The sequence below is a fragment of the Paenibacillus oleatilyticus genome, assembly GCF_018998565.1.
In the GTDB taxonomy this organism is placed as follows: Bacteria; Bacillota; Bacilli; order Paenibacillales; family NBRC-103111; genus Paenibacillus_G; species Paenibacillus_G oleatilyticus.
Genome location: NZ_JAHNZO010000015.1, coordinates 57,672 through 115,342 on the forward strand (window position 1 = coordinate 57,672; position 57,671 = coordinate 115,342).

The following is a 57,671-nucleotide window of genomic DNA, read 5'->3' on the forward strand; positions in this document are numbered from 1 at the left end:
CTTCCTCCGAGCGAGTCCGCAGTTCGTGGATGACGCCGCCGGTCTCGGTCATGACCGACTCGATGCGGTTCATCTGCGCGACCATCTGCTGCACGACCTCGTTGCCCTGCGCCGCATCCAGCGACGTCTGTGCGGACAGATCGGCGACGACGCCCGCCGATTCGGCAATTCGTTCGATGCCTGTAGCCATCTCCACCATCGCCCGCTTGCATTCCTCGGCGCTCTGCAGCTGATTTTCCGCGCCGGCGGCAACCTCTTCGACCGCGCGGGCCGCTTCGCCGGTCGCCTCGGCCGTTTGCTTCGCGCTGACGGTCAGCAGATCGGACGATTCCGCCACTTCGTCGGAATGGGTTTTAATACTGCCCACCAGCTTGCGGATACTTTCGACCATATGGTTGAAATGCTCGGAGACAAGTCCGATCTCGTCGCGTCCGTTCACCGGCACGGAAACGGACAAATCCCCTTCGGCGGCAAGCTTCGACACCTCCGCCATCCGTTTGAGCGGACGGACCGTTCGAATCAGCAGCCAAATCATCAGCCCGATAAACAGACCGCCAATAGCAAGGCCGATCAAAATATTGAGCAGCAGCGCGTGGTTTAAATCCGATTGAATCAGGCCGTAGTCGAAGTCGAGGCCGAACACGGCGACCGTCTCGCCCTTATCCGTCCGAATGGAGCTCAGAATGGAAATCCACGTGCCCGAGGCATCCGTATACACGTCGGTCATGCCTGTCCCCTTCTTCAACGCATCCTCATACGCTCGCTGAAATTGAGCCGACAGCTCGTAATCCTCCAAAACCTTCGCTCCGTGTTCGTTCAAGGTCCGATTGGCCTGCATCATCTTCGCATAGTGCTTATTGTCCTTCGTCGTCATCTCGGGTGACATCAAGTAGCTGTTGGTAACGACACTGCTTGTGAGCATTTTCTCCAGCTGCGCCTGAATACGAACGTTCGCCGGGTCAGCCATATACTTGTCGTAGCCGAGCGACATCTTTTGTCCGGCCGCCTGGATATCTGCACTCTGCAGCTCCAGTTGAGCGTCCATCGCCTCTTCAATATACAATAACGATTCGAAATACATGGTTCTTTCCCGAAGATAAGACATCGAGGTAAATGCGGCCGACATGATGATCAGCAGGACGACCAGCACCCACCCGGCTTTCACGACTAAACTGCGATTTTTCATAGCATGCACTCCTTCATCCGTTGAACTATACTGCTCTGGTCCGCCGAGCCTACCGTGCGGAGCAGCGCTGTCGCTTAGTAATATTATCGTTGAGAACCGCCCTTAACTTTAGAAAAATTATACAAATCCGCAAAACTCCCGGAGCGAATCGCTTTCTTGGCTCCAGGACCAACGCAAAAAGCCACCGGTTTCCCGGTGGCAGGCGATTTATTGTTGTTCTATGGTCAGCAGTTTCTGGCCGATTTAAGCGAAGCTCTCGGTGCTGCGTTTGGAAGAATCGTCCGATTCCCGCACCCGCTGTGAGGAGAGGCCTTTCGAGTTGAATTCGCGAACGCGCCGGTCATTTTCAATGGATATGAACAAGCAGACGCTTCCCAAGATAACCAATACGACCGTAGTAATCGGAAGTAACAGATCCATCCTTTTCTCTCCCTTGTCTTCCCTGTGTAAAAATGATAATCATTATCATTATTGTAGCGTATTTTTACGAAATTACAATGGTTTTTTATGACCACCGGAAAGACAGCTGGAATTCCCTCGGAACGCAAGAAAAAAGCCCCCGTCTTTCGCGGGGGCGACGAATCCGGCCGCAGCCGGAACGGTATAATATGCAGCCGTTTAGGAGCGAAGCAGCCGGAGTCCGTTCAAAATGACCAGAATCGTGCTTCCTTCATGGCCTACGACCCCGAGCGGCAGCGGAATTCCTTTGAAAAAATTGGCGGCAATCAGGAAGGCGATTACCGTAACGGCAAAAGCGATGTTCTGCTTGATGATCCGCGTCGTGCGTCTTCCCAAAACAATCGCTTCCTTGATTTTGTCCAAATCGTCGTTCATCAGCACCAAATCGGCCGTTTCCAGCGCCGCATCGCTGCCTGCCGCCCCCATCGCAATACCGACGGATGCCGCGGCCAAGGCCGGAGCGTCGTTGATCCCGTCTCCCACCATAGCGACGTGCGTGTACTTCTCCTTCAAGGTTTTGACGATGTTCAACTTGTCTTCCGGAAGCAGCCCAGCATACACCTGATCGATCCCGGCCTCTTTGGCTATCGCCTCGGCTGTCAGCCGTTGATCTCCCGTCAGCATGACGACTTGCACGCCCAGCTCCTTCAGTTTGGCGATCGTCTCCCTGGCTTGCGGTCTGATCGCGTCCTGAAGAGCGATCATTCCGGCAGTGCCAGCGGCGTTTTGAATCAAAACGACGGTTTTGCCTTCCTGCTCAAGCTTGCGGACATCGGAGAGAATCCGCTCGTCAATCCCGGCTTCTTCGAAGAAGCCCGGCTTTCCGATTTTCCAGAATTCCCCGGCCAACCGGGCTTGAACGCCCCACCCGGCCAGCGCCTGAAAATCGGAAGGCCGCTCCAGTTCCAACGACATTTCTTCGGCCTTGCCTACAATAGCTTGGGCGATCGGATGCGTGGATAAGCTTTCGACGGAAGCCGCTATCCGCAGCAGCTCCTCTTCGCTCCAAGCCTGGTAAGTGAGAAAATCCGTCACTGACGGTTTTCCGTACGTCAAGGTGCCCGTTTTGTCGAACGCAATGGCGCGGATGTGCGATACGCGCTCCAAGTGGGCGCCGCCCTTAAACAGCAGCCCTTTTCTCGCGCTGTTGGATATGGCGGAGAGCATCGCCGGCATGATGGAGGCCACCAGCGCGCAAGGCGAGGCTACGACCAAAAACACCATCGCCCGGTAAAGCGTATCGTTCCAGCTCCATCCGAACAGAAACGGCGGGAGCGCGATGAGAAGCAGCGTCACCAAAATGATGGCTCTGGCATAAATGCGTTCGAAGCGTTCGATAAACCGCTGCGATTTCGGCATTTCGCTTTGCGCTTCTTGAACGAGGCGGATGATCTTCGAGAAGAGCGTCGACTCGCTGGATTTCGTTACTTGCACGAACAACGCGCCCTGACCGTTCAGGGTGCCGGCGAACACTTCGTCCCCCGCCGTTTTATCCACCGGAATGCTCTCGCCGGTAATTGAAGCCTGGTTGACGGCCGAGCTTCCTTCCTGGACGATCCCGTCGGCGGGCAGGCGCTCGCCCGGTTTGACCAGCACCAGATCGCCAATCCGCAGCTGTTCGACGGGAACCCGCTTCTCCGCCCCTTCTTCCCACACGATGGCCGTCTCCGGCTTCAAATCCATCAAGGACGAAATGTCTCTGGAGCTCTTCTCCATCGTGAACGTCTCCAAGGCGCCGCTGAGCGAGAAAATAAAGATCAATACGGCGCCTTCCGTCCAGTAACCGATGCTGGCTGCGCCGATGGCCGCGACGATCATGAGCAGGTTGACATCCAGATCCTTTTCGCGGACAAGCGTGAGCCATCCTTCCTTAGCCTTGACGAAACCTCCAATCAGAAAAGCGAAGCAGTAAAGCCATATCGAGAAGGTCGGGGACGAGTGTCCCGCGACCCAGGCAGCCGCAATCAAGACGCCGCTTGCCAAAGCGGCGATCGCTTCGCCGTAACGCGACAGCACGGAAGCGATCGTGCCTTTCTTCATCTTTACTTCCGATTTGTCGATAGGTTGAGCAGCATCTGCCGAGTGGACCATGTTCAGCAACTCCTTTTTCGTTGAGAATGACTATCGTTTTTATTCCCCTAAAAATGACTCATGCTGTTCCCTAATAGGGAACAGCATGGAAGTGAGAATGATTTTCATTTTTGTATTGGTGCATCATTTTTGTGTCGGGGCAACTTTTTAAAGTTATTATAAGTCTGCGGCCTTCGAAAGTAAAGGGTTATTTTGCCTTCATTAATTCCCTTTGCGGGAGGCGGCGCTCAGCTTTGATTTACGTAATTGTTCAGCACAAGCGAGGCCGCGCCGATGACGATGGATCGCTCCTTCAAATCGGAAGCGAGGATCTTGAATCCGCCGCGGAACGGCTCCCAGACGACCTGTGCACACTGCTCCTCGATCAGAGGGACGATATCGCTGTAATTTTCCACCATGTTGCCGCTCAGGATGACGGCGTCAGGGTTATACATGCACACGATATTGTTGATCGCAATGCCGATATACAGCGAGGTGCGCGAAATAATTTCCTTCGCCCAGCTCTCGTCGCTGCGGGCCGCTTCGAACAGCTGTCCAATATCGCCAATCTCGACGATCCGGTTCGCCTCGTGCAAAATCGCCGATTCGTCGATGTACGTCTGCAGGCAGCCCCGCTTGCCGCATTCGCATAAATTGCCGTTCGGATCGAGCGTCGTATGTCCGAGCTCTCCGGCGCTGTTGGAGCCGCCGCGAAAAATCTCCCCGTCAATGATCAGCGAGGAGCCGACGCCGGTGCCAAGCTCGATCAACGCCGTCTTCTTCGAGCCCCGCGCGGAGCCGCACAAGTACTCGGCCAATATTTTGACCTTCAGGTCGTTGTCGATCACCGTATCGATCCCCGTCCGCTCCTTAATATGGGCGGCGAGCGGCACGTTCCTCCAGCCCAGCGTCGACGAATACTGAACGACACCCCGCTCGTGGTCGATAACGCCGGGCACACCGATGCCGATGCCGATCAGCTTCGAGCGGTCCAGCCCCTGCTCCTTCACCAGCCGGTTGATCGTATCGGCAATGAGATCGATCGTGCGGCCAGCTTCCGTTTCGATCGCGGTATGCCCGACCGGAAGCTCGTACAGCAGCTTGCCGCTGAACTCCATCACGCCGAAGCGTACGATCTTCTTACCAATATCGACACCGATCGAAAAGACGGCCTGCGGATCGATATCAAGCATTATCGCCTTGCGCCCGACGCCGCCGGACGAAAGCTCCGTTTCCCGCACCAGCCCCTGCTCGCACAGCTCGCCGACAATGCGCCCGACGGAGGTCGGACTGAGCTTGGTGATCTTCGTGATTTCCGCCCGCGAAATGGGCCGTTTTTCCTTAATAATATCAAGAATCATCTGCTTGTTATGCTGCCGGATGACGTCTTGATCGTGCTTCACAATTTTTTTCATACGCCAAAACCTCTTTATTCCACCCATGTTAATTAGAGTCTTAACAAGCTCAACTACCAAGTCATTGCAAGACATAAAAATGTGGACCGCCAAACTGAAAGCGGTTAAAATTCATTGGACCTCTATAATTAATCCATTGGTGTTAATAATTGAATCATAGCATGGATTTTTCATTTGTCAATATTTGTTTGTAAATCATGGAAGATGTAAAAAAGCCCCAGCCCTAAGCGATGATGAAACGATGCCCAAGACCGGGACCTCTTGTTTTATCTCGTATGATGCCGATCATGCGGGTAGCGGACACGATCCTTGAAGCAGCTTCAACCGGGCTTGGTGAAGCCGGCTCCTCACTTCGCTCTCGTCGACGTTCAAGAGCGAGGCGATCTGCGGGATCGTGAGCTGCTGGCAATACCTAAACGCCATGACGATACGGTACGGCAGCTCCAGCGTCATAACGGACCGCAGCAAATCGCTATGCTCCGGAAGAGCGCGGTCGGCGTCGGTCAACGTCTCCTGCCGCAGCCCCTTCCCGGCGGCGTCCAAGACGGAGCAGGCAATCCTGTCGTCCAGCCAGGCGTGGAACGGGCGAATGTCCTTCCGCTTCAGCGTCCGGTACGTCTCGACGAATACGCGCTGCACCGCTTCCTCGGCCAACGGCTGCGAGCCCAGAATCGCCAGCGCCGTGCTGAAGGCCCGTTGCTCGTACGGACGAACCAGCTCCCGGAACGCCTTCGTATCTCCTGCTCTAACCTTTTTCATTAAGCTTAATTCATCCGTACGATCCATGGTGTGCCTCCTTTTCATTGCCTTCTCATATCATTAGACAATGAACGGAGGCATTTGGTCTTAAAACGACAAAATTTTTTTGGAAATAAAAAAATCAATCCGGATCCCCGATAAGGGAACCGGACCGATTGGCTACGGCGTTACGGCTAAGTCTTCACTTAAAGCAAAGTCGACGGCACATTCCGCATGGATTCTGGTTGTATCGTACAGCGGGATACGGCAATCCTCCTGCGATACAAGCATCGTGATTTCCGTACATCCCAGAATAATGGCCTCCGCTCCTTGTTGACTGAGATTCTCCATGATCCTTAAGTAAGACTTCTTGGATGCTTCGTTCACGATTCCAAGACAAAGCTCTTGATAGATGACGTCATGTACAATCTTTCTATCCGCTTCATTGGGCACGATAACTTCAAGCCCGAACTTTTCCATGAGTCGGCCTTTATAAAAATCTTGCTCCATCGTAAAAGAAGTCCCCAGCAAAGCGACTTTCTTCATGCCATCCTTCACGATTTCTTGCGCTGTTGCATCTGCGATATGAAGCAGCGGGACCGAAACCGATTCCGCCACTTCTTGCGCCATCTTGTGCATCGTATTCGTGCATATGACGATGACATCGGCTCCGGCCGCTTCCAGTTTGCGTGCCGTATCGATCATGATGTTCGTAGCTTCATCCCATTTCCCTTGATGCTGAAGCGTCTTGATTTCTTGGAAATTGACGGAATACATGAGACTTTTGGCCGAATGATGCCCGCCCAGCTTTTCTTTTACTCGCTGATTGATGATTTGGTAATAGAGCAGGGACGACTCCCAGCTCATGCCTCCAATAAGACCTATGGTTTTCATCAGATTAAGCACCTCTACCTATGGTTATCGTTTACATGGCTCCTCAACATCTTAAAGCTTACTTCGCCAATGAGCAAGATCGTGCCGTGGATTAATTGCCGTAACCGCTTTTGTCTTGAAGGCCGAGAACAAATAGCATCCGATGATCACCACGCAGCCCCCGATCCCTTGGATCCACGTCATTTGTTCCCCTAAAAATAAAAACGCCAAAATCACCGTGAATACCGGATTGAAATTCAAAAACATCCCCGCTGTGGTCGCGCCCAGCTTTTGGACCCCGATATTCCAAAATACGATACAGACTACGGTAGAGATCACGCCTGTATATAAAATCGATTGGATGAACGAACCGTTGATATTGGACACGGTGAAGTCGGAGAAGTTAAACGGAAGAAGAACGATAAGCCCAAATATCCCGGAGTAAAGCGTACACTTCATGGGTGATGTACTCTTCATGGCCCACCTGCTGCAAACGGCATAAATTCCCCACACGCACACAGAGCCCATCATCCATAAATCGCCCGTATTAAAATGAAAAGACAGCAGCAGATCGGCATTTCCTTTGGAAAGAACAAGAATGACGCCAACCAGCGAAAAAAGCATAGAAAGGATTTGCAGCGGGTTGATTCTTTCTTTTAGAAACAAAAAGGAGCAAACGGAAATCGAAATCGTATTTAATGCGGAAATTAATCCGACATTCGTCGCCGTTGTCCGTTCCAACGCCATAAATTGAAAAAGATTAAATAGAACGACGCCTGTAATTCCCATAAAAACCAACGGAAGAAGGGCAGCCCGCGAAGGGAGTATCGTTTTTTCCTTCCACCAGACGATGGGGAACAGACACAAAATGGCAATGATCCATCGAATGGTCGTCAACGTCGTCGGAGAAGCATGACCCACAAGCGATTTTCCGACGACAAAATTTCCTCCCCACAGCAAGCTTGTTAAAAGCAGCAGCAAAACGTACCTATTCGGCATGTCATTAGCTCCTTTACTTTTTCACCGTGACAGCGAAAAACGGAAGCCATTGTGCACAATGACATTTACATTCGAATTCACTAACGATCATATCATTTTTATTGATCGGACTGTAGATCATTTTGTAAGATATAAATAATTCAAAATAATATAAGTTAGGAATGTCATTTCGTTGAATTTTATTCGTTTTCCAAATCGAAACCATCCCGTTTTCCGAATATTGTAAAGGGAGAGAAGAATCGCATGGAATCTTTTGTAAGCAAAGTCCTGGACGATGTGGATATTCAAATTTTGAATCTGATGCAAAAAGAAGCGCAGTTAAGCAATGCCGAGCTGGCAAGACGGGTGAACTTGTCTCCGCCGGCTACGCATGCGAGGGTGAAACGGTTGGAAAGCGAAGGGTTTATCGAACGCCAAGTCGCGATCTTAAACCAGGAGAAGCTTGGCTTTGATTTATTATGCTTTGTTTTTATGAGCACGAATATCCATCAAGCCGAACAACTGGAAGTGCTGGAGAAGGCATTAAGCTCCATGCCTGAAGTATTGGAATGTCATTGTTTAACGGGGGAGTATGACTATCTTTTAAAGGTAGCGAACAAAGACCGCAAGGAATTGGAGGGCTTTATCCGAAAGCTGAATAAGCTCGGCATCGCGCGAATTCAAACGAGCCTGGCGTTAAGAGAAATTAAGTATTCTACCGTTTTGCCTATAGGGGACAAATAATATGTCAAAAAGGCTCCGGCTCAAGCCATCATTGCCCGAGACCGGAACCTTCCCTTTTTACATCTTTAACGCCTCTTCCAGTTGGAACGATTTTCCGTTACCGTATTGCTCGACGGCTTTTTGGGCTGTCCTCTTTAATCGCTCTTGCCTTGCTCCGATTCCATTCGGTATTCCCAAAACTCGCCTTTGGCATTGACCTTCGCTTTGACGGTCGCCGCTCCTTGCTTCGTAAACGTGTACTCGTTCCATTGAACTTTCGCCCGATAGTCCTCCAGATCGATTCCGAACAGCTTCTTCACCTGCGGACCGACGGTCTCCAGCGCTTTCTCCGCCGTGTAGTACGGGGTCGCGAAGAGCGTCCGGGCTCTCGCTTCGTCTCTGTGTACATCGTCCTTATAGGTTAGACTGGCCGACGTCACTTGATGGGTTACCGCTCCGATATCCGCAATGAAACGTCTTCCCGGACCAGCGAGCTCCCATACATCTTTGAGCGGCGTCTTAACCCGAACCGCACTTGCTATCCGCAGTCCCTTGCCGTTCGACAGCGCTGCATACGCTTGCTCGGCGGCTGCTTTAATTTGCGCATTCATCTCCTTCGGAAAATAATGGGAGGCTTTCGTTACCTCTCCCGTTACCGCATCGATAACGACTTGCGCACGCTCGCCGCGAATGATCCATTCGTTCTGATCCTTCGTCTTGAGCCGTTGTCCTTGCTCGAACCACCCGTTCTGTCCGGGGTCCAGCTCCTGCATCGCCTGCTCCGCTTTATGCCGCAGCGCGTCATCCAGCTTGTCGTACGGATAATTGCGGCGAAGAAGAAACGGCTCGCCTGTTGCTTTATCTACGATGGCCATGCCGGCATCTCCGCCCTTCAGATGAAGGAACCACCGGTCGCTCAGCTCGGTCACCCCGTACATTTCGATAAGCTCGCCGGGAACCAGCTCGCGCATGGCTTTCTCTGCCTTGGCTACGATCTCTGGCTTGTTCAAGTCCTCTACGGTCATATCGAATGCCCTGGGGACTTCCGGCAGCGCCGGATCGGACGACGGTTCAAGCGGAATGCTCCAGCTTACCGGATTGGCCTTCGTATACCGGTTGTAGGTCATCGTCACGCGATCGGGAACGGCAGCGCCGTCCTGGAAGAAAAACAGCGTTCGGTTGCGGTAATTGCCCTTCTCGTCCTGCGATAGCAGAGTCACATGTTCCCTGGGAATCATTTCCTGGCCTTGGCCATCTAGCAACGCCCACTTCAAATCAAGCGTATCCGCGCCAAGCTGCTGGTCGGCTTCAATGACCCAGCCTTGCCCCTGGAACGCTTCACGGCCGTCGGACAAGCGCTCCCGGGCTTCCTCCGTTTTCAAACGCGCCGTAAAGGCCAGCTTTTTGCCCTCGGTCTCCTTTGTCAGCGGCTGCTTCATGAGTTCCTTCGGGTCAAACGAGACGGAGTAATCCTTAGCCGTCCGCTCCTCCGTGTACACCGTCGTTATTTCAAGCTTCAAGTCTTTGGCATCGCTGAAAGGCAAGAAAGGATGCCAAAAGCGCATTTTTTCACCGCTGCCCTGCCCGTTTGCAAATTGACGAAGGGCGTTTTTGCTTCCGATGGCCAGGTCATACAACGGTAAAAAATCCTCCGCTGCAATCACTCGACCTTGCCCGTCCTTAATCTGGTAGCGGAAGGCAGGATCGGGTTTATACGATCGTTTCCACTCCTGCAATTTATTGACCTGAATAAGCATCTCCGACTTGCTCGGTCCGTGGCGGAGCTGAAGGAAGTCGAGACTGAATCCGAACGGCGACTCATATCGTTTGTTCAGCGGGATGATCGCGGACGCCGCCTTCGCCTTGGCCAGATCGATCGGCACGTTCAGATGCCATTTCCCCGACGTCTTTCCGATTAGCGTTACATTGAAATCGACGAAGAGCTTGTTCGGAATATCGGCTAAGGACTTCACTTCTTTCCCGGGCGCGACTTCATCGAGCGAAATGTAAAGCATCAGGTCGTTCCCGACTTTTTTCCACTGCTGAAGTAGATTTAACTCCTTCCCGTTCTCATCCGTAAACGTATATTCGTTCACGTGCGGGTCTTGCTCGGGATCGGTCGGCGTAAAGTTCTCGAACAACAGGTCCGTATCCAGCGGCTTCCCGTCCTTTTCCAGTCCGTACACAATCGACAGGCGGAAGACGTCGTTCACCACTTCCTTGACCTTGAGCGTAATGCCCTGATCCGTCACCTCGCGGTTTACCGGCTCGGCGAAGCCTTCGTCCGCCGCTTTCTTCAAGCCCTCGTCCACTTTGTAAAACGTAAACAACGATTTGACATATGCGGCGAAGGTCGGAGACGTGGCTGCCCCCAAAGCGACAATCAGACCGACGCTTGCCGCAGCGATGACCGCCGTCTTGGCCAGCTTGCTTTGCCAAGTGCGAAGTCCAAGCTCCCGCCGGGCCTGCTCGATCCCCAGCCTGCTCCGCTCGCGCAGCTCCTGGGGAATTTCGATGGATTCGATTTCTTCCCTCACTTTGTTGGTCATGAAATCTCACCTCTTGTTAAACGTTGCCGAAGCTTGTTCAAGCCGCGGTACAAGATTGTCTTGGTCGAGCCAAGCGGCAGATTCATTAGCTCGGCAATCGATTGAATTGTATAATCCTGGTAATATTTCAGCATAATGACGCTTTTCTCGTTCGTATCGAGCTTCTCGATCAAATCGTTCAGCGTCACCGAAAGGGCAATCTCCTCGTCGCCGCCGTCGTCCCGGCCCCCGCTCAAGTGCTCCGTTTCTTCCGATGCAAACGGAATGATCTTGCTCCGCTGCCGCAGTACATTCATGGAACAGTTCATCGCAATTTTGATCAGCCATGTTTTAAAATATTGCGGCTCTCTCAAGCTTTGGATCGATTTGAACGAAAGATAGGCGGTCTCTTGCACAACGTCCAGCGCGTCCTCCTTATTGCCGACGTGGACGTACGCCGTCCGGTAAATCGTCTCTTCGAAGTGCTGGAACAACTGCAAATACGCTTTGTCGTTGCCCTTTTGCGCCTTCTTGACTAGCTTTTCTATATCCATGCGGTCACCCCCGGCTCCTTGCCTTCTCATACTATTAGACCATCGGCAGATGCATTTGGCTTTCGATAGGTGAAAAATTTTATGCACTCTGTGCTTTAGACGGTTCGTTGACTTGTCCCATGGGACATGATAGGTTGGTCTTACCCAATTTATGGAGAAAAAGGCACCGAAAAGAGGTCGATGAACACGTACACGATTCTGATTGTCGAAGACGACGCCAAGCTGTCCGGGCTGCTTCGCTCTTACATCACGAAGTACGGCTTCGAAGCCAAGGAAACCGACAACTTCGACGACGTTCTGGCAAGCTTCCGCTCATCCGGTGCCCATCTGGTGCTGCTCGACGTGAACCTTCCCAAATACGACGGCTACTATTGGTGCCGGCTTATTCGCGCACACTCGCTCTGCCCTATTCTGTTCATCTCTGCCCGGGAAAGCCAAATGGATCAGGTCATGGCGCTGGACAACGGGGCGGACGACTATATTACGAAGCCTTTTCATTATGAAGTCGTCATGGCCAAAATCCGCAGTCATTTAAGAAGAGCCTACGGTTCTTATTCCGCGGGACAAGGAGAAAGGACAATCGAGGCACAAGGGCTCGTGTTGTACCCGGAGCGATTCGTCGTGATGCGCGGAGAGGCCGCAGCCGAGCTGACACAGAAAGAAGCGGTTTTGCTGGAAGCGCTCATGAACAAAGCGGGACGCGTCGTCAGTAGAGACCGGCTGCTTGATCTGATGTGGGAGGAGCACCATTTTATCGATGACAATACGTTGAACGTCTACATCACAAGGGTGCGTAAAAAGCTCAAGGAGTTGGGCGCGGATCAAGCGGTGGAAACGGTCAGAGGGGCGGGATATCGTCTGGGCTCCGCGATCGGAGGCGCGGAATGAGGCTGTTTTGGAAGGAGCACGTGCCGCTGCTGCTGTTCTATTTAGCTCAGATGCTGCTGGTGCCTTTGCTGTATTGGCTTACGGGCGAAGAGCGGCCCTTGGCGATCGTGCTTTACGGGATGCTGCTCAGCGCCTCGGTGCTGGCGGTCTATTTGGGCTGCCGCTATGTCAGCCACAGAGAGCTGTACCGGCAGCTCAGTCACCCGCCCGCAAGGGGAAGCGAAGGACTCGTGCCGATGGGAGAAGCGCCCCTCCCCGAAGCTGTCGGCGAGCTTCTGGCCCGCTACGACCGGTATTACCGGGAGCAGCTGCACCATCACCGCAGCGGCATGGAGCAGCATGTCGTCTTCATCCACCGCTGGGTGCACCAGATGAAGACGCCGTTATCCGTCATCCAGCTTACGGCGCAGGAACTCGACGGCGCGGCCGCTGACAGCATCATGGAAGAGCTGGAACGGCTTAGAAAAGGGCTGGAAATGGTCATCTACACGTCCAGGCTTGAACGTTTCGAGCACGATTTTATGGTCGAACGAACCCCGCTGCGGCAAGTTGTCAACCAAGCCTTGGCGGAAAATCGCCGGCTGTTCATTCGCAAGGGAATTACGCCGAGCATCCGATTGGATGAAAGTCTGGCGGTTTACAGCGACCCCAAATGGCTGCGGTTCATGGTGGGACAGCTTCTCACCAATGCGGCCAATTATACGGAGGGCAGCGGCAAAAGCGTCTTCGTGCACGCGTATGAGCGCGAAGCGGCGACGATTCTGGAAATTCGCGATGAAGGCATCGGGATTGTCAAAGAAGATCTGAACCGCGTATTCAATCCGTATTTTACGGGCGAACGCGGACGGCGGCATCACGAGTCCACAGGAATGGGCTTGTACCTTGTCCGGGAAGTGTGCCGACGGCTCGGACATCAGGTGGAATTGGAATCGGAGCCGGAAGCAGGGACGGTTGTGCGGCTTCGGTTCGAGACGCGGCCGGCGGCACCGAACATAACCTTAAACGAAATGTAAGCTTCGGTTAAGCTAATTCCATAGCAGAGCGGCTCCTTCTCTTGTACATTAGGTAGGCACAAGAACATGTCAGGAGGAACCAACGATGGGCAGCCCTATTCTCGAAGTGGATCGAATCACCAAAAACATCGGCCAACGGAACGTGATCGCCGAATGCTCCTTTGCGCTCGAAAAAGGAAAAATATACGGGTTTATCGGGCCGAACGGAGCCGGAAAAACGACGATGATGCGCATGATGACAGGTCTCATCCGGCCGACAAGCGGTCATATCCGTATCGATTCGTTCGATGTGCAAACCCGGCGCGTGCAGGCCTTGTCCAAAGTCGGCGCGATTATCGAATCCCCGGTTTTTTTCGAATATATGACGGGCAGACAGGTGCTGCGCAATTTATCGCGTCTGCACCCGGATATAACCTCTTCCGAAAGAGAACCGCATATCGAGCGGCTGTTGCACACGGTAGGGCTTTCAGGCCGGGGCGACGACCGGGTAAAAACCTACTCGCTCGGGATGAAGCAGCGACTCGGAATCGCCCAATCCTTGCTAGGCAGCCCGGAGCTTTTGCTGCTGGACGAGCCCTCGAACGGTCTTGACCCTATGGGCATGCGGGAGCTGCGCGATCTTATCGTCCGCTTGCGCGATTCGGCGAATTACGCATTTTTCATATCGAGTCATTTGCTTGACGAGCTGCAGCAAATGTGTGACGAGCTTATTATCATTCGGGAAGGCTCCGTCCTTTGGAAGGGACCGACCGAGCAATTGGTCGCGAACGGGCAGCGGCTGGAGGACGCTTTTATGGAGCTGATGTATTCATGAGGCCATTGATCCACAGCGAATTTACCCGATTGTGGAGCCAAAGATGGCTCTGGTTAGTCATCCTCGCCGCTCCCTTCCTTGCGTATTTGCAAGGAAGCTATTTTTTATGGGTAAGCTCGTTAGGCAGCGACATATCTTCCGTTTTATTTCTTTTTCAAGGGCTTCGCGAAATGCTATTTTTGCCGTGCAATATTGCCGTCGCAGCGCTTGCGGCTGCCGTCTATACGGAACCGTTTCGAAGCGGGCAGCTGCGCCTTCTGTTTTTACGCCGGTTTTCCAGAGGGCAAATCTTTTTCAGCAAGCTGTTCGTCATCCAAGCCTCCATTCTGATTCTGCTGATCGTTTTGGGAATCTCCTTGGCGGCGGTTGGCATGCTTCGCTTTCCGCAAGAGGAAGCCGACCGTTTCTGGCCCTTGATCGGCTACGCGTTTGTGTACTATCTGCTCGCTTACGCCACACTGGCCGGAATTAGCTGCCTCTTCTCTTTTATCGCGATGTACAGCAGAAATGTGACGTTTGCCCTGGGCGTATGCATGACGTATATTTTGGTATCGCTCTTGTTTGACGGCCTGTATTTGAGAATCGCTTCGTTGTTTGCGGCATGGCCCTATGTGCGCGATCTGCTCGCTTATGCATGGATTCCTTACATGCAGCACACCGGATTAAACGAAGCATTATCCGGGAACGCGTCCGTAATTTGGGCCATTGCCACCATACTGCTATTGCATGCGGTGGTATGCAGCGCCATCGCTTATCGCCGCTTTGTCGCAGAGGATTATATGCAGTAAACTAAGGAGGATGTCGCATGTTCGGACTATGGCTGAGCGAAATGGAACGAATCTGGAAACGAAAAATGATGCTCGTTCTGGGCGGTATTTATTGGCTGCTATGGATCTTCAATACGAGCATGCTGCACAGCAGCGGATGGGGCGATTACCGATTCGGAGGACGCGAGCTGCTGCATGACTTAAATACGCCGTGGTTCGCGATGGAAGGTATCTCGCTGCTGCTCGTTCTGGCGATTTTCCCGATCCTGTTCGTGGACCATTTGGGCGGCGAGATCTTTTCGGGAGCGTACCGGCTCTACATGCTGCGGGCCTACAGCCGTTTTCAGCTCTGGCTTGCGAAGCTGCTGGCGCTGGCTGCGACGGTTCTGATTTTTGTCGGAGTCACCTGCTTCATCTCGATCATTTGCGCCCGCCTGTTCTTTCCGCATAGCGAAACTCTCGTAAAATACGGGGCGACTGAGCCCGTAGGCTCGGCGGAGGCCTTGTGGTACACCGTGGCGTTTTACTTGCTGTTTGCGCTCGTGTGTCTGGCGAAGCTTCTGATGTGCAGCATGGTATGCCAGTTCGTGCCCCGACCGCTGGTCGCCTTTATCGTTCTCTTCGTCGGCTCGATAGCCATGATCTATGCGGTCAATGAGCTCTCGATTTATTTCGATCCGTTTTACCCAATCGTTAGGGCGCTCAGTCCGGACGGTTCGCCGAAATTTTGGTTTTATTTGCTCGGGTCGATGACTGCTTTTGCGGCAATCAGCCTTCTGCGTTGGCAGAGAAAAATCGTTTAAAGCCAAGGGGATTCGTATGAAATGAGCATGGTTTACATAAACGGACTGAACAAAATATACCCGGGGCATATCGCTACACATGCCCTCACCGATATTCACCTGACGATCGAAAAAGGAGAATTCGTCGGCATTATGGGGCCATCGGGCAGCGGGAAAACAACGCTGCTCCATATGGTGTCGACCATAGATACGCCAAGCTCGGGGACCGTTCTGATCAACGATATCGACCCTTATCAAATGAAGAAAGACGAGTTGGCCGTATTCCGGCGAAGACAGCTCGGCTTCGTCTTTCAGGATTTCAACCTGCTCGATACGCTGACGATCGCGGAAAATATCGTGCTGCCCTTGACGCTCGACAACAAGCCGCTGGCTGAGATGGAAACCAGGCTGAAGCAGGTCGCCGACCGGCTGAACCTCAGCGAGATTTTAAACAAACGGCCCTATGAAATTTCGGGCGGCCAGCGCCAGCGGACCGCCATAGCCCGGGCGATCGTCACGTCTCCGGCGCTGCTGCTGGCCGACGAGCCTACGGGGTCGCTCGATTCCAACGCCTCCCGCATCGTCATGGAATCGTTGGAAAGCATTAACCGTCACGAGCGGACCACCATCATGCTCGTGACGCACGACCCGGTTGCCGCCAGCTACTGCAGCCGGATCGTCTTTATTAAGGACGGACGGCTGGCGGCTGAAATCCACCGGGGCGACAGCCGGCAAACGTTTTTTCAAAAAATCATCGACACGCTGTCCTTCTGGGGAGGTCATACGCATGAGCTTTCCTCAATTCGCGTTTAACAATGTCAAGCGCAACGCGCGGGCTTACTTCGCCTATTTTCTAAGCAGCGCCTTTATGGTGATGATCTTTTTCTCGTTCGCCGTCTTCGTCTACCATCCCGACATCGGGCAGCTTCCGATGGGACCACTCAAACGCGTGGTTCTGCTGATTTCCGAGGGAGTCATCTTCGTCTTCGCCATCTTCTTCGTGCTGTATTCGATCGGCATGTTTTTGAAATCCCGCCAGCGGGAATTCGGACTGCTGCTTCTGCTGGGCGCTACGTCAAGCCAAATTAACCGGCTCGTTTTTATGGAAAACATGCTGATCGGCGCCGGCTCCATCGTCACCGGGATTGCCGGTGGGCTGCTTCTGTCCAAGCTGTTCCTGCTGTGCGGCACCCGGATGATGGAGATCCGGGAGCTTCCTTTTTATTGGCCGGCAGGTGCGATATGGCTAACCGCCGTTTCCTTTTCGCTGCTGTTCGCGGGCATCTCGCTGTTTACTTTATTTTTCATCCGCAAAAGGAACGTCGCGGAGCTGCTGCAAGGCAGCCATCGCCCGAAAAAAGAGCCGAGAAGCTCGCTCTTCCTCACGGTCATTGGGGGGATGCTGCTTGCCGTCGGCTTCCTGGCGCTTTATGCGGGAAAGCTGTCTCCCAAGCTCGTCCTCCTTGCAGCGGCGACAGGGATCGCGGCCACCTACTTTTTTTATTCCCAGCTTTCGGTGCTCGTCATCCGTCTGTTGAAGCGAAGCCGCAAGGCTTTATGGCGAGGGACGAACCTGCTCTGGGTATCGGAATTGGCGTATAAAATGAAAGATAACGCGCGGATTTTGTTTCTCGTCACGGTAGTCACCTCCATCGCCAGTATGAGCGCAAGCTTTGTGCTGGCCGTTGACGAAACGAATCGGAAGGAATACGAAAACAATCCTTTTGCCATCGAGTACTACAGCTTCGACGAGCGGCATACGGAACAAGAGTTGGCGATAATTAACGAACTGCTGGACGGGGAGGGATTGTCTTACCGGTCTGGTAAGGTGGAGAACCTTTACCGGCGAACGGTTCACGACGCGGTTCCTTCCGTCGAAATCATCGCCGCAAGCCGCTTCAACCGGTTAGCGGCTGCGATGAATCTCCCGGAAGCGGCGCCGGATAACGGCGAAGCCATCCTCATAAGCGGCCCGGCCCAACCGTCGCACGGCCATATGACACCGGGGGACAAAATCACGCTCGATTCCGGTCATACGGTGTCCGTTACGAAAGTTTTCGAACGCGAAGCTTTACCGTTCATGAGCTGGGCAAGTATTGTGGTCGTAAATGACAATTCGTATCGCACGATACAGGGGGATGCCAAGAGCAGCGTCCTTTTTGTGTACCATGTGCCGGAGTGGAATAACGGTCCTCCGCCCGGGCCGGACAGTCCCGAGGCCGTCATCGGAGACAAGCTGAAGAAACGGCTGCAAGAAAACCGTGAGCCGCATGGAAGCTCAAACTCTTTTTCCATCCGCATCTGGAGCTATTTAAACTTAAAGCAGGCGGCAGCCTTATTCAGCTTCATCGGGATTTTCATCGCGTTCCTGTTTTCCATATCGTCCGCCAGTTTTCTGTATTTTAAGCTACATACCGAGCTTGCTGCGGACAGCAGAATGTATCATGCGCTCTCCAAGATTGGACTGAGCGCTTCGGAGATGCGAACATCGGCCACGCTGCAGATCGGCTTGCTGTTCTTTATTCCTATCGCGATCTCCACCGTGCAGACGCTGATCGTAATGCGGCCCGTTCTCGGCACAATGTACGTTTATTCCGTATACAAGCCCGTTCTCATCGTCTCGGCGGCGTTTCTGGGCGCCCAGACTGTATATTTTTTCCTGGTCCGCTCCCGCTATTTGCACCGCTTGAAAAGAATCATGGTTTGACTAATGCCGGACGAATGAACGAAAGCCGCCTCCCGGAAAAATGCCGGGGGCGGCCGCCGATTCAATACGCCTTCAAAATTTCCTGAAGCTTCAAAGCCAGGCCTACACGCCCGTCCACTTTAAGCGAGCCGAGCATAAACGCCATCGTCGTGTTCAAATCGTTGCGAAGCAGCTTAACGAAATTGGACGCCGACAGCTTCAGCGTGCAGTCGGCCGGATGGGGCGTTCCTTCCAGCACTTCGACGGTGCCGGAATCGAAGCGGACCTGAAACGGCTCGTTTTCGTCCAAATCGAACTGATACACATAATGAAGCGGCCGGATCGGCTCCGGATTCGCCTGCATCCGCTCTACCAACTCCTGTAAGCTTTCCTTAACCGTCATTTGACGCGCTCCTTCCTCCCAAATGATCATACCCTGTCACTCCGGTTTATTCGGTCCCCCGCCATTCGACGATGCGGAACGTTCCGGTGCCGAAGGCGCAGAGCTGCCCTTCTTCGTTATACACATGCCCTTGCGCGGTGATCATGCGCCCCGAGCTGTGTATGATCTCGGCGGTGACTTTCATCTCCCCCTTGGCGATCGGGGCCATATAATGCAGATTCAGGTTCGTCGTGACGACGTTCTCATTCGGCTTTGCAGCCATGGCGACAAGCCCCATGGCGGAGTCGAGCAGCGTAGCGTGGACACCGCCGTGTACGATGCCGATCAGATTATGATGATGCGGCTGGATGCTCAGCGATACGGTCGCCCGATCCGGAGCGAACGTATCGATCCGGGCTCCGATATGTTCCCAGAACGATCCGCGTGCCGCTTGTTCCAGGCGTTTGATAAATGCCGATGCTTGATTGTCCATACCAGGCCCTCCCGGAAATAAAATGTAAGCGTCCTAGCCGTTTTTCTTGAGCTTCTCCGCTTCTTCCTCCGCCAGCTTGTGGCGAAGCACTTTCCCGACCATCGTTTTCGGCAAGCTGTCCCGGAACTCGTACTGCTTCGGCACCTTGTACGCCGCAAGCCGCTCCTTGCACCAAGCCTTGAACGCATCGGCATCGCCCTTCGCCCCCGGCTTAAGCACGATATATGCCTTGACCGTTTCTCCGCGGTAGGTGTCGATAATTCCTGCGACGACCGCCTCCTCGACATCGGGATGCTCGTACAATACTTCTTCGACCTCGCGCGGATAAATATTGTAACCGCTCGCAATAATCATGTCCTTGCGCCGGTCCAAAATGTAAAAATACCCTTCTTCATCCATCCTAGCCAAATCTCCCGTATACAACCAGCCGTCCTTCAATATTTTTGCGGTTTCCTCCGGCTTGTTCCAATAGCCCTTCATGACTTGCGGACCGCGGACCGTCAGCTCTCCAATTTCGCCGACCCGCATTTCCTCGCCCGTCTCCGGGTTCACGATCCGGGCATCCGTATCGGGGAACGGAATCCCGATCGAGCCCAGCTTACGCTTCTCCCAAATGTTGTTGGCATGTGTCACGGGAGACGCTTCGGTCAAGCCGTACCCTTCGATCAGCTTGCCGCCCGTAATCGATTCGAACGATTCCTGCACTTCGAGCGGCAAAGAGGCCGAGCCGCTGATACAGAACCGGATAGATGATAAGTCAAAGCGCTTGATGTTCTGATGGTGGATGAGCGAAATATACATCGTCGGCGCGCCGGGAAAAACGGTCGGCTTCAGCTTATCGATCGTTTGCAGCACTTGATTCACCTCGTAGCGGGGAATCAAAATCAAAGTGCCTGCCGTATACACGGCTTGATTCAGCAGCACCGTCATCCCGAACACATGAAAAAAGGGCAGGACCGCCAAATACGTTTCTTTCGCAATCTGCGAGCGGTACGACCAAAGCCTGCTTTGCATCGTATTAGCGATCAGATTCGTGTGCGTCAGCATGACGCCCTTCGGAATGCCGGTCGTGCCGCCGGTATACTGAAGCAGCGCCAGATCGCGGTCGGCATCGACCTGCGCCTCGTGCGGCGTTGCCGTCACCTGCTCCAGCAGCTCCATAAACGAAGCGACGCCGTTTCCGTAGACAACGTCGCGCTTCAAATTGTCTTTCTTGGCCTTTAACGGATAAAGCACGTTCTTGGGAAAAGGAAGATAATCTTTGATGGAAGTAACGATCACATGCTTGATCCCGGTCAGCGGGACCACCTTTGCGACGCGCTCGTACAGCAGATCGAGCGTGACGATCACATGGGCGCCGGAGTCCTTCATCTGGTACTCCAGCTCGCGCGGCATATACATCGGATTGGTCATGACGACGATGCCGCCCATGAGCAGCGTCCCGTAATAGGCGATCACCGCCTGCGGGCAATTGGGCAGCATCACCGCGACCCGGTCCCCCCTGCGAACGCCCAGATTCGCAAGGGCGTTCGCAAAGCGGTAAGCGGAATGAAGCAATTGACGATACGTTATTTTTTTGCCTAAAAAGTATAAGGCCGTATGGTTCGGATAGTCCGAAGCCGTTTGTACCAAAAAATGCGCTAAGTTTTGCTTCGGGTATTCGCAGGTCGATGGCACTTCGACAGGATAATGTCTTAACCATGGCTTGTCGGACAAGTTCGACCACCCCATTTGTCAGGTTTCAAGCTTAAACTACGTATTTTTCGGCTTCGATGACGCGGGAAGCGATCTCGCGCTTGATCTCGATCGCATTGATCGGGGTTTTGCGGGTCAGTTTTTTCAGGACGGACAACTGGGTGCGCAGCATGTCGCCGGACTCCATCGCGGCCAGCGCTTCTTTCGCCCATTCCTCAATCCGCGCGAACGATTCGTGTACGAAGACGGTCGTCATGTCCGTGGCGTTCAGCGCTTTGCCTTCGCCGCCTGCGGCGATCTGCTTCTTCGTGCGCAGCAGCGCGCTTTCCATGGCGAAGACGGAAATCATGATGTCGGCCAGATGGCTCAAAATTTCCTGTTCCTGGTCCAGCTTCGTTTGATATTTTTGCACCGCTTGCGCACCGACCATAAGAAATATTTTTTTCGCCATGGTCAACAGATGGTTCTCCTGCTCCAGCGTTCCTTCGAACGTTTGCCCCGGCACCAGCGACAGCAGCTCGGACTGCAGTCCCATCGCTTTTTGCATCAAAGGCAGCTCCCCTTTCATGGCGCGCTTGATCAGCGTTCCGGGGATCAGAAGCCGGTTAATCTCGTTCGTACCTTCGAAAATGCGGTTGATGCGGGAATCCCGGTAAATGCGCTCGATCCGGTATTCCTGGGTAAACCCGTAGCCGCCGTGAATTTGCACGCCCTCGTCGGCCACGAAATCCAGCGTTTCGGAGCCGAACACTTTGTTGATCGAGCATTCTAGCGCATACTCGGCAATCGCTTTGGCCGATTGCTGCCCGACGTTGGCGCTGCCGTGATCGACTTCGCTCAAACCTTCGTCGAACAAGCCCGCGGTCCGGTACACCATGCTTTCCAGCACGTACGTGCGGATGTTCATGTCGGCCAGCTTGGCTCCAATCAGCGGGAAGGACGAAATTTTGCGTCCGAATTGCGTCCGCTCGTTGGCGTATTTGGCCGAAAGCTCAATCGCATCCTTGGCGGCTCCGACGCAGCCTGCGGCAAGCTTGAAGCGGCCGATGTTCAGGATGTTGAAGGCGATCAGGTGGCCCTTGCCAACCTCCCACAGCAGGTTCTCCACCGGCACCTTCACGTCTTCCAGAATGAGCGGGCACGTGGACGAGCCTTTGATGCCCATTTTCTTCTCTTCCGGTCCGATGCTTACGCCTTCCATCGTCCGTTCGACGATGAACGTGCTGAAGTCGGTTCCGTTCACTTTGGCGTACACGATGAATACGTCGGCAAAGCCGGCGTTCGTAATAAACTGCTTCGTACCATTAAGAATATAATGGGTCCCGTCCTCGGACAAGACCGCCGTCGCTTTTGCGCCCAACGCGTCGGAGCCGGAGGACGGCTCCGTCAGGCAGTAGGCGGCGACTTTCTCGCCGGTCGAAAGCAGCGGCAAATATTTTTTCTTCTGTGCTTCGGTGCCGAAATACACGATCGGCAGCGTGCCGATCCCGACGTGCGCGCCCACGGTCAGCGCGAAAGCGGAAGCCTTGGTCAGCCGCTCGTTGATCAGCGTCGAGCTGACCTTATCAAGGCCGAGCCCGCCGTACGCCTCCGGAACGTCCGCGCCTAGCAGGCCGAGCTCCCCGGCCTTGCGCAGCATTTTTACGGACAGCTCGTAATCGAGCTTCTCGATCTCTTCGTCGTGCGGAGCGATGTCGCCGGCAACGAAGTCCTCCGTCGTCTGCGCGATCATGCGATGCTCTTCCGTAAAGTCCTCCGGGGTCACGACCCGGGTAAAATCGATATCTTCGATAATAAAGCTTCCGCCGACCACTTTGCTCATCATTTTGCTCATGTCCGAATCTCTCCTTCGTTTATTTGGATTATCGTTTAACCCGCATGAACCTCAAACACACCGGCCGCGCCCATGCCGCCGCCGATGCACATCGAGACGACACCGATGCCGCCGCCCCGACGGCGCAGCTCGTGAATCAGCGTCGTAGTCAGCTTCGTGCCCGTGCATCCGAGCGGATGACCGAGCGCGATCGCGCCGCCGTTCACATTGACCTTCTCTTCGTCCAATCCGAGCTCGCGAATGATATGCACGCATTGGGACGCGAACGCTTCGTTGATTTCAAACAAATCGACATCGCCGATCGAAAGCCCGGCCATCCGGAGCGCTTTCGGAATCGCCTCCACCGGCCCGACACCCATAATATCGGGGTCGACCCCGGCCAATGCGAACGAACGGAATGTCGCAAGCGGCTTCAAGCCGAGCGCTTCCGCGCGCTCCTTGCTCATCACCACGGCTGCGGCTGCGCCGTCGCTCATTTGCGACGAGTTGCCCGCCGTCACCGTGCCGTTCAGCTTGAAGGACGGCTTCAGCTTGCCCAGCACCTGGGCCGTCGTCTCGGCGCGCACGCCTTCGTCCGTATCGAACGCGAACGATTCGCTTTTGACCTTCCCGCTGTCGTCCACCTGCGTCCACTGCGTCTGCACCGGAACGATCTCGTCGCGGAATTTCCCGTCGCGGATCGCAGCCGCCGCTTTTTCGTGGGAACGCGCGGAGAACCGGTCCTGGTCCTCACGGGAAATGCCGAACCGCTCGGCGACATTTTCAGCCGTATGGCCCATGCCGATGTAGACCTCCGGCATTTGCTCCACAATCTTCGGATTCGGCGACAGCTTGAATCCGGTCATCGGCACGTGGCTCATGCTCTCGACGCCGCCGGCGACGATCACGTCGGCCGAACCGAGCATAATCCGCTCCGCCGCGAAAGCGATCGATTGCAGGCCGGACGAGCAAAACCGGTTGATCGTCAATGCCGGCACGGTCACCGGAAAACCGGCATAGAGCGACATGATGCGGGCAAAGTTAAGCCCTTGCTCGCCTTCCGGCATCGCGCAGCCGATGATGATATCCTCGACATCCTCTTTCTTCAGACCGGGCGCCCGCTCCACGGCGGCTTCGAGCACGGCCTTGCCCAGATCCTCCGCCCGCGTTTGGGCCAAACGGCCCTTTTTCGCTTTGCCGACCGCGGTGCGGGCAACCGATACGATTACAGCTTCTCTCATGGGTTTCACCTCTCCCGGGATTATTAATTGCGCAGCGCTTTGCCTTTGGACAGCATGTGCTGCATGCGCTGCTGCGTTTTCGGCTCGCCGCACAAGCTCAGGAACGCCTCGCGCTCCAGATCGAGCATGTACTGCTCCGTCACCAGCGAGCCTGCGGGCACATCGCCGCCGGCCAGCACGTGCGCCAGCTTATTGGCAATTTTTACATCGTGATCGCTGATATAGCCGCTCTGCCGCATCGAATAAGCGCCGAGCTGCATCACTGCTTTGCCGTCGGCCCCGGCGACGCGAATTTTCTCTTCGCGAATCGGCTCGTAGCCGGCCTGCACCATGCGCAGCACGGACTGCTTCGCCTCGTGAATCAGGTGGTCCTGATTGATGACGATCCGGTCCGTCGGCTTGAACAGCCCCAGCTTGAACGCATCGTGGCCGCTGGCCGACACCTTCGCCGTGCCGATCGTCTCAAACGACTGGTTCAAGTACGGCTGCAGATCGGCATCCGGATGCGCAGCATGCTGGCTTACGCGAAGCGCCATCTCCTTGCAGCCGCCCCCGGCCGGAATGAGACCGACGCCGACCTCGACCAAGCCGAAGTACGTCTCCGCCGAAGCGACGATCTGATCCGCCGGCATGCACGCTTCCACGCCGCCGCCAAGCGCCATCCGGTGCGGCGCCGCCACAACCGGCTTTTCGAAGCGCTTGACTTTGTACATCGTGTTCTGGAACAGGCGAATGATGCTGTCGATTTCGTCCCATTCCTCGTCCTGCGCTTCCATGAGCAAAATCATCAGATTCGCGCCCACGCAGAAGTTCCGCCCCTGGTTGGCGATGACGAGCCCGTCGTAGTTACTGCGCACTTCGTCCAGGCTTTGCTGGATCATCATCAGGATGTCCGCCCCGATCGCATTGTTCGGCGAATGGAATTCGAGGCACGCGACCCCGTCGCCGATATCGATAAGGCTGGCGCCGCTGTTGGATTTCACGACGCGGTTCTGCTCCTTCAGGCTGCGCAGCGAGATGACCTCCGGCGCCGTTTCCAGCTCCTTATACTGCCCGCCGTGCACATAGAACGTGGCGCCGTCCTGCTTTTTGTAGAACGACGTATTGCCCTGTGCGATCCATTCCTTCACCCAGCCGGGAACGGTTGTGCCTTCCGCTTCCATCCGCTCGACCGACCGGACCAGTCCGATGGCGTCCCATGTTTCGAACGGCCCGAGCTCCCAGCCGAAGCCCCATTTCATCGCTTCATCGATTTCACGGATCGAATCGGCAATTTCGCCGAGCTTGGCCGCCGAGTACACAAGCACCTGCTTCAAAATGTTCCACGCCAGCTCCGAGTAACGGTCGCCCGCTCCGAGCAGCGCCTTCGTTTTCTCCCGCGCGCCCTTCGCCAGCTTCGCCGCTTCCAGCGAGGCGGAGGCTGCTTTTTTCTGCGGCACATAGTCCATGGTCGAGAAGTTGAGCGACAAAATTTCAGTGCCGTTCGGCCCTTTTTTCTTCAAATAAAAGCCTTGTCCCGACTTCTCGCCGAGCCAGCCTTTATCCACCATGCCGCGCAGCACGGGCGATTCGGCAAACACGGCCTTCTCGGCTTCGTCCGAGACGTTCTCGTATACGTTATTCGCCACATGCACGAACGTGTCGAGTCCGACGAGATCGAGCGTGCGGAACGTTGCGCTTTTCGGGCGGCCGAGCGCCGGACCTGTCACAGCATCCACCTCTTCGACGCGATACCCCTTCTCCTGCATTTCCTGCAGCGTGACGAGCAGCCCGTACGTGCCGATGCGGTTGGCGATGAAGTTCGGCGTATCTTTAGCCAGGACGACGCCTTTGCCAAGGCGGTTTTCGCAAAATTGCTTCATGCCGCTGACGATCGCCGGGTCGGTATGCTCGCCCGGAATCACCTCGAGCAGCTTCATATAACGCGGAGGATTGAAAAAGTGCGTGCCGAGAAAATGGCGCTTGAACGCTTCGCCGCAATCGGCGGACATGGCATTGATCGAAATGCCGGACGTATTCGAGCTGACGACGGTGCCTTCTTTCCAGTGCGCTTCAATCTTGCTTAGAAGCTGCTTCTTGGCGTCCAAATTTTCGACGATCACTTCAATGACCCAGTCGACGTCCGCGATTTGCGCCAAATGATCCTCCAGATTGCCCGGCGTGATGCGCCCCGCGAAAGTATCGTCGTACAGCGGCGCAGGCTTCGTCTTTTTCAGCTTGGCTATCGCTTGAACAGCCAATCGGCTGCGCACGGCCGGATGCTCCAGCGTGAGCCCTTTGGCCGCTTCCTCTTCCGTCAGCTGCTTCGGAACGATGTCGAGCAACAGGCAGGGAATTCCAGCGTTCGCCAGATGGGCGGCAATGCCGGAGCCCATGACACCCGACCCGATGACGGCTGCTTTGCGTATCGATCTCATCATGATATTGCTTACCTCCCAATACGTTTTTGATATAGATTGCTTAACCAAACGTGTGAGTAAAAAACATTCGGCGGCGTCTTGCAGCCGGGCAGGCGAATCACATTGCGTAATTGTCGGCGCCCGCCGTCCCCGCCAAGCATTCGCCTCACATGGACGGCAGGGGCCGGTCTTACGATCCGCCCACACCGATTGCATCGTTCGCCGGTTGTATATGGGATTCGCCGAATACGGATTGCTCCAGTATTTCGGCGATATCTCTCGCCTTGACGCGGTCTTCCGCTTCCTTCATCTTCGTGCCGTCCTCCATCATCGTCAGACAGTACGGACACGCGCTGCTGATGACCGTCGGGTTCGTTTCGAGCGCCTGCTCGGTCCGCGCCAGATTGACGCGCTTGCCCGACGTTTCCTCCATCCACATCATGCCGCCGCCCGCTCCGCAGCACATCCCGTTCTCACGGGTGCGCTCCATCTCGACGAGCTCGACGCCGGGGATCGCGCGCAGCACGTTGCGGGGCTGCTCGTAAACGTTGTTATAGCGGCCCAGATAACACGAATCGTGATACGTGATCCGCTCGTTCACCGCATGGCGCGGCGTCAGCTTGCCCGACCGGATGAGCCGGTCCAGCAGCTCCGTATGGTGAAGCACCTCCACGCCCTCCAGCCCGAAGTCCGGGTACTCGTTTTTGAGCGTGTTGTACGTATGCGGACAAGCGGTAACGATTTTTTTGACGCTATATTTCTCGAAAACGGCGATATTTTCCGCGCACAATTGCTGGAACAGCATCTCGTTGCCAAGCCTGCGCGGCGTGTCGCCGGAATTTTTCTCCTCGTTGCCGAGAATCGCGAAGCTGACACCGGCCTCGTGAAGCAGCCGGACAAACGCCCGCGATACTTTGCGGCTGCGCAGATCGTAGGAGCCCATCGAGCCGACGAAGAACAAGTACTCGAAATCCGGATTTTCCTTGACCGTCGGCACCGCGATGCCGTCGATCTCGCCGGTCCACTTCACCCGGTCGCTGCGGCTGAGTCCCCACGGGTTGCCCTGCCGCTCGATATTTTGCATCGCGCGCTGGCCCTCGTGCGGCATGCTGCCCTGCATCAGGACGAGATGCCGGCGCAGATCGATAATTTTGTCCACGTGCTCGTTGCCGACCGGACATTGGTCTTCACAGTTGCGGCACGTCGTACAGGACCAGATCTCGTCCTCCGTCATCACATCGCCGATCAGTTCGGCTTCCTCCGCCGGCTTCTCCCGCACCTTCCAAGCGTTCTGCTGCCATGCCAGCGTCGGACGAATGTCGGTGATCCCTTCGCTCTCCCACCGGACGCCCGGCTCGGCCGCCGCCTCCATCGAATGGGTGCCCGCAGCGGAGAACGCATATTCCGGCACCCATGGGGACTTGGACGTCACCGCGGTGCCTTTTTCCGTCAGATGGTCGCGCAGCTTGACGATCAGGTGCATCGGCGACAGCGTCTTGCCGGTGTTCGAGGCCGGGCATACACTCGTACAGCGCCCGCACTCGACGCAGGCATAGAAATCGAGCATCTGCTTTTGCGTAAAATCCTCGATCTTGCCGACGCCGAACGATTCGGCTTCCTCGTCTTCCAGATCCAGCTTTTTCAACCGCCCGACCGGCTCCTTGCGGCGGAACCATATATTGATAGGAGCGGTCAAAATATGAAAATGCTTTGATTGCGGCACGTACACGAGAAATGCCAGCAGGATCAGCAGGTGGAGCCACCAGCATACATAGAACAGCACGGCCGCCGTCTGGCCGGAGATGCCTTCGAACGCCGCCGCAATCGCGGAGGAGATCGGAGCGTAGGCTGCGCTTGTATGCGAGCCAAGCCATAGCCGCTCGAAGGCGAGCGACAGCAGCACGGACAGCATCAAGCCAAAAATAAAGAAGACGACGATGCTCGGCTTCCAGCCCTTTTTCAGGCGGGGCAGGTTCTCCACATAGCGCCGGTAGACCGCATACCCCATCGCCACGAGGATCGAGAATACCGTAATTTCCTGCAGCAGACCGAAGACGGCGTACCCGGGGAACGATACGCTTGCCCCTCCACGCAGCCCCTTTACGATCAGATCCAGAGCGCCGAACTGCAGGATGATGAAGCCGTAAAAAATAACGACGTGCATGATTCCGCTTTTTTTGTCCTTCAGCAGCTTCTTCTGGCCGAAGATCTCGGCCATAAACTCGCCCAGCCGCTCCTTGCCCTGCTGCCGGAAATCCACGGGCTGTCCGAGCTTCATGTACGCGTAGCGGTGAGACACGGCTTTCCAAAACAGGCGGATTGCGTATGCTGTTACAGCAAGAAAGGCGAGCAGATTCACGATGAGCCACATCATTTGTTACATCCATCCTTTCCGTCCGATTAGGTCCAAGCTGTGGCAGGCTTGTTTGAAAGCGATAACATTAGGCCCCCATAAAAATCTTATGAGCAAAACACATTGACAAGTAGCAGCGTTTCCCATAAGATGAAATTGAAATGAATGAATGCTCATTCAGTTTCTGACTGAATAATAACATGGTGGTGATTGGATGGCAAGCAAAAAAATGGAGAAGTACAATTTGATACTGGATGCGGCGCTGAAAGTCATCGCCGAAAACGGCTATCACAACGCGCAGGTTTCCCGGATTGCCAAGGAAGCCGGCGTAGCAGACGGAACGATCTATTTATATTTTAAAAACAAGGAAGACATTCTTATTTCTCTCTTCCAAAAAAAATTGGGCGACCTGGTCGGTCAATTTCACAGCAGCATCAACGAGACGGACTCCGCAGACGAAGCGCTTCGCAAAATTTGCGAGATCCACTACACGATGCTGGAGAAAAACGTCGATCTGGCGTTTGTCACCCAAATCGAGCTGCGCCAAAGCTCGCTGGAGCTGCGCAAGGAAATCGGCCTTGTCGTCAAGACGTATATCGAGCTGATCGAAAAGGTGCTGCGCCAAGGGATTGAAGAAGGCATCTTCCGGGCCAACCTGGATGTCAAGCTGACGCGCCTGCTCGTGTTCGGCTCCATGGACGAGGTAGTCACTTCATGGTTGATCGCCGGCCGCAAATATTCGCTCGCGGCGCAGGTCGAAAAAACCGTAGAGTTTTTCATACAAGGGTTGAAGGCTTAATACGTTATTATTGTCTTTATTTTGTATGGGAGGAGCATTGGACTTATGAACATTTATGTACTGATGAAGCAAACGTTCGATACGGAGGAGAAAATCGTCATCCGTGACGGCGAGGTATCCGAGGACGGGGCGAAATTCGTCATCAATCCGTACGACGAATATGCCGTAGAGGAAGCGATCCGGTTGAAGGAAGAGCATGGCGGGAGCATTGTCGTCGTCTCGATCGGCCCGGAGCGCTGCGCCGAAGCGCTGCGGACCGCGCTGGCAATGGGCGCGGACGAAGCCGTGCTGATCTCGGACGAGCGAATCTCCGGCGACGAGTACGCCGTATCCAAGGTGCTTGCCGCTTACCTCGGGAAGCAATCGTACGATCTTGTGCTCGGCGGCAATTTCTCCGTCGATCACGGCGCAGGACAGGTCGCGATCCGTGTCGCCCACCTGCTGAACATCCCGCACGTATCGTCCATCGTGAAGCTGGAGCTGAGCGGGGGCCGGGCGACGGCGCAGCGCGACGCCGAAGGGGACACCGAGACGCTGGAGGTCGCGCTGCCGGCCCTGTTCACGGCGCAGCAAGGCTTGAACGAGCCCCGCTATCCTTCCTTGCCCGGCATCATGAAAGCGAAGAAAAAGCCGTTCCAGCAGCTGACGCTGGATGACTTGGGCTTAACCGAAGCGGATATCGCCCCGAAGACGGCGCGCGACACCCTCTCGCTCCCGCCGGAGCGCAAAGCGGGACAAGTGCTGCAGGGCGATCCGCAGCAGCAAGTCGCGCAGCTCGTTCACCTGCTTCGTACGGAAGCCAAAGCGCTTTAATGCCAAAGGGAGGGAATCGATATGAGCAAAACCTATGTGATCTTTGCGGAAATCCGGGGCGGCAAGCTCCGTCAAGTTACGTTCGAAACCATTCAAGCGGCCCGGCTGGCCAAAGACGACGGCGACCGGATCGTGGCGGCGCTTCTCGGCCACGGACTGTCCGCGTTTGCCCAAGAGCTGTCCGGCTACGGCGTCGATCAAGTCGTATCCGTCGACCATGCGGAGCTCGCTCACTATAATCCGGAGACGTATTTCTCCGCATTGGCGGGCATTCTCGACACGGCGAATCCGCACGCCGTTCTGTTCGGCCACACCGCCATCGGCCGCGACTTGGCGCCCAAGATCGCCGCGCACCTGCAAGTGGGGCAAGTTTCCGACGTCATCGCGCTGGAGAAAACGGGCGACGGCCTTTCCTTCACGCGTCCGCTCTACGCGGGCAAAGCGTTCGAGAAGAAGCGGTTTACCGAAGGCCCGATGGTCATCACGATCCGGCCGAATAACGTGCCTGCCGCAGAGAAGGCCTCCGGTTCGCAAGCGGAAATGGCCTCTACTCCCTTCTCCCCCGCTGCCGACCTGCGTTCCGTCGTGAAGGACGTGGTGCACAAAGCGTCGGGCAAGGTCGATCTGACGGAAGCAAAAATCGTTATATCCGGCGGACGGGGCGTGAAGAGCGCCGACGGGTTCCGCACGCTTGAGCCGCTGGCCGAAGCGTTGAACGCCGCCGTCGGCGCCTCCCGCGGCGCTTGCGACGCAGGCTACTGCGACTACGCGCTGCAGATCGGACAGACCGGCAAAGTCGTGACGCCGGAGGTCTATATCGCCTGCGGCATCAGCGGCGCCATTCAGCACTTGGCCGGGATGAGCCAGTCGCGCGTCATTATCGCGATCAATAAAGACCCGGAAGCGCCGATCTTCAAAATCGCTGATTACGGCATCGTCGGCGATCTGTTCGAGATCGTCCCGCTGCTCACCCAAGAGTTCAAGAAAGTGCTGGCTTAAAGACCTATATCACTACAAAAAAATGCAAGCCCCTTGACCTGAAATACGGTCAAGGGGCCTTGGGCTGTTGAGAGTGCTGGAAGTAAAAATTCTTAGACAAATAGAGGTGGGGTATATCCCGTAAGAGTTTACGTCCGCCTTTGAAACCCGTGAAAATACCGCTAAGTCTAATCAAGTTCACGGGTTTCAAGAGCGGCTGGAGGGATATACCCCACCGGCGTATGCAGAGAATTTCTACGCGAAGCGGGTTTCTCAACAAGCTTAAGCCCTTTAACCCGATAAAAGGTCAAGGGACTTGCCTTTTCAAACCTAATCCGTCAAACGGCAAGTAAACGTCGACTTCGCCATCCGTTTCCCGTCGCAGAAAATGTCCACTTCGATCTTCCCGTACCTGCGGCTCATCTCCAGCACGTTCGGCACGCATTCGATTACGCTGTCGATCGGGATCGGCAGCAGAAAATAATTCGAGGAGCTGTCCACGATCAAATCGCCTCTTTTTTGTTCCCGGATCGTGCGGATCGCGACCTGGCTCATCAGGGTCGTCAAAATGCCTTCCGACACCGTCCCGATCGGATTGGTCATTTGGGCGGTAACGGTTCCCCGGTAATAAAATTCGCCATCCTTGCCCCGCACCTTCTCCATCCCGGACCAGATTTGATCCTCAAGGGTTTCCCCGTGCTGCGGCTGCGTTTGCAAATACTGCATCGCTTTGAGCACATCGTCCCGGCTGATCACGCCGACCATTTTTCCGTCCTTGCCGACTACGGGCAGCAGCTCGATGCCCTCCCACACCATCGTATGGCTGACCGAAGCGACGGGCGCCTGGTCGCTCACGGTGAGCGGGTCCAGCGTCATGAGCTGGTGAATCGGCTGTCCCGCTTCGGCTCCGACGACGTCCTTCGCCGTCACCATGCCGATCGGCTTGTTCCGCTCGTCCACGACCGGGAAGCGGGTATGTCCGGTTTCGTCCATCCAATGGCGCATATCCGAGACGGTATCCTCGGCGCGCAGCGAATAGACCCGGGTATCCGTTCGGATAATGTCGCGGACGAGCATAATTTTTTTTTTGATCAATTGGTCGTAGATCGCGCGGTTGATCATCGTCGCCACGGTGAACGTATCGTAGCTGGTGCTAATAATCGGCAGCTCGAGCTCGTCGGCCAGCTCCTTGGCCTCATCCAGCGTCTGGAAGCCGCCCGTCACGAGGATGCCGGCGCCCTGCCCCAACGCATAGAGATGCGCCTGGGTACGGTTGCCGACAATCAGCAGATTGCCCGGCTCGATATAGCGTTTCATCGCTTCGAGCTGCATCGCCCCGATGACGAATTTATTCAAAGACTTATGAAGGCCGCCCGCGCCGCCGAGCACCTCGCCGTCCACAATGTTGACCACCTCGGCGAACGTCAGCTTATCGATCGCCTGCGGTTCTTTTTTCTCCACCCGCACCGTGCCTGTACGGTCCTTCGTGCTGACATAACCCAGGCTTTCCGCTTCCTTCATCGCGCGGTAGGCCGTTCCCTCGCTGACTTCGAGGGCCTGGGCAATTTTACGGACGGAGATGTGCGTTCCTACGCTCAATTCCTCGATGTATCGAATGATCTGCTCGTGCTTGGTCAGTGTCTCTTCCTGCATCACTTCACCCGCCTAGTTTACAACGGTAACAATCTTTAACAATTATACTATAAGCGGATGCACAAAAATAGAGCCCAGACACCGACAAGTGTGACTTGCATTCATTCTTTTACCGGCTCGCCGATACGTTCTTCTCCCACTCGACTCTATACGAGTACATCCAGTCGGACGCCTTCGGATTCGCGAATAGTTTGAGGAACAGCGGTGTCGTCAGATCCCGGAACCACTGTTGGAGCGAACCCGTTACATGCTTGCCGGAATCGCCGCGCCGCCCCGCGTCGTACATTTTGACGGTGCGCGTGCGCCTGAGCTGCTCGTAGGTGGCGAAGGCATGCTCCGCGTCAGGGATGTCCCGCAAACATTTTGCCAGAACCATGGCATCCTCCAGCGCCATCGAGGCCCCTTGACCGGAGCTGGGGGAAATCTACACTTTACTGTTGAGGCGCATCGCAATTTCACGCAGCCACTCCTCATCCCAGTCAAGCTCTCCATTCCGCAAATCGTCGCTGACGGAGCATACCCATTGCCATTCGGCCGTCAGCACGGCCCGCTTATACTCGGTTTCAAGCATGAACAATCTGGGGAGGATATCTTTGTAGGTTTGCAGATCCGAGCTTACGCGTTGAATTTCTTTTTCAAGAAGGAGCGATCTTCGTTCCAACTGCTTCAAGACATCATCCGGCGTCAATAGAGACAGGAAAGATACGGCAACGGGAAAATCGGGAAACTCCTGAGAAGGCATAGACAGCATATCCCGAAGCCATTCCCGAAACAGCTTCCGGCCATCCTCCGTAGATTCGTAAACCGTACGGTCGGGTTTTTCGGGTTCTTTCAACGTTTCACGAACAGCGATCAATCCGTCCCGCAGCAGGCGATCCATCGTTTGATAAATACTCGTACGTTGGCGTACGTTAATCACTTCATCCTTTCCTCTTTCTTTAAGTAGCTGCTGCATTCGGTACGGGTGCATCGGTTCACCACTTCCGTACTTGAAAAGGCATAGCGTACTAAATTATTATGTTCATTATCATCCTAACGCAGAAAGAAGTGGCCGGATTGCATCAGTATATTGCGCACCTAGGTTCTTTTCCCATTCGTTCGTACAGCATCTTGTTTGTTTTGGCGATTATCCTTGGCGTTGGATTTACGATCACTTTAGCCAAGCTGCAAAAAAAAGATCACTTGGCAGAGCATTTGATGAACTTGATTGTGCCGATGATGATCGGAGCCATTATCGGTTCCAGATTTTGGACGGTATTTTTCTTTGATTGGGAGTTTTACTCCAAACATCCGGAGGAGATTATTGCGATATGGCATGGCGGTTTGTCGATTCAGGGGGGAGTAGTAGGGGCGATTCTCGTAGGGATTTGGTATGTTCGTAAGCACAAACTATCGTTTTGGGAAATGGCAGACTTGTGCGCTCCGGGTCTCATTCTTGCCCAAAGCATCGGCCGCGACGCCAACTTGATGAACGGCGATGCTTTTGGAGATCCGACAGGCGGCAATTTTGGCATTCTGTATCCCGAAGGCACCAACGCAAGAGCCACCTATGGCGATCAACCGCTATGGCCCGCCGAAGTATGGGAAGGACAAATGGATATTATTATTTTTGCCCTGCTTATGATTCTTCTGCGAAAAAAATTAAAACGCGGCTTTCTGTTTCTTGCTTACAATATCCTCTACAATATAGGACGGTTCCTGCTGGAAATGCTGCGCGGCGATTCGCCAAGATATTTATTTCATTGGACGGCAGCCCAATGGACATCGGCGACGATCATTATTCTTTCCTTAGCAATTGGCGTTTACCTTCATTTTCGAGCTCCACAAACGGAAGAAGGCATGGCCTAGCCATCCATGATTGGCTTCAACAATATTTTTCAGGTCGCGAAAAATATCGCGGCTTTTTTTTCTTGACCCTCCCCTTGGAGGAGTCTGTACACTAACATACGAAAGGAGGAACACGACATACTGTATACGGTCAAAGACATATCTTCATTGTCCGGCGTAACCGTCAAGACGCTGCATCATTATCATAAAATCGGGCTTCTGCTGCCGTGCGCGGTCAGCGAAGCGGGATACCGGTTATATGGGATGAAAGAGCTGGAACGTCTGCAGCACATTTTGTTTTACCGGGAATTGGATTTTCCTTTGAAGGAAATCGCGCGGCTGCTTGAGGAGGAGCCTGAACGGCACTCGATTCTCGCGCAGCAGGAGGAACTGCTTCTGGTCCGCAAGCAAAGGCTGGAAACGATTATTCAAACCTTACAGCAATCCATGGCCAGCATGGAGAAGGGAGAAATCATGAACAGTAAAGATATGTTCAAAGGGTTCGAAAACGCGCAGGAATGGGAAAAGGCATTGGAGGAACAGAATCGGCATTTGAAGGACGCCTACGGCTACGACATGCTCGATTCCGCAGAAATCGATGCGCAAAACATGAATGAGCAGGCTCAAGAGGCCGCGGCATTTATGAATCATATCGCAGAAGCTTTGCGAACGGGGATCAAGCATAGCGATGCGGAAATTCAGCGGCTGATCCAGGAGCACCTAGACTTTATGAACAAGCACGGGCATACCGTCACCGCCACGGATTTTGCGGCCCAAGCGCGCTTTTTCCTCGGCGACGACTTTCATCTTCGCATGCTGGAAGGCCAGCAAACCGGATTGGCGTATTACCTGTCCGCAGCAGCCGAATCCTATGCAGCAGCAGAACAACAATAACTGAACTAGTCGCCCAAAAATTCACAGCTCCCTTCCGCACAGGAAAGGAGCTGTTTTTTTGCGAGTCGATACGGCCCGCTACTCTTGAATCGCCGAATTGTACATGCTCAGAAAGATGGGCGACAGCGGATAAAATACCGTTTCCGAGCATTTATAGCACTCCGTATGATGGCAATCCGCCAGCTCCTCTACCGTTTCGCCGCAGCGGCTGCAGCACTTGGCCGGAAGCTGCTCGTAAAATTTCGTCGATGATTGAAGCATATTCCTTCTCCTCCGTTCCTTATAAATGTGCGTAGCTTGGGATGGTCAAAAAGTCCTCGAATGTCGCGGACGTCGTCATATCGCTAAACAGCGTTTTCGCCAGCATGTATTGTCCTTGTTCGAAACGGTCCGCGCCGACGCGCTCCCGAATCGCCTTCAGTTCTTCTTCAAGCAGCTCTCCGAACAGATCGGCCGTGACTTTGCGCCCGTCCTCCAGAATGCCCTTCGGATGATGAATCCATTGCCACAGCTGCGCCCGCGAAATTTCCGCAGTCGCCACGTCCTCCATCAGGTTGCGGATCGGCACCGCGCCGTAGCCCCGCAGCCACGCTTCCAAATAATGAAGCCCGACATGAATGTTCGTGCGCACGCCGGCTTCCGTAATCGGTCCCTGCGGAACTTCGAGCAGGTCGGCGGCCGTCACTTCGATGCCCGACAGCTGCCGGTCGATCTGATTGGGCGCCGGCATCAGGCGGTCGAACACTTCCCGGGCAATCGGCACAAGGCCCGGATGGGCGACCCATGTTCCGTCATGCCCTTGCGTCGCTTCGCGCGTCTTATCCGCACGGACCTTCCGCATGGCCTCCTCGTTGGCTTCGGGATCGTCCTTGATCGGAATTTGCGCGGCCATACCGCCGATGCAGGGTGCTCCCCGCTTGTGGCACGTCTGGATCGCCAGCAGCGAGTACGCCCGCATAAACGGCGATTCCATCGTCACCAGGCCGCGGTCCGGCAAAATGACATGCTCCTGGTTTCTGAGCTTTTTGATGTAGCTGAAAATATAGTCCCAGCGGCCGCAGTTGAGGCCCGCGCTGTGCTCCCGCAGCTCATACAAAATTTCGTCCATTTCAAAAGCCGCCAGAATCGTCTCGATCAGCACTGTCGCTTTGATCGTGCCTGCGGGGATGCCCAGCTTCTCTTCGGCAAAGGTGAAGACATCGTTCCACAATCTCGCTTCCAGATGGCTTTCCAGCTTCGGCAAGTAGAAGTACGGGGCGCTCCCCCGATCCAGCAGTTCTTGCGCGTTGTGGAAGAAGAACAGGCCGAAATCGAATAGTCCCGCCGACATCGGACGCTGATCGATCCATACGTGCTTCTCTTCCAGATGCCAGCCCCGGGGGCGGACCTTCAGCACGGCCGTCTGCTCGTTCAACGCATAGGTCTTGCCTTCCGGAGACTCGAACCGGATCGTTCGCCGCACGGCGTCCCGCATGTTGATTTGTCCTTCGATACAATTGCTCCACTGCGGCGAATTCGCATCTTCAAAATCCGCCATATACAGCTTCGCGCCGGAATTCAGCGCGTTGATGACCATTTTCCGGTCGCCGGCAGGCCCGGTGATCTCGACTCTGCGGTCGGTCAGATCGGGCGGGATCGGCGCAATGCGCCAATCCCCGCTGCGGACGTCCGCTGTCTCCTTCAAAAAATCGGGCAGTTCTCCCGCATCGATCCGCTCCTGCCGCTCTTCCCGCTGCTTCAGCAAGGAGAGACGCCGATGACCGAATTTTTTCTCCAATTCCGCTATAAATTCCAGCGCGTCGGGAGTCAAGATTTCAAAGTAAGCCGGGTTGTGCATTCGGCCCTTCAGCAGCACGCCTTGTGAAACCGCATGATAAGTCATCGCCTCGGCCTCCTTAGCCCGCAAACTGTTCCGCTTCGGTAGAATCCTTGAGCGCCGTCGTCACGGAATCGCCTCCGGACAAGACAAGCGACACTTCATCGAAGTAGCCGGTTCCGACTTCGCGCTGGTGCCGGGTCGCTTCGTAGCCGTAGCGTTCGCTGGCGAACTCCGACTGCTGGAGCTCCGAGTAGGCGGCCATTCCGCGGTCACGGTACCCTCTGGCCAATTCGAACATGCTGTGGTTCAACGAATGGAAGCCGGCCAGCGTCACGAATTGGAATTTGTAGCCCATCTTTCCTAATTCCCGCTGGAACGCCGCGATTGTGGCATCGTCCAGCTTCTTCTTCCAGTTGAACGAAGGCGAGCAGTTGTAGGCGAGCAGCTTGCCGGGGTACTTCGCGTGGATCGCTTCCGCAAACCGCCGCGCTTCCTCCAGGTTCGGCTCGGACGTTTCGCACCAGACCATATCGGCATAAGGAGCATATGCGAGACCGCGGGAAATCGCTTGGTCCAGCCCGTCTTTGACATAATAGAAGCCTTCCGGCGAACGCTCGCCTGTGAGGAACGGCTTGTCGTTATCGTCGATATCGCTGGTCAGCAGCTTCGCCGCATTCGCATCCGTTCTGGCGATGATGATCGTATCAACACCCATGACGTCGGCAGCGAGTCTGGCAGCGATCAGATGGCGGACCGCCTGCCGGGTAGGCAGCAGCACCTTGCCGCCCATATGACCGCATTTCTTCTCCGAGGAGAGCTGATCCTCGAAGTGAACGGCTGCCGCTCCCGCTTCGATCATCGCTTTCATTAATTCGAACACGTTCAGCGGTCCGCCGAAGCCCGCTTCGGCATCGGCCACGATCGGCAGGAAAAAGTCGATGTTCTCTTTCCCCTCCGCGTGCTGGATTTGATCCGCTCTTTGCAGCGTCTGATTGATCCGCTTGACTACGGCAGGTACGCTGTTCGCAGGGTACAGGCTTTGGTCGGGATACATCTGACCGCTCAGGTTGGCGTCCGCCGCCACCTGCCAGCCACTGAGATAGATGGCCTTAAGTCCCGCCTTCGCCTGCTGGAGAGCTTGATTTCCTGTCAGGGCGCCCAGGGCATGAACGTAATCTTCCGTATGGACCAGCTTCCACAGCTTCTCCGCTCCCCGCTGTGCCAGTGTGTGTTCGATCAGCACCGAGCCCCGCAAGCGAAGCACGTCTTCCGGACTGTAAGGGCGCCGTACCCCTTCGAACCGTTTCGAATTCCATTTTTGCTGAAGCTGTTCCGATTGCGCTTTACGATTATTGGTTGTCATCCCTTTTGCCCTCCTGAAATTGGTTATGAGTAATATGAGTGATTACGATGTTAGCGATTGGAAATCGATGCGGACTACTCGTGGCTTTCTACGTAGCCGTTGCCGCAGCACCAGAAGCAGATGGTAACCTTCTTGCCTAAAGCGTCCCGATATTCCGGGGTCTGCTTCTCGTCGTTCGCAGATACGCCGCCGGAATGAAAGTTAGGGGATTCGATTTCGCCGTGACCGTGACATATCGGACAATTCATGTGAACTACCTCCATTTGTTTTATTATAGTACAGTGTTTTTGTTCGATGAGGTTATTATATAACAACAATCCAAACTGTTCAATACTGTTTTTAAAAATTTTTTACTGTTTTATAACAGCACCTGCAAAACAGGCTTTGCCTGCATGCTCCAAACCCGCGATACAACGCGAAAAAGCGGCCCCTCCCTTTCGGGAAAAGCCGCTTTTCGGACTCGACGCCCTGATGAACCCATGCTGCGGTGTGTTGCGTTACTCCGACGAGGAGCGCGCCCGCTCCGAACCGGAATCGTCCGTTTCTCCGGCGAGGCCGTCCATCACCCGCTCTACGAATTTGCTGATTCCGTCGGTCGCCGCCCTATCCTCCTGATCCGGAGGCGTCGTAATGCTGTTATTCGTAAAGTGTTCGAAATACCCTTCGCTTTGTTCTTCCCGGTTCATCGTCAAGCCTCCACCTGTCAGGATGTGGATAGGGTTAACGCCCGGCGCGATAATTATTCACTTCCCGCCGGAATACCGCTCATATGCGGCCCGGTAAATGTTCAAATATTGGTCGACGCCCATCTTCTGCACGGTGGCGACATATTTGTCCCAATCGTCGAACGACGCCGTTCCGTTAATCAGATTCGCTTCGGTCTCGGTGATCAGCTTCTGAATGTCCGCGCCCTTCGAATTCATGAACGCCGTTTCCTCTTCCGTGAAGTTGAAGCTGTACCACATGTCCTTGATCAAATGCCTGGACGCCTTTTTGCCCGCCTCGATCGATTCCGGCAAGCTCTCCGAGCCCTTGAAATACTTCTCCTGCACATACCCCGGGTAGCTTCCGCCCGGCCAGGTGAAGTGCCGCGCCGCCGCCTGATCGAGCGTCAGGCCGTTCGGATTCTTTTTGATATCGTCCACATATTCCAGCTTGCCGTCCGGCGTCTGGATGTAGGTGACATCCTTTTGTCCCATAAAATAGAAGGTGGCTCCTTCGTCGCCGTAAAAATGATCGATCCAGCGAACGGTCGCTTCCGGATTTTTGTTTTTATCCGTAATGACGAACGCTCCCGGCCAGGCGATCGGATTTTTGACCGAGACGAACAGTTGGTCGCCGTGAGGCCCTTTGAGCGCGCCGAGCCCGACGTAGCCCTTCTGGTTCATCACCGCCTGCGGATGAGGCACGAAGGCCGCGCCGAGCAGCCCCTTCTCCCCTTTGGCATACAGCGCCGTATCCTTCAGCGTAAAAATCTCCTTGTCGATCAGCCCTTCGGTATACAGCTTATTCATGTACTGCAGCACTTCTTTATACTTCGGATCGAGGCGGTAAAAGCGGAGCTTGTCGCTCCCCGGTTCCACGTCCACATACGGATGGGCGACGGCCCCGCGGTTGCCGAAGCCCCAGGCGCCGCCGATATAGCGCTGAATCGTCTGAATGCCGAACATGCCGCTGAGCGGAACTTCGTCCTTCTGGCCGTTACCGTTCGGATCGCTTTCTTTCACCGCCTTCAGATAAGCGTAAAATTCCTCCGTCGTCTCCGGCTCCTTCATATTCAGCTTGTCGAGCCACGTTTTGTTGATCCACAGCGGCGTGCCGATGAGCATCGGCAAAAATTCCGGGCTGTAAAAGGACGGGAAGGAATAAATGCCGCCGTCCGGCATCGTCAGCCCCTTTTTCAGATCCGGGTATTTCTCCAGCAGCTTCTTCAGGTTCGGCGCATGCTTGTCGATCAGATCGTTCAGCCGCACGAACACGCCCTGGCTGCCGTACTTCATCAAATCCGCCACCGGCACTCTCGCCGAGTAGAACGCGTCCGGATAATCGCCGCCGGCCAGCGCCAGATTGCGCTTCTCGGTCAGGCTCTCAAACGGAACAAGCTGAAATTCCACGTCGATGCCCGACTGCTTGGCGTATTCCTTCCATACCAGCGTATCTTCGAATTTGTTGCCCGTCTGGGGCGATTTCCCGGTGAAAAATTTCAGCTTGACCGGCTCCTTCACAATCGGCATGCCGGTCGGGTTCACATTTGACGCGGATTGTCCGGCGCCCCCGGAAGCGCCGCCGCTTTCCTTCGAGCCCGCGCAGCCGCTCAGCACCCCCAGCGTCAGCACCGCCGACATCGTCAGAGCCGTCATTTTGTTCGCTTTCATCGTTCGCAAGCCTCCCGTTATATTTACAAATGTGAGCAAAATTCATCCGATTGTCAACCTTTGATCGCGCCGACCATGACGCCTTTGACGAAATATTTTTGCAGAAACGGATAGAGCAGCAGGACGGGCAAATTCGCCACGATCACGGCGGCGTACTTGATCGATTCCACGTCGAGCACCGAGCCGGACAGCGAGCCTTCCGACACGTCGACCATGTCCTTCGTCTCGCCCTGCACCAAAATTTCCCGCAAAATGAGCTGCAGCGGGTATTTGTCCCGGTCCGACAAGTAGATCAGCGCCTGGAAGTAGGCGTTCCAGTGGCCCACGCTGTAGAACAGCACCATAACGGCCAGGATCGGCGCGGACAGCGGAAGCACGATGCGCCACAGGATGCGCAGGTTCGTGCAGCCGTCGATCGCCGCCGCCTCCTGCAGCTCGAACGGCAGCCCGTTTTGGAAAAACGTCCGCATCAGGATGATATTCCATACGGAAACCGCGCCCGGAACAATCATGACCCAGAACGTGTTCAGCAGGCCAAGCTGCTTGATCAGCAAGTAGGTCGGAATCAGGCCGCCGCTGAAAAACATCGTGAACACCATCAACCCGGCCATCCACTGCCGCCCGATAAAATCGCGCCGCGACAGCGGGAACGCCCCCGCCACCGTCATCGCCAGATTGACGGCGGTGCCGACCGCGGTATACAGCATCGTATTGCCGTAGCCCCGCATGATCTCCTCGTTCGCGAACAGCTTCTCGTAGCCTCTCCACGTGATGTCCCGAGGCCAGAGCCAAATGTCGCCGCTCAGCACAAGCTGCGGGCTGCTGACCGAAGCGATCAGCACGAAGAACAGCGGATACAGCACAAGCAGCGCCGTCAATCCGAGAACGGCATATACCGTCACGCTAAAGATTCGGTCCGCCACGCTTTGTTTCATTCGTACTCTCCTCTACCATAAGCTGCTTTCGCCCGCCTTCCGGGCGATGGCGTTCACCGTCACCAGCACCGTAAAATTGACCAGCGAGTTAAACAGGCCGACGGCCGCGGAGAAGCCGTACTCGGCTCCGAGAATGCCGCTGCGGTATACGTGCGTGGCGATGACGTCGGAAGCCTGCATGTTGAGCGAATTTTGCAGCAAATAAATTTTTTCGAAGCCGACCCCGAGCACCGTTCCCATGTTCAGGATCAGCAGAATGACGATCGTCGGCCGAAGTCCGGGCAAATTGATGTGCCAGATGCGCCTCAGGCGGCTTGCGCCGTCGACTTGTGCGGCCTCGTGCAGATGCGGGTCGATCGCCGCAAGCGCGGCTAAATAAATGATCGAGTTCCAGCCCATCTGCTGCCATACGCCGGACAGCACATAGACGCTCTTGAACCATTCCGGCTGCGTCAGGAACGAAACCGGCTGCAATCCCGCCAACACCAGCGCATGATTGACCAGACCGTACTGCGGCGACAAAAAGATCAGCAGCAGCCCGACAACAACGACCGTCGACAGAAAATGCGGGGCGTACAAAATCGTCTGCACCCCCTGCTTGAACCGTTTATGCCCGACCTCGTGAAGCATAAGCGCCAGCAGGATCGGGACCGGAAACCCGGCCGCGATCTGATACAAGCCGATGAACAGCGTATTGCCGAGCAGCCGCCAAAAGTAGAAGCTTTCGAAGAACCGCTCGAAATGCTCCAGTCCGACCCACGGGCTCCCCCAGATCCCCTTCGTGACGAAAAAGTTTTTGAACGCAATCTGCACCCCGTACATGGGCACATATTCGAATAAGATAAAGAAGGCGAGCACCGGAGAGATGAGCAGGTACAATTCCCAATTGCGCTTGATCCCCTTCCACCGGTTTCTCCACCGGCCGCCCTGCGCGTTCCTTACCGTTCCGGTCCGGCGGTTCAGCGCCGCTTGCTTCAAGGATTCACACCTCCTTTGCGTCGTGTTTCGATCTGATCGTAGCCTGTGCCGCCGGAAAATGGTATTTACACTTTTTTAGACAACACACATTTTCTTTGGTCGCCGGCGGATAAAAACACGTCTTAGCCCAGATGGGGCAAGCGTTTTCACGATTTTGGCGCATCGTTTTAAGGTTTCGTAAAGGGGTTGATTGTTGCTTTCGCTTCTTGTTAGCATCAAGTTGAGAAGTCCGGTGAATCACGAGCGGAACGTCCGAAAGCGCTTTGTAGAAACGGAGTGGCCGCCTTTGTGTCCGGATTTCAACCTTTAGAGGTTTTATAGACGAAGGATACGCCCAGGAGGGAATGCCCGTGGATCGCACAAAACAAAAGCGCAGATCGTTGCTCGTCCGGCTGTTCGCCAGCTTCCTCGCCATCATCGTGCTGCTGTCCGCCTTTAACTATGTGCTGTTCTCATTCTTCCAGCAAAAGATCCGGGAGGAGCTCATCGCCTCGAACCGGATGATCCTGGATCAAGCCGCCGAACGGTATCATACGCATTTCGACCGGCTGAAAACGGTGCTTTTTCAAGCGCACAACGACAGCGCCATCGTCAAATTCAACAGCCAGTTGCTTCCAACGGAAAAAGAGAAGGCAAATTACTTTCTCGTGGTCGATATCGTGCGGAGACTGCGGGAGTCTGCGACCAATCCGCTGTTTTACCTGGATAATCTGATGGTGCTTTACCGCTCCAATCTGTTCATGGCCGACAAGGAGGGCAGCAGCAGCCGGACCGGTCTGGATTCGCTTCCCGCCTTCCACGCTCCTTATACATCGGCTTATTGGGAGGCAGAGTTCGACCGGGCGGGCAATTACCGCCTGCATCCGACACAGACTTATCCTCTGGACCGCCTCGGCACGGAGGCGAAGCCGCTGATTCCGTTCTCGTTCAAGCTGCCCGGCAGCAACTATATGATCATCGCCATGCTGGATGCGGACAAAATGAACGAAGCGATGCTCGGCGACGTGCCGTTTCTGATTCAAACGGAGGACGGCGGCATGCTGTACCGCTCCCCGGCGTCGGCTTCCGTTGCGGAGCTTCCCGTCTTCGCCGAGGGGGAGTCCTACCAATTGTTCCGGGACCATTACTTTTTCGTCCATACCGACCCCGACAACCGGCTGCGCTATATCACGGCCGTTCCTTATGCCGCCGTCGCCGCCCAACTGTCCAAGCTGCGGACGACGCAAACGGCCGTTCTGCTCGCATCGGTTGCGGTCGCTCTCGGCCTGTCGTATTGGTTCAGCCGGCGGCTGCAATCCCCGGTGAAGCGGATCATCGCTTCGCTGCAGCAGCGGGAGGGGGACCTGCCCCGGATGGAAACGGAAATTCACGAGTTCGATACGATCAGCGATCATATCGGCAAACTGAAGGAGGAGCGCGCGAGGATTCACGACGAGCTGCGGAGCAGCAAGTCTCTGCTGACCAACTACAGCTATATCGCGAAGCTGAAATCGCTGCACACCGGCATTTCCGAATGGCGCGATTTCATGCTGGAGGAAGGACCTTTCTTTCTGGTGCTGTATCAGTTGAACAACCGAAAACCGGACCCGCTGAGCGAAGCGACGAAGCGCGCGATCGGCGATTACGTCGACATCGTGCTGTCCGAGCACGGGCTCCGCGCCTATACGTTTCAGATCGAGAACGACCAGATCGTCTCCGTCGTATTCGGGCAGAACGGGCCGGACCGCGCGGATGAGGCACTGCGCCGCCTGAAGCAGACGCTGGATACGGAACGCGGCACCTGCCTGGTCACGATCGCCGTCAGCTCCACGTACGTTCAATCGGCCGAGCTGCACGCGGCCTACGAGCAGGTATCCGCCATGCTCGGGCAAGCCCGCCCGGTGGACGAAACGCAAATCATCGCCGAACCGGCCGTCCCCGCCGGGGCCTTCGTCTTTCCCGCGGAGCAGGAGCAGGAGCTTCATGCCCATATGGAAGCGGGCAATGTCAAAATGACGCTTCATGCGCTGCACCGGATGCTGGAGGCGATGGACCGGAAAGGGGCTACGCTCTCCCAATGCCGCCGCTTTGCCGAAAGCTTCGCTTCCCGGGTCGTGAAAGCGATGGAGCTGCGGCAAACCGACGCCGGCGCTGTCCGGCACGCCCAAGCGGCGTTGAAGGAGCTGAGAATCTGCTACACCGCGGACGAATTCAAGCGCTTCTTCGACGCGTTCGTCCCGGCCTGCGCCGGGAGCCCTACAGGGAAGAAAGAGGCGAAGGACGGCGTGATCGACTTCGTCATGCAGACGCTGGAGAACCGGTATTCCGACGACATTTCGCTCGACCTGATCGCCTCCGAGCTGAACCTGTCGAGCGCCTACTTGTCGGTATACATCAAAGAGAAAACCGGCGACAATTTCATCGAGCACCTGAACCGGATCCGCATTCGAAAAGCGAAGGAGCTGCTCACGGGCTCCGATCTGAATATCCAGCACATCGGCGAGCGGATCGGCTACCGGAACGTCACCTCGTTCATCCGGATGTTCAAGAAGCTGACCGGAGAGACGCCCGGCGAATTCCGGCGCTGCCAGACGCCGGGATAAGCGGCGGCAGCAAAAAACAAGCTCCCTTATCGCCGGCTTGGCAATAAAGGGAGCTTGGTTCATGGGCGGGGCTATAGCGGCGGTTATTGCACCGCTTTTTCCGCTTCTTTCACCATCTCGGCCACGGAAAGCAAGCCGCCGCCGGACAGGTACCAGTAGTTCGAATCCAGATAAATGATTTTGCCGTTTTTGTAGGCTTTCGTCTTCTTCGTCAGCTCATTTTCCACGATTTGCTTCGCCGGCGTACCGTTGCCGACAACGGCGTCGCGGTCGACGACAAACAGGTAGTCCGGGTCTTTCTGCGCCACGTACTCGAACGTTACGCTTTGACCGTGCGTCTCCACCTTGATATCTTTGTCTGCAGGCGTGAAGCCGAATTCGTCATGGATAATGCCGAAGCGCGAGCCCTGGCCGTAAGCAGTGGTCTTGCCGCCGGTCGTCAAGATGACCAATGCGGTTTTGCCGCCTGCGGACGCTTTTTCCTTCAGCTTCTTGACGGAATCGCTAATGGCGGTGAACTCCTTCTCCGCTGCCGCTTCCTTGCCGAAAATTTGGCCGAGCAGCTTGACGTTCTCTTCGAACGATTTCATGTAGCTTTTGTCGTCCACGCCCATGAAGATCGTCGGAGCGATCGCCTTGAACTCCTCGTATTTGGCCGATTGCCGTGCGGAGATGATGATCAGATCAGGCTTGAGCTGGTTGATCTTCTCAAAGTCCGGCTCCATCAGGCCGCCTACGTTCGCATACTTGCTGTCCTTGTATTTGGACAAATAGGAAGGCAGGTTTTTCGACGGAACGCCGGCCACTTCTACGCCCAATTTATCCAGCGAGTCCAGCGTGCCGAAGTCGAATACAACGACCTTCTGCGGGTTTTTCTTGACTTTCGTTTCCCCAAGCTTATGTTTAATCGTCAGTTCTTCACTATCTTTCGGTGCGGCCGTGTTCGCGTTCTTCGCATCGCCGCCTCCTGCCGCATTGTTGGAGCTGCCCGAACCGTTCGTTCCGCACGCCGCAACCATAACGGCCAGCAGCACGATCATGAGCATCCATGACATTTTTTTCATCTTTGACCACCTCGATAATCGTAATATTTATTGCAAAGGACGGCATGGCGTCCCTTGGGCAATCGGCTAAGTAAAATACACGCAAATCTTGTTCTCGTTGATATCCTCGATATGAATATCCATGTCGTAAATGTCCTTGAGCACGGATTCCTCGATGATCTCGGCCGTCGGGCCTTCGCGGACCAGCTTCCCGTCCTTGAGCGCCACGATGTAATCGGCATGACAGGAGGCAAAATTGATGTCGTGAATGACGATGACAATCGTCTTGCCCAGCTCGTCGACCAGCCGCCGCAGCACCTTCATAATTTGGACCGAATGCTTCATATCCAGATTGTTGAGCGGCTCATCCAGCAAAATGTACTCGGTATTCTGCGCGATGACCATGGCGATGTAAGCCCGCTGCCGCTGGCCGCCGCTCAATTGGTCGATATACTTGTGCTGCATGTCGTCGAGCTCCATATACCGGATCGCTTCGTCGACGAACGCCCAATCGTCCTTCGTCAGCTTGCCCTGCGAATAAGGGAAGCGGCCGAAGCTGACCAGCTCGCGCACCGTCAGGCGGATGCCGATATGGTTGGACTGCTTCAGAATCGAGATCTTTTTGGCCAGCTCGCCGCTCTTGTACTGCCCGATTTCCTTGCCTTCGATCCATACTTCTCCTTCGTCCCTCGTCAGAAGGCGGCTCATCATGGACAGCAGCGTGCTTTTGCCGGCGCCGTTCGGCCCGATAAAAGCGGTGATGCTTCCTTTGTTGACCTTGACGGAGACTTGATCGACGACGCGCTTGTTCCCGTAGGTTTTCGTTACGTTGCGTACTTCTACCACGATTTGTTCTCCTTCAACAGAAGATATAGAAAGTAAGACCCGCCGATGAAATTGACGATGACGCTGAGCGTGGTCGTAAAGGTGAACACCCGTTCTACCATCAATTGCCCGCCGACCAAGGCGATCATCCCGATCAGGACCGCTCCGAGTATAAGCTGGCTGTGCCGGTACGTGCGCAAAAATTGATGCGTGACGTTAGCGACAAGCAGCCCGAAGAACGTAATCGGTCCGACCAGCGCGGTAGCGATCGACGCCAGAATCGCGACGACGATCAGCAGTCTTTTCACGATGCTGTCGTACGGCACGCCCAGATTGATCGCATGCTCTTTGCCTAACGAAATGACGTCCAAGTAGGTAAGAAGCTTCTTGAAATACAGCGTAATGACCAGCACCGCGACGACCGAGATCGTCAAAAGATCGGAGTTGACGCTGCTGAAGCTGGCAAACAGCTTGCCCTGCAGCACCAGAAACGCGTTCGGGTTGATCAGCATCTGCATAAACGAGGACGTGCTTTGAAACAGCGTTCCGAGCACGAGCCCGACAAGCAGCAAGTAGTAAATGTTCGTTCCCTCTTTGCGGAACATCAGTCGATGCAGCAGAAGCGCGAACAGCACCATCAAACCGACGGACAGCCCGAAATTCCATTGATTGCTGATCGTCGTCAGGCCGGTTGCGCCGAAAATAAAGACGATCGCGGTTTGGATCAGCATATACAGCCAATCGAGCCCGATCATGCTGGGCGTCAGTATCCGGTTGTTCGTAATCGTCTGAAATATCATGGTCGAGAAAGCGATACAGAAGCCGGTGAGCAGCAGCGCGAGCACCTTCCTGCCCCGCCGGGGAAGGATGTAATCCCAATTGCCGCCCGACTGGATGACCATAAACAGCACAATCAAAGCCACCGCGATCGCAGCAAGCAAGATTAACTTGACTTTATTGCTCATATTTCTTTCTCCTCATAAGCAGGTAAAGAAAAATCCCGCTTCCGATAACCCCCACGGTCAATCCGATCGAAATTTCATACGGATAAATGATCACCCGCCCGAAAATGTCGCAGGCCAGCACAAAGACGGCTCCGAGCAAAGCGGTATGGGGAAGATTTTTTTTCAGGTTGTCCCCTTGATAAATGGTGACGATATTCGGAATGATCAAGCCCAGAAACGGAATCATGCCCACCGTCAGCACGACGACCGAGGTCACCAGGGCTGCAATCACAAGTCCGATGTTGACCACCTGCCTGTAATTCAATCCGAGGTTGACGGAAAAATCCTCGCCCATCCCGGCGACCGTAAACTTATTGGCGAACAGGTATGCCAGCACTGTGGCGGGAATGCTGATGTACAGCAGCTCGTAGCGGCCTTTCAGCACACCTGAGAAGTCCCCGTGCAGCCACGACGACATGCTTTGAATCAGATCGTATTTATAGGCGAAAAAGGTCGTCATCGATTCGATGAGATTGCCGAGCATAAGACCGATGAGCGGGATGAAGATCGCATCCTTGAATTTCACCCGGTCGAGAATTTTCATAAACACGTATGTACCGGCCAGCGAAAAGATAAAGGCGACGGACATCTTCAGCAGCGGAGTCGCCTCCGTGAAGACCAGCAGGGCGACCAAGATGCCCAGACTGGCCGAATCCATCGTGCCCGCGGTCGACGGGGAGACGAATTTGTTGCGGCTGAGCTGCTGCATAATGAGGCCCACAATGCTCATGCTCATGCCAGCGATCAGAATGCTGATCAAACGCGGGAACCGGCTGATCATCAGCACCTCGACCTTCTCCTCGTTCCACTGCACGATATCGGTTAGCGTCAAATCTTTCGCGCCAATGAATAAAGAAGCAACGGATAAAATAATCAGGGCAAGGACCAAATAAGTTTTTCTCATAGCGTTTCCTAACAATAGTTTAGTAGTAAAATAATTCGATAATGATATTCATTATCAATATAACGATATTGAGAATCATTCTTAATGAACAATCTTAAATTATATTAGACAACAAGGCCGCGTCAGTCAAGGCTTTTTTCGAAATTTACCAAAAACCGCCTATGCAAAAAGGCAACCGCGTGAACGATTGCCTGAGTTTGTTCGGTTATAACGTCAAGCACCCGGCTGCGGATCGGCCGAAGGCTTGACGTGCACGGTCAGCAGAGCGCTGTTCCCTGCGCTGAACACGAACTGAAGCGCATGGGAGCCTTGCGGCCATTTGGCCAAATACTCCTTTTTCAGCAGGATGGATGTCCCTTGATTGACATAGTCGGTGCCTGCGGTCAATGGCCCGTCGGCATCGGAAACCGAGACCAGCGTATTGCCGTTCAGCCGTAGCCCCACGCTGCCGTCTCCCCCGTTCCGCGTGTAATCCATCGATGTGACGGCCAGTTCGGCATGCGCCTGCGGCAAGCCGGTCGCCTTGATGCCAATGTCGGCGAACGGGATCTTCTGAAACCCGGGCAGCTTGCCAAATAAGGCGGCATCGTCCCGCAGCTCGAAGTTGAGGCGCGCCGGATCGGTAAAGCCGGGCTCGCTTTTATCCGCAAACGTGACGTTGTTCTCCACCGTCCCAAGCTCCATATTGCGATTGTCGCCCGTGATCGGACCGCTGCTTACGATCGCGTTGTTGCGCACGACGTTGTACTTTGGCAGCAATGGCTCATCGCCCAAGATACCGGCAAGCGTAGGGTAACGCTCGTGCCAGATTTCACTCTGGTAAGGAACCTGATCGAATTTGCTCATGAGCGAATTGTAATTTTTCTCGCCCGGCTTATAATTGCGGGTCATGAAGGCAACCGCCGTTCCCGAATCGATCACGATGTTGTTTTCGACGATGTTTTCCCGACCGTTCGCGAGCTTGAACGCCTGCTTGCCGATCCGGTAAAACACATTGCCGCGCATCTCCACGCCGCTCATATAATCGTCCAAATAAATCGCCGCGGTCGATACGCGAAGATCGTTCGCCACAATATCGTGGAAATAGTTGTAGCGGATCGCGTTGCCGCGCCATACGAAGCTTCTGCCGGAATAAATGGCCGACGCATCGGCCGTTTCTTTGACCACGTCGTATATTTCGTTGTATTCCATCACGTGGTCGTTGCCCCGGAACTGAATCGCCAGATGGGGCGCATTATGAATCTTGTTGTGTGTCGCCCGGTTGCCTACCCCGTTCAGCTCCACTGCCGACGTATAAGTCAATTTCACTCTCGCGTAGTTGGAAATTTCGTTGTTGTCGGCATAGTTTCCGGCCGCCGTAAGCGTGGCGAAGTCGCCGCCGTTCAGCAGGACGCCGCCGTTGCCCATGCTGTAAATGCGCGAGCCGTATACGCCGTTGGACCGGCCGCCGTTAATTTTGACCGCGTACCCGCCCATTTTGCTGATCTCGCAGTAACGGATTGCGTTGTTTTCCCCGCCGTTGATATCGATCGCATTGCCGCGGTGAACTTCCATCGCAAGACCGCTGAATACGACATGGGACACGTTGTTCATCGCAATCATATTTTTATCGAATAAGGACAGCTGAACGGTATTTCCCTTGACCGGAACGGGAGGGTAAAAATACAGCTTGCCCGCCTTGCGATCCAAAACCCATTCCCCCGGGGCATCCAGCTCTTCCAGAATGTTGTAGAAGTAAAAGCGCTGTCCGGCCTTCATCGCATAAGACGACGCCTTGCTCGTCACGATCGTTTTACGGTCCTGGTCGATCGATTGGATCGCCAGATCGTTCGTTGCCCAATCGTTGCCCCAGTATCCGAGCATCCATGTGTCTTCGATGCCGCTCCACGGGCGAAGTCCGTCGCCTTTGTACGTAAACGTGTATCCGGACCCCTCCTCCGGCGTTTTCACCACCTGTTCGATCGTCGTGAATCCGCTGTTGGGCCAGCGCGCCAAGGTCATCACGTTGCCGTTAAAAAACAGCTCCGGAGCAACCGACGTAGTCGTGCCGAGAACGCCGTAGTCCGTTATGCCAAGGGCTTTTAAATCGACTTGCACGATCTTGCCGCTCGCTTCCTTGGGAAGCCTTGCCAGCACGGCAGGCTCCGTCACCGGTTGAAACAAGGAAGCGTCCAGCGTATCGCCGCCGGTGAAAACGACCTTTTCCCCAGGGTAAGCCTGGTACACTACAGGCGCTTGCGCCGTTCCGGAATCCTGCTCCTCCAGCTGAAACGTTTTCGTAAACCGGTACTCCCCGCCCCGAATGTTGACGCTCACGCCCGCTTCGGGGTAGGCGCCGCCGCTTTTCAGCGCGCGCACCGCGTCCCGTGCCCGTTCCAGCGTCGCAAACGGCCGGTTCAGTGTACCGTCGTTCGCATCGCTGCCGTCCTTGGCCACGTACAGCTGCGCCGGCGTCCGGCCCTCCTGCGCTTGTCCTTGTCCGGCAGAGCCCCACCCTCCGCACGCCAGCGCGCCCGCCACCGCCAGCACCGTTAATCTGTTCCATAATCGCATCATCTTCGCCCTCCCCTATATGATGTGTTGAGCCGGGCAAGCCCGCCTTTTTCATCATATAGCGCTTACATTGGAAGCAGAAGCTGCTGGCCTAACCTTTATTGTTGTAAAACAAACCTGTCGGCGTTCCCATCGTCTCCCTGCCGTATTGCAGCATATTGCGGTAGTCTTTAGGCGCGACGCCGGCATATTTTTTGAACGATGCGGAAAAGTAGGATACGTCGTTAAACCCGGACCGGCGAGCGACCTCCTCCACCGTCAAATCGGTGGAAGCGAGCAGTTGCTGCGCCTTCTCCAGCCTCCGTTCGTGAATATATTTCATCGGAGGCATGCCCATATGTCTTTTGAACATACGAATGAAGTAGTTCGGGTGAAAATGCGCGTGGCCGGACAACTGCTCGACGGTTAGCTCGCTTGCCAAATGCGCGTCGATATAGCGCAGCGAGTCGATCAGCTTCCTTTCGGCGTCCGACGATATGCCGTGATGCGGCTTGACAGGCGCCGTGTCCAGAAACAGCGCGATCAAGGAAAATAGAGCCGCCTGAATATGGACCGCGGACGTCGGCCCCATCGCGTTAAAATGCCGAATCAGCTCACGAAAATGATGCTGCACCAAGGCCGGGTCCAACGCTTTGACGAGATGGGAGATGCCGAGCAGCTGAAGCACTCTCCCCAGGCGGATATTCGAGCCGAAATGGCACCAGTACATCGTATAGGGCGTCCCCTCGGTGACGGAAAACGACTGCTCCGTTCCGCCGGGAATGAACATAAACTCGCCCGGCATCGGACGGTATTGCTCATCGCCGACCTGAATCCAGCCTTCTCCGTCGCAGATGTAATACAGCTTGTTGTAAAACGGGGTGAAATGCTGCCTTCTCCAATCCCGCGCACATACCGACAGCTTGGCGAACAGCAGCTGAACCCGCAAATTCGACAGCTGGCTGTTCAGCAATTGCGCCTTTGCCGTATCCACTCCCGTCCCTCCCCTCAGCTATCAAAATCAAGCATGACGAGGTTCCGAAGGCTGCGGAATGTCATCATGCTTTTGGTCATCATTTTCTTTTCATGAGCCTTCCGGCAAGCTTCATTCCGCCGGAGGCCGGGAATTTCCGCCATGCGCCAAATCGTAGTCGGCTCTCGCCGCCTCGACATGCGGGTAATTTACTCTTGCCCATTGCCTTAGCTCTTTCATCGGTTGAAGCAGCGTTTCGCCCAGCGGGGTTAGCGAATAGTCGACGGTTGGGGGCACGGTTGGGGTAACATGGCGTCGCACCAGCCCGTCCCGCTCCAGCTTCCGGACCGTTTGTGTCAGCATTTTTTTGGAAATCCCGTCGATTCTTCTTCCCATTTCCCCGTAGCGGACGCTCCCGTCTTTCAGGGTGTACATGACGAGCGCCGTCCATTTGTCGGATATCAATTCAAGAACTCTGCTGTAGACGCAAGTCGCCGGCGAGTTTCGGAATGGTCTTGTTTCGGGTGAAGACGTCAAATGCTTTCCCTCCTATGCACCTCGAAGTATCCAGGACACCAAAAAGTTCCTACTTTTGTAATTTTAGTTTATCTACTATTGTATGTCTATACCGCCCGCCAAAGTTGAAATCCGGAGCATGAGCGAGCGTACAAGCGAATATATTTGTTTACTAATGGGAGGAATGAACATGTCAAATCTAGCGAAAGCCCGGCCCAAGCTATATGTGATGGACAACGGCCGGATGAGCATGGACAAAAACTGGATGATCGCCATGCACAATCCGGCGACGATCAACAACCCCAATGCGCAGACGCAGTTCGTGGAATTTCCGATCTACACCGTATTGATCGATCATCCGGAAGGGAAAATTTTGTTCGATACGTCCTGCAACCCGAACTCGATGGGCGCTCAAGGACGCTGGACCCAAGCGACCCAGCAGGCGTTCCCCTGGAAGGCAAGTGAGGAATGCTACCTCCATAACCGGCTGGAGCAGCTGAAAGTAAGACCCGAGGACATCAAGTTCGTGATTGCCTCCCATTTGCATCTGGACCATGCCGGATGCCTGGAGATGTTCACGAACGCGACGATTATCGTCCACGAGGACGAGTTGAACGGCGCGCTGCAATCCTATGCCCGCAATCAAAAAGAAGGCGGTTATATTTGGGCGGACATCGACGCGTGGATCAAAAATCATTTGCAGTGGAAAACGGTCAAGCGCAATGAAGATAACCTGGATCTGGCCGATGGGATCAAGATTCTTAATTTTGGAAGCGGCCATGCCTGGGGCATGATAGGCTTGCACGTCGACATGCCGGAAACGGGCGGGATCATCCTCGCTTCCGATGCCGTCTATACGGCGGAAAGCTTCGGCCCGCCGGTCAGGCCGCCAGGCATTTTGTACGATTCGCTCGGTTACCGGAGCGCGGTGGAGAAAATCCGCACGTTGGCTAAGCGAACGAAGTCCCAAGTGTGGTTTGGACACGATGCGAATCAATTCCAAACGTTCCGCAAATCGACTGAAGGATATTACCAGTAAAAATTTTCGGACATTCGAAAGGAAATGTCCTGTTTGTACCGAATAGTTTTGTATCGACATTCTGACGCAAGCATCAAACAATTGCATACTTGATCGATAAGGTGCCTTTGCGCAGAGCAAAGGGTAACAGGGAATCGGGTGCAAATCCCGAGCGGTCCCGCCACTGTATTCGGGGAGTTTCTTTCCAAGACGTCACTCGATTCACCCATCGGGGAAGGCGAAAGAAAACGACGATCCGAGAGCCAGGAGACCTACCTTATGGATGCACCCCAAAGCCTTCGCGGAAAGGAGCGGTGTACGAACATAGCCGGACAATGATCTGTGTGCATTGTCGTTTATTGGCACGCGTACCCGAGACCCATCCTACAGGATGGGTCTTTTTCAGGTTTACGAGTATCGTTCAGGAGGAAAAATGGATGAAAAAGAAAAAGACGATCGGCACCCTGCTTTTAGTAAGCGGTTTAACGCTGTATTTGTCGTTGAACGCGCCCGAATCCGCTTACGCCATGCACATTATGGAAGGATTTCTTCCGTTCGGCTGGGCCGTTTTCTGGTGGGCTGCCTTTCTGCCCTTCTTCATTCTCGGGCTGCGAGCGCTCCGGAAAATAACGAAGGAAACGCCGGAGCTGAAAATTATGCTCGGTCTGGCCGGGGCCTTCACCTTCGTGCTGTCGGCACTGAAAATTCCGTCCGTGACGGGAAGCAGCTCGCATCCGACGGGCACAGGGCTCGGAGCGGTCATGTTCGGTCCGCTGCCGATGAGCGTGCTGGGCTCCATCGTGCTGCTGTTTCAAGCTCTGCTGCTTGCCCACGGCGGGCTGACGACCCTCGGAGCCAACGCGTTCTCCATGGCTGTCGCAGGTCCGTTCGTAGGTTACATGGTGTACAAAGGAATGATGAAGTCGACCGGCAAGCAAAAGCTGTCTATCTTCACGGCGGCGGCGCTCGCCGACCTGTCCACTTACATCGTAACGTCGCTTCAGCTGGCGCTCGCTTTTCCGGCCGAGCAAGGCGGCGTGGCGGCCTCGCTTCTCAAATTCGGCGGCATCTTCGCCGTAACGCAAATTCCGCTGGCCATCAGCGAAGGACTGCTGACCGTATTAATCTGGAACTGGCTGCAAGCCTACAGCTCGGAAGAGCTGTCGCTGCTGCAGCGTAAAATGAAAGGAGCGCGCGAGCTATGAAAACCGCAACCAAAAACATCCTGCTGCTTGCCGCCGTCGTCCTGCTGGCCGTGCTGCCGCTGCTCTTCGTGAATGGGGAGTTCGGCGGTGCCGACGGCGCCGCCGAAGAAATGATCAAGACGATCCAACCGTCCTACGAGCCCTGGTTCTCGTCGCTGCTGGAGCCGCCGGCCGAAACCGAAAGCATGCTTTTCGCGCTGCAGGCCGCCATCGGAGCCGGATTTATCGGGTACGTGATCGGCCTGTTCCGGGGTAAGGCGTCCAAGTCGAAGCCGCAATGATTCGGCTGATCGATTCGCTTTCTTACAGCAACCGGCTGCGCGGCATGTCCCCGATGTGGAAATGCGGCTTCGCGGCCGCGCTGTTCATGCTGTCGTACGGATCGCATCCTCCCGTCCAGGCGGCGATTTTCGCCTGGATGATCGTGTGGGTCGTCCGGTATGCCCGAATTCCGCTAAAAGCTCATATGGTGATGCTGGGAACGGCTTGCCTGTTTTTTATCGCCAGTCTGCCGGCTCTGCTCATCGAGATCCAGCCGGGAAGCGCCGCCGCTCCCGGCTCCTCTGCGTTCGTTCTATGGTCCCGGCCGTACGGGTCCGTCTATATCACCGAGACAGGGCTGCATACGGCTGCGGCGTTGTTCATGCGGGCGGCGGCCTGCTTGTCGGCCGTTTCGTTCGTCATGTTCACGACCCCGGTGGCCGAGCTGTTTCAAGTGATGAAACGGCTGCGGGTTCCGGTTCTGGTGCTTGAGCTGATGCTGATCACGTACCGCTTCCTGTTTATTTTGACGGAGACGGCGCACGATCTGTATACCGCGCAGCGGGCCCGCGGAGGACACAACGGCTTTCGCGGTAAGCTGAACGACACGGCGATGCTGATCGTCCGGCTGTTCGTCAAGACGATGCACCGCTACAAAGGATTGTCGCACGGTCTTGTCTCCAGAGGATTTACCGAGGAAATCCGTCTTGCCCCTTACCGGGCCGGTACGGTTTCTGCCCGATACCGCCTCGAAAGCGGCATCGGCGTCGCGATATTATTGCTGCTGGAGTGTTGGCTCCGCTGGAGGGGAATCGTATGAAACCGATGTTGGAAGCGCTGGACCTCCGGTACAGCTATCCCGGCACCCGGGAGGAAGCGCTGCGAAGCTTGACCTTAACGATACCGCAAGGAAAAAAGACGGCGATCTGCGGCCACAACGGGTCCGGCAAGTCGACCTTTTTCCTGCATGCGATCGGCATCCACCGCCCCGCTTCGGGACAGCTGAAGCTGAAGGGCGCGCCTCTATCGTACCGCCGCGACGACCTGCTGCGGCTTCGGCGGCAGATCGGTCTTGTTTTCCAGGACCCGGAGCAGCAGCTGATCTTGAATACGCCCTACGAAGACGTCTCCTACGGTCTGCGCAATGCCGGACTCCCGGAGGACGAGATTGCCGTCCGTACAGAGCGGATGCTGCTCTCCATGGGGCTGAAGCCTCTCGCCGACACCCCGCTGCATCAACTGAGTCTGGGGCAAAAGAAGCGCGTCGCGCTGGCGGGTGTGCTCGTGCTGGAGCCCGAGCTTCTGCTGCTGGACGAGCCGACGGCTTACCTCGACCGCTTGTCCGAGCGGCAGCTGCTGGAGGAGCTGGACCTCGCCCAAGAGCAGGGGATTACGGTTGCAATGGCGACCCACGACATGAATCTGGCCTACGCTTGGGCCGATTGGGTGCTGGTCATGGACCAAGGCACATGCTGTATGGCGGGACCGCCGCACGAAGTGTTCGCCGACGAAGAGAAGCTGCGC

At 55.2% G+C, this 57,671-nt stretch carries 53 protein-coding genes and 1 riboswitch (2 of these 54 cut by a window edge); of the genes, 19 read left to right on the top strand and 34 right to left on the bottom strand.

The features are described from left to right. The 7 genes from KQX66_RS19710 to KQX66_RS19740 form a co-directional block, all read right to left on the bottom strand. Positions 1–1,186: the 5' portion of a methyl-accepting chemotaxis protein gene (locus KQX66_RS19710; RefSeq protein ID WP_216794521.1), read on the bottom strand. The gene continues 557 nt to the left of window position 1, outside the view; the window shows 1,186 of its 1,743 coding nt (coding positions 1–1,186); its start codon is at positions 1,184–1,186; its stop codon lies off the left edge, out of view. Positions 1,187–1,429: 243 nt separating this feature from the next. Continuing rightward, complete coding sequence (locus tag KQX66_RS19715; protein WP_216794522.1) at positions 1,430–1,606, bottom strand: hypothetical protein; 177 nt, start codon at positions 1,604–1,606, stop codon at positions 1,430–1,432. 198 nt (positions 1,607–1,804) lie between these two features. Continuing rightward, the gene (locus KQX66_RS19720) at positions 1,805–3,736 is read right to left on the bottom strand and encodes a heavy metal translocating P-type ATPase (protein WP_216794523.1); all 1,932 of its coding nucleotides are present in this window, start codon (positions 3,734–3,736) and stop codon (positions 1,805–1,807) included. A gap of 227 nt (positions 3,737–3,963) precedes the next feature. Continuing rightward, a complete protein-coding gene (locus KQX66_RS19725; protein WP_216794524.1) occupies positions 3,964–5,130 on the bottom strand; it encodes an ROK family transcriptional regulator in 1,167 nt (388 codons plus the stop codon). Between the two features lie 285 nt (positions 5,131–5,415). Then, positions 5,416–5,916, bottom strand: coding sequence for an RNA polymerase sigma factor (locus KQX66_RS19730; protein ID WP_216794525.1), 501 nt, complete (start codon positions 5,914–5,916; stop codon positions 5,416–5,418). Between the two features lie 132 nt (positions 5,917–6,048). Next, positions 6,049–6,762: an aspartate/glutamate racemase family protein gene (locus tag KQX66_RS19735; RefSeq protein ID WP_216794526.1), complete on the bottom strand. Its 714-nt coding sequence runs from the start codon at positions 6,760–6,762 to the stop codon at positions 6,049–6,051. Positions 6,763–6,813: 51 nt separating this feature from the next. Beyond that, entirely contained in the window at positions 6,814–7,740 is a 927-nt protein-coding gene (locus tag KQX66_RS19740; protein ID WP_216794527.1) for a DMT family transporter, read from the bottom strand. Positions 7,741–7,983: 243 nt separating this feature from the next. On the opposite strand from KQX66_RS19740, the gene KQX66_RS19745 reads away from it, so the two are divergent. Continuing rightward, positions 7,984–8,463, top strand: a complete 480-nt coding sequence (locus tag KQX66_RS19745; RefSeq protein WP_216794528.1) for an Lrp/AsnC family transcriptional regulator — start codon at positions 7,984–7,986, stop codon at positions 8,461–8,463. A 134-nt stretch (positions 8,464–8,597) separates the two neighbouring features. Here the strand turns inward: KQX66_RS19745 and KQX66_RS19750 are convergent, their stop codons facing one another. Together KQX66_RS19750 and KQX66_RS19755 are read right to left on the bottom strand one after the other, a co-directional pair. Then, the gene (locus KQX66_RS19750) at positions 8,598–10,991 is read right to left on the bottom strand and encodes a DUF4179 domain-containing protein (protein ID WP_216794529.1); all 2,394 of its coding nucleotides are present in this window, start codon (positions 10,989–10,991) and stop codon (positions 8,598–8,600) included. Next, positions 10,988–11,524: a sigma-70 family RNA polymerase sigma factor gene (locus tag KQX66_RS19755; RefSeq protein ID WP_216794530.1), complete on the bottom strand. Its 537-nt coding sequence runs from the start codon at positions 11,522–11,524 to the stop codon at positions 10,988–10,990. Before KQX66_RS19755 ends, KQX66_RS19750 begins: the two co-directional genes overlap by 4 nt. A 180-nt stretch (positions 11,525–11,704) precedes the next feature. Between KQX66_RS19755 and KQX66_RS19760 the strand changes: the two genes are divergently transcribed. From KQX66_RS19760 to KQX66_RS19790, 7 genes are all read left to right on the top strand, one after another. Further along, positions 11,705–12,412: a response regulator transcription factor gene (locus tag KQX66_RS19760; RefSeq protein ID WP_216794531.1), complete on the top strand. Its 708-nt coding sequence runs from the start codon at positions 11,705–11,707 to the stop codon at positions 12,410–12,412. Then, positions 12,409–13,425, top strand: a complete 1,017-nt coding sequence (locus tag KQX66_RS19765) for a sensor histidine kinase (RefSeq protein ID WP_216794532.1) — start codon at positions 12,409–12,411, stop codon at positions 13,423–13,425. Before KQX66_RS19760 ends, KQX66_RS19765 begins: the two co-directional genes overlap by 4 nt. 85 nt (positions 13,426–13,510) lie before the next feature. Beyond that, complete coding sequence (locus tag KQX66_RS19770) at positions 13,511–14,239, top strand: ABC transporter ATP-binding protein (protein ID WP_216794533.1); 729 nt, start codon at positions 13,511–13,513, stop codon at positions 14,237–14,239. Beyond that, complete coding sequence (locus tag KQX66_RS19775) at positions 14,236–15,027, top strand: DUF2705 family protein (RefSeq protein WP_216794534.1); 792 nt, start codon at positions 14,236–14,238, stop codon at positions 15,025–15,027. The genes KQX66_RS19770 and KQX66_RS19775 overlap by 4 nt, the downstream gene beginning before the upstream one ends. A 17-nt stretch (positions 15,028–15,044) precedes the next feature. Beyond that, the gene (locus tag KQX66_RS19780; RefSeq protein WP_216794535.1) at positions 15,045–15,809 is read left to right on the top strand and encodes a DUF2705 family protein; all 765 of its coding nucleotides are present in this window, start codon (positions 15,045–15,047) and stop codon (positions 15,807–15,809) included. A 21-nt stretch (positions 15,810–15,830) separates the two neighbouring features. Further along, on the top strand, positions 15,831–16,601 hold the full coding sequence (locus KQX66_RS19785) for an ABC transporter ATP-binding protein (protein WP_216794536.1): 771 nt from the start codon (positions 15,831–15,833) through the stop codon (positions 16,599–16,601). After that, positions 16,576–18,495, top strand: a complete 1,920-nt coding sequence (locus KQX66_RS19790) for an FtsX-like permease family protein (protein WP_216794537.1) — start codon at positions 16,576–16,578, stop codon at positions 18,493–18,495. Before KQX66_RS19785 ends, KQX66_RS19790 begins: the two co-directional genes overlap by 26 nt. Before the next feature lie 61 nt (positions 18,496–18,556). On the opposite strand, the gene KQX66_RS19795 is transcribed toward KQX66_RS19790, so the two are convergent. From KQX66_RS19795 to KQX66_RS19825, 7 genes are all read right to left on the bottom strand, one after another. Further along, positions 18,557–18,907 (bottom strand): SCP2 sterol-binding domain-containing protein, encoded by a 351-nt coding sequence (locus KQX66_RS19795; protein WP_253957290.1) that lies wholly within the window; start codon positions 18,905–18,907, stop codon positions 18,557–18,559. Between the two features lie 16 nt (positions 18,908–18,923). After that, positions 18,924–19,349: a PaaI family thioesterase gene (locus KQX66_RS19800; RefSeq protein WP_216794538.1), complete on the bottom strand. Its 426-nt coding sequence runs from the start codon at positions 19,347–19,349 to the stop codon at positions 18,924–18,926. Positions 19,350–19,382: 33 nt separating this feature from the next. Further along, on the bottom strand, positions 19,383–21,080 hold the full coding sequence (locus tag KQX66_RS19805; protein ID WP_216794539.1) for an AMP-binding protein: 1,698 nt from the start codon (positions 21,078–21,080) through the stop codon (positions 19,383–19,385). A gap of 16 nt (positions 21,081–21,096) precedes the next feature. Continuing rightward, a complete protein-coding gene (locus tag KQX66_RS19810) occupies positions 21,097–22,878 on the bottom strand; it encodes an acyl-CoA dehydrogenase FadE (protein WP_216794540.1) in 1,782 nt (593 codons plus the stop codon). Between the two features lie 35 nt (positions 22,879–22,913). Then, positions 22,914–24,098, bottom strand: coding sequence for an acetyl-CoA C-acyltransferase (locus KQX66_RS19815; protein ID WP_216794541.1), 1,185 nt, complete (start codon positions 24,096–24,098; stop codon positions 22,914–22,916). Positions 24,099–24,121: 23 nt separating this feature from the next. Next, the gene (locus KQX66_RS19820) at positions 24,122–26,518 is read right to left on the bottom strand and encodes a 3-hydroxyacyl-CoA dehydrogenase/enoyl-CoA hydratase family protein (RefSeq protein WP_216794542.1); all 2,397 of its coding nucleotides are present in this window, start codon (positions 26,516–26,518) and stop codon (positions 24,122–24,124) included. Between the two features lie 169 nt (positions 26,519–26,687). Continuing rightward, on the bottom strand, positions 26,688–28,871 hold the full coding sequence (locus KQX66_RS19825; RefSeq protein ID WP_216794543.1) for a (Fe-S)-binding protein: 2,184 nt from the start codon (positions 28,869–28,871) through the stop codon (positions 26,688–26,690). Positions 28,872–29,064: 193 nt separating this feature from the next. On the opposite strand from KQX66_RS19825, the gene fadR reads away from it, so the two are divergent. Genes fadR through KQX66_RS19840 form a run of 3 tightly spaced genes read left to right on the top strand, consistent with a single transcriptional unit; the run spans position 29,065 to position 31,461 of the window. Next, complete coding sequence (gene fadR / locus KQX66_RS19830; RefSeq protein WP_216794544.1) at positions 29,065–29,649, top strand: fatty acid metabolism transcriptional regulator FadR; 585 nt, start codon at positions 29,065–29,067, stop codon at positions 29,647–29,649. Positions 29,650–29,694: 45 nt separating this feature from the next. Further along, positions 29,695–30,462 (top strand): electron transfer flavoprotein subunit beta/FixA family protein, encoded by a 768-nt coding sequence (locus tag KQX66_RS19835; protein WP_216794545.1) that lies wholly within the window; start codon positions 29,695–29,697, stop codon positions 30,460–30,462. A 21-nt stretch (positions 30,463–30,483) separates the two neighbouring features. Continuing rightward, positions 30,484–31,461: an electron transfer flavoprotein subunit alpha/FixB family protein gene (locus KQX66_RS19840; protein ID WP_216794546.1), complete on the top strand. Its 978-nt coding sequence runs from the start codon at positions 30,484–30,486 to the stop codon at positions 31,459–31,461. Between the two features lie 309 nt (positions 31,462–31,770). Here KQX66_RS19840 and KQX66_RS19845 read toward each other — a convergent pair whose 3' ends face one another. The 3 genes from KQX66_RS19845 to KQX66_RS19855 form a co-directional block, all read right to left on the bottom strand. Continuing rightward, the gene (locus tag KQX66_RS19845) at positions 31,771–33,093 is read right to left on the bottom strand and encodes a DRTGG domain-containing protein (RefSeq protein ID WP_216794547.1); all 1,323 of its coding nucleotides are present in this window, start codon (positions 33,091–33,093) and stop codon (positions 31,771–31,773) included. Positions 33,094–33,202: 109 nt separating this feature from the next. Next, positions 33,203–33,469 (bottom strand): hypothetical protein, encoded by a 267-nt coding sequence (locus KQX66_RS19850; RefSeq protein ID WP_216794548.1) that lies wholly within the window; start codon positions 33,467–33,469, stop codon positions 33,203–33,205. Between the two features lie 48 nt (positions 33,470–33,517). Continuing rightward, on the bottom strand, positions 33,518–34,063 hold the full coding sequence (locus KQX66_RS19855; RefSeq protein ID WP_216794549.1) for a PadR family transcriptional regulator: 546 nt from the start codon (positions 34,061–34,063) through the stop codon (positions 33,518–33,520). Between the two features lie 77 nt (positions 34,064–34,140). On the opposite strand from KQX66_RS19855, the gene lgt reads away from it, so the two are divergent. Beyond that, the gene (gene lgt, locus KQX66_RS19860) at positions 34,141–34,941 is read left to right on the top strand and encodes a prolipoprotein diacylglyceryl transferase (RefSeq protein WP_308647252.1); all 801 of its coding nucleotides are present in this window, start codon (positions 34,141–34,143) and stop codon (positions 34,939–34,941) included. A gap of 117 nt (positions 34,942–35,058) precedes the next feature. Continuing rightward, positions 35,059–35,814 (top strand): MerR family transcriptional regulator, encoded by a 756-nt coding sequence (locus tag KQX66_RS19865; protein WP_216794620.1) that lies wholly within the window; start codon positions 35,059–35,061, stop codon positions 35,812–35,814. A 78-nt stretch (positions 35,815–35,892) separates the two neighbouring features. On the opposite strand, the gene yhfH is transcribed toward KQX66_RS19865, so the two are convergent. The 8 genes from yhfH to KQX66_RS19905 form a co-directional block, all read right to left on the bottom strand. Then, a complete protein-coding gene (yhfH, locus tag KQX66_RS19870) occupies positions 35,893–36,075 on the bottom strand; it encodes a protein YhfH (protein WP_216794551.1) in 183 nt (60 codons plus the stop codon). Between the two features lie 19 nt (positions 36,076–36,094). Further along, positions 36,095–37,696 (bottom strand): malate synthase A, encoded by a 1,602-nt coding sequence (aceB, locus tag KQX66_RS19875; RefSeq protein WP_216794552.1) that lies wholly within the window; start codon positions 37,694–37,696, stop codon positions 36,095–36,097. A gap of 13 nt (positions 37,697–37,709) precedes the next feature. Next, entirely contained in the window at positions 37,710–38,996 is a 1,287-nt protein-coding gene (gene aceA, locus KQX66_RS19880) for an isocitrate lyase (protein ID WP_216794553.1), read from the bottom strand. Positions 38,997–39,070: 74 nt separating this feature from the next. Further along, complete coding sequence (locus tag KQX66_RS19885; protein ID WP_157244156.1) at positions 39,071–39,244, bottom strand: hypothetical protein; 174 nt, start codon at positions 39,242–39,244, stop codon at positions 39,071–39,073. A 249-nt stretch (positions 39,245–39,493) separates the two neighbouring features. Then, positions 39,494–39,682 carry a hypothetical protein gene (locus KQX66_RS19890; RefSeq protein WP_216794554.1) on the bottom strand — a complete coding sequence of 63 codons (189 nt, stop codon included), beginning with the start codon at positions 39,680–39,682 and terminating at the stop codon, positions 39,494–39,496. A 57-nt stretch (positions 39,683–39,739) separates the two neighbouring features. Continuing rightward, positions 39,740–41,371 carry an extracellular solute-binding protein gene (locus KQX66_RS19895; RefSeq protein ID WP_216794555.1) on the bottom strand — a complete coding sequence of 544 codons (1,632 nt, stop codon included), beginning with the start codon at positions 41,369–41,371 and terminating at the stop codon, positions 39,740–39,742. A 53-nt stretch (positions 41,372–41,424) separates the two neighbouring features. Further along, positions 41,425–42,306, bottom strand: coding sequence for a carbohydrate ABC transporter permease (locus tag KQX66_RS19900; RefSeq protein WP_216794556.1), 882 nt, complete (start codon positions 42,304–42,306; stop codon positions 41,425–41,427). Positions 42,307–42,318: 12 nt separating this feature from the next. Further along, the gene (locus KQX66_RS19905) at positions 42,319–43,203 is read right to left on the bottom strand and encodes an ABC transporter permease (RefSeq protein WP_308647253.1); all 885 of its coding nucleotides are present in this window, start codon (positions 43,201–43,203) and stop codon (positions 42,319–42,321) included. 431 nt (positions 43,204–43,634) lie between these two features. Between KQX66_RS19905 and KQX66_RS38100 the strand changes: the two genes are divergently transcribed. Next, positions 43,635–45,866, top strand: coding sequence for a helix-turn-helix transcriptional regulator (locus tag KQX66_RS38100; RefSeq protein WP_216794557.1), 2,232 nt, complete (start codon positions 43,635–43,637; stop codon positions 45,864–45,866). A gap of 83 nt (positions 45,867–45,949) precedes the next feature. On the opposite strand, the gene KQX66_RS19915 is transcribed toward KQX66_RS38100, so the two are convergent. The 7 genes from KQX66_RS19915 to KQX66_RS19945 all read right to left on the bottom strand — a co-directional run bounded on the left by KQX66_RS19915 (position 45,950) and on the right by KQX66_RS19945 (position 53,684). After that, the gene (locus tag KQX66_RS19915) at positions 45,950–46,930 is read right to left on the bottom strand and encodes a siderophore ABC transporter substrate-binding protein (RefSeq protein WP_216794558.1); all 981 of its coding nucleotides are present in this window, start codon (positions 46,928–46,930) and stop codon (positions 45,950–45,952) included. Between the two features lie 66 nt (positions 46,931–46,996). Further along, positions 46,997–47,755, bottom strand: a complete 759-nt coding sequence (locus KQX66_RS19920) for an iron ABC transporter ATP-binding protein (RefSeq protein WP_216794559.1) — start codon at positions 47,753–47,755, stop codon at positions 46,997–46,999. Next, on the bottom strand, positions 47,749–48,699 hold the full coding sequence (locus KQX66_RS19925) for an iron chelate uptake ABC transporter family permease subunit (RefSeq protein WP_216794560.1): 951 nt from the start codon (positions 48,697–48,699) through the stop codon (positions 47,749–47,751). The genes KQX66_RS19920 and KQX66_RS19925 overlap by 7 nt, the downstream gene beginning before the upstream one ends. Further along, positions 48,689–49,642: an ABC transporter permease gene (locus tag KQX66_RS19930; RefSeq protein ID WP_216794561.1), complete on the bottom strand. Its 954-nt coding sequence runs from the start codon at positions 49,640–49,642 to the stop codon at positions 48,689–48,691. The genes KQX66_RS19925 and KQX66_RS19930 overlap by 11 nt, the downstream gene beginning before the upstream one ends. Positions 49,643–49,855: 213 nt before the next feature. Beyond that, a complete protein-coding gene (locus KQX66_RS19935; RefSeq protein ID WP_216794562.1) occupies positions 49,856–52,198 on the bottom strand; it encodes a X2-like carbohydrate binding domain-containing protein in 2,343 nt (780 codons plus the stop codon). Positions 52,199–52,286: 88 nt separating this feature from the next. Beyond that, positions 52,287–53,168, bottom strand: a complete 882-nt coding sequence (locus KQX66_RS19940; protein ID WP_216794563.1) for a helix-turn-helix transcriptional regulator — start codon at positions 53,166–53,168, stop codon at positions 52,287–52,289. Between the two features lie 111 nt (positions 53,169–53,279). Further along, positions 53,280–53,684: a winged helix-turn-helix transcriptional regulator gene (locus KQX66_RS19945; RefSeq protein ID WP_306665884.1), complete on the bottom strand. Its 405-nt coding sequence runs from the start codon at positions 53,682–53,684 to the stop codon at positions 53,280–53,282. 169 nt (positions 53,685–53,853) lie between these two features. Here KQX66_RS19945 and ahlS point away from each other — a divergent pair, with 169 nt between their 5' ends. From ahlS to KQX66_RS19970, 5 genes are all read left to right on the top strand, one after another. After that, complete coding sequence (gene ahlS / locus KQX66_RS19950; RefSeq protein ID WP_216794564.1) at positions 53,854–54,702, top strand: AhlS family quorum-quenching N-acyl homoserine lactonase; 849 nt, start codon at positions 53,854–53,856, stop codon at positions 54,700–54,702. A gap of 82 nt (positions 54,703–54,784) precedes the next feature. Then, positions 54,785–54,975, top strand: a riboswitch (cobalamin riboswitch). 143 nt (positions 54,976–55,118) lie between these two features. After that, complete coding sequence (locus KQX66_RS19955) at positions 55,119–55,886, top strand: energy-coupling factor ABC transporter permease (protein ID WP_216794565.1); 768 nt, start codon at positions 55,119–55,121, stop codon at positions 55,884–55,886. Continuing rightward, positions 55,883–56,167 (top strand): energy-coupling factor ABC transporter substrate-binding protein, encoded by a 285-nt coding sequence (locus KQX66_RS19960; RefSeq protein WP_216794566.1) that lies wholly within the window; start codon positions 55,883–55,885, stop codon positions 56,165–56,167. The genes KQX66_RS19955 and KQX66_RS19960 overlap by 4 nt, the downstream gene beginning before the upstream one ends. Continuing rightward, positions 56,164–56,967: a cobalt ECF transporter T component CbiQ gene (cbiQ, locus tag KQX66_RS19965; RefSeq protein WP_216794567.1), complete on the top strand. Its 804-nt coding sequence runs from the start codon at positions 56,164–56,166 to the stop codon at positions 56,965–56,967. Before KQX66_RS19960 ends, cbiQ begins: the two co-directional genes overlap by 4 nt. After that, positions 56,964–57,671: the 5' portion of an energy-coupling factor ABC transporter ATP-binding protein gene (locus tag KQX66_RS19970; RefSeq protein WP_216794568.1), read on the top strand. 144 nt of this gene lie beyond the right edge of the window; the window shows 708 of its 852 coding nt (coding positions 1–708); its start codon is at positions 56,964–56,966; its stop codon lies off the right edge, out of view. Before cbiQ ends, KQX66_RS19970 begins: the two co-directional genes overlap by 4 nt.

Coding starts and splice junctions, on each gene's coding strand:
- KQX66_RS19715 (WP_216794522.1), bottom strand. CDS start 1,606: ATGGATCTGTTACTTCCGATTACTACGGTCGTATTGGTTATCTTGGGA.
- KQX66_RS19720 (WP_216794523.1), bottom strand. CDS start 3,736: ATGGTCCACTCGGCAGATGCTGCTCAACCTATCGACAAATCGGAAGTA.
- KQX66_RS19725 (WP_216794524.1), bottom strand. CDS start 5,130: ATGAAAAAAATTGTGAAGCACGATCAAGACGTCATCCGGCAGCATAAC.
- KQX66_RS19730 (WP_216794525.1), bottom strand. CDS start 5,916: ATGGATCGTACGGATGAATTAAGCTTAATGAAAAAGGTTAGAGCAGGA.
- KQX66_RS19735 (WP_216794526.1), bottom strand. CDS start 6,762: ATGAAAACCATAGGTCTTATTGGAGGCATGAGCTGGGAGTCGTCCCTG.
- KQX66_RS19740 (WP_216794527.1), bottom strand. CDS start 7,740: ATGCCGAATAGGTACGTTTTGCTGCTGCTTTTAACAAGCTTGCTGTGG.
- KQX66_RS19745 (WP_216794528.1), top strand. CDS start 7,984: ATGGAATCTTTTGTAAGCAAAGTCCTGGACGATGTGGATATTCAAATT.
- KQX66_RS19750 (WP_216794529.1), bottom strand. CDS start 10,991: ATGACCAACAAAGTGAGGGAAGAAATCGAATCCATCGAAATTCCCCAG.
- KQX66_RS19755 (WP_216794530.1), bottom strand. CDS start 11,524: ATGGATATAGAAAAGCTAGTCAAGAAGGCGCAAAAGGGCAACGACAAA.
- KQX66_RS19760 (WP_216794531.1), top strand. CDS start 11,705: ATGAACACGTACACGATTCTGATTGTCGAAGACGACGCCAAGCTGTCC.
- KQX66_RS19765 (WP_216794532.1), top strand. CDS start 12,409: ATGAGGCTGTTTTGGAAGGAGCACGTGCCGCTGCTGCTGTTCTATTTA.
- KQX66_RS19770 (WP_216794533.1), top strand. CDS start 13,511: ATGGGCAGCCCTATTCTCGAAGTGGATCGAATCACCAAAAACATCGGC.
- KQX66_RS19775 (WP_216794534.1), top strand. CDS start 14,236: ATGAGGCCATTGATCCACAGCGAATTTACCCGATTGTGGAGCCAAAGA.
- KQX66_RS19780 (WP_216794535.1), top strand. CDS start 15,045: ATGTTCGGACTATGGCTGAGCGAAATGGAACGAATCTGGAAACGAAAA.
- KQX66_RS19785 (WP_216794536.1), top strand. CDS start 15,831: ATGAGCATGGTTTACATAAACGGACTGAACAAAATATACCCGGGGCAT.
- KQX66_RS19790 (WP_216794537.1), top strand. CDS start 16,576: ATGAGCTTTCCTCAATTCGCGTTTAACAATGTCAAGCGCAACGCGCGG.
- KQX66_RS19795 (WP_253957290.1), bottom strand. CDS start 18,907: ATGATCATTTGGGAGGAAGGAGCGCGTCAAATGACGGTTAAGGAAAGC.
- KQX66_RS19800 (WP_216794538.1), bottom strand. CDS start 19,349: ATGGACAATCAAGCATCGGCATTTATCAAACGCCTGGAACAAGCGGCA.
- KQX66_RS19805 (WP_216794539.1), bottom strand. CDS start 21,080: ATGGGGTGGTCGAACTTGTCCGACAAGCCATGGTTAAGACATTATCCT.
- KQX66_RS19810 (WP_216794540.1), bottom strand. CDS start 22,878: ATGAGCAAAATGATGAGCAAAGTGGTCGGCGGAAGCTTTATTATCGAA.
- KQX66_RS19815 (WP_216794541.1), bottom strand. CDS start 24,098: ATGAGAGAAGCTGTAATCGTATCGGTTGCCCGCACCGCGGTCGGCAAA.
- KQX66_RS19820 (WP_216794542.1), bottom strand. CDS start 26,518: ATGATGAGATCGATACGCAAAGCAGCCGTCATCGGGTCGGGTGTCATG.
- KQX66_RS19825 (WP_216794543.1), bottom strand. CDS start 28,871: ATGATGTGGCTCATCGTGAATCTGCTCGCCTTTCTTGCTGTAACAGCA.
- fadR (WP_216794544.1), top strand. CDS start 29,065: ATGGCAAGCAAAAAAATGGAGAAGTACAATTTGATACTGGATGCGGCG.
- KQX66_RS19835 (WP_216794545.1), top strand. CDS start 29,695: ATGAACATTTATGTACTGATGAAGCAAACGTTCGATACGGAGGAGAAA.
- KQX66_RS19840 (WP_216794546.1), top strand. CDS start 30,484: ATGAGCAAAACCTATGTGATCTTTGCGGAAATCCGGGGCGGCAAGCTC.
- KQX66_RS19845 (WP_216794547.1), bottom strand. CDS start 33,093: ATGCAGGAAGAGACACTGACCAAGCACGAGCAGATCATTCGATACATC.
- KQX66_RS19850 (WP_216794548.1), bottom strand. CDS start 33,469: ATGGTTCTGGCAAAATGTTTGCGGGACATCCCTGACGCGGAGCATGCC.
- KQX66_RS19855 (WP_216794549.1), bottom strand. CDS start 34,063: ATGCACCCGTACCGAATGCAGCAGCTACTTAAAGAAAGAGGAAAGGAT.
- yhfH (WP_216794551.1), bottom strand. CDS start 36,075: ATGCTTCAATCATCGACGAAATTTTACGAGCAGCTTCCGGCCAAGTGC.
- aceB (WP_216794552.1), bottom strand. CDS start 37,696: ATGACTTATCATGCGGTTTCACAAGGCGTGCTGCTGAAGGGCCGAATG.
- aceA (WP_216794553.1), bottom strand. CDS start 38,996: ATGACAACCAATAATCGTAAAGCGCAATCGGAACAGCTTCAGCAAAAA.
- KQX66_RS19885 (WP_157244156.1), bottom strand. CDS start 39,244: ATGAATTGTCCGATATGTCACGGTCACGGCGAAATCGAATCCCCTAAC.
- KQX66_RS19890 (WP_216794554.1), bottom strand. CDS start 39,682: ATGAACCGGGAAGAACAAAGCGAAGGGTATTTCGAACACTTTACGAAT.
- KQX66_RS19895 (WP_216794555.1), bottom strand. CDS start 41,371: ATGAAAGCGAACAAAATGACGGCTCTGACGATGTCGGCGGTGCTGACG.
- KQX66_RS19900 (WP_216794556.1), bottom strand. CDS start 42,306: ATGAAACAAAGCGTGGCGGACCGAATCTTTAGCGTGACGGTATATGCC.
- KQX66_RS19915 (WP_216794558.1), bottom strand. CDS start 46,930: ATGAAAAAAATGTCATGGATGCTCATGATCGTGCTGCTGGCCGTTATG.
- KQX66_RS19925 (WP_216794560.1), bottom strand. CDS start 48,699: ATGAGCAATAAAGTCAAGTTAATCTTGCTTGCTGCGATCGCGGTGGCT.
- KQX66_RS19930 (WP_216794561.1), bottom strand. CDS start 49,642: ATGAGAAAAACTTATTTGGTCCTTGCCCTGATTATTTTATCCGTTGCT.
- KQX66_RS19935 (WP_216794562.1), bottom strand. CDS start 52,198: ATGATGCGATTATGGAACAGATTAACGGTGCTGGCGGTGGCGGGCGCG.
- ahlS (WP_216794564.1), top strand. CDS start 53,854: ATGTCAAATCTAGCGAAAGCCCGGCCCAAGCTATATGTGATGGACAAC.
- KQX66_RS19955 (WP_216794565.1), top strand. CDS start 55,119: ATGAAAAAGAAAAAGACGATCGGCACCCTGCTTTTAGTAAGCGGTTTA.
- KQX66_RS19960 (WP_216794566.1), top strand. CDS start 55,883: ATGAAAACCGCAACCAAAAACATCCTGCTGCTTGCCGCCGTCGTCCTG.
- cbiQ (WP_216794567.1), top strand. CDS start 56,164: ATGATTCGGCTGATCGATTCGCTTTCTTACAGCAACCGGCTGCGCGGC.